The sequence below is a fragment of the Paenibacillus sp. P3E genome (assembly GCF_001909045.1).
In the GTDB taxonomy this organism is placed as follows: domain Bacteria; phylum Bacillota; class Bacilli; order Paenibacillales; family Paenibacillaceae; genus Paenibacillus_AQ; species Paenibacillus_AQ helianthi.
On sequence record NZ_LVWH01000166.1, the window covers coordinates 1 to 57,671 of the forward strand.

At 49.4% G+C, this 57,671-nt stretch carries 53 protein-coding genes (1 of these 53 running past the window's edge); 43 read left to right on the forward strand and 10 right to left on the reverse strand.

All coding sequences use genetic code 11. The features are described from left to right. Nucleotides 1–69 precede the first annotated feature (69 nt). From sufC to A3842_RS15775, 7 genes are all read left to right on the forward strand, one after another. The gene (gene sufC / locus A3842_RS15745) at nucleotides 70–852 is read left to right on the forward strand and encodes a Fe-S cluster assembly ATPase SufC (protein WP_074083897.1); all 783 of its coding nucleotides are present in this window, start codon (nucleotides 70–72) and stop codon (nucleotides 850–852) included. A gap of 27 nt (nucleotides 853–879) precedes the next feature. After that, entirely contained in the window at nucleotides 880–2,181 is a 1,302-nt protein-coding gene (sufD, locus tag A3842_RS15750) for a Fe-S cluster assembly protein SufD (RefSeq protein WP_074102018.1), read from the forward strand. Continuing rightward, nucleotides 2,178–3,404: a cysteine desulfurase gene (locus A3842_RS15755; protein WP_074083899.1), complete on the forward strand. Its 1,227-nt coding sequence runs from the start codon at nucleotides 2,178–2,180 to the stop codon at nucleotides 3,402–3,404. Before sufD ends, A3842_RS15755 begins: the two co-directional genes overlap by 4 nt. After that, nucleotides 3,391–3,831: a Fe-S cluster assembly sulfur transfer protein SufU gene (gene sufU / locus A3842_RS15760; protein ID WP_074083900.1), complete on the forward strand. Its 441-nt coding sequence runs from the start codon at nucleotides 3,391–3,393 to the stop codon at nucleotides 3,829–3,831. The genes A3842_RS15755 and sufU overlap by 14 nt, the downstream gene beginning before the upstream one ends. Nucleotides 3,832–3,850: 19 nt before the next feature. After that, nucleotides 3,851–5,248: a Fe-S cluster assembly protein SufB gene (gene sufB / locus A3842_RS15765; RefSeq protein WP_074083901.1), complete on the forward strand. Its 1,398-nt coding sequence runs from the start codon at nucleotides 3,851–3,853 to the stop codon at nucleotides 5,246–5,248. Nucleotides 5,249–5,649: 401 nt separating this feature from the next. Then, nucleotides 5,650–7,419, forward strand: coding sequence for an ABC transporter ATP-binding protein (locus A3842_RS15770; protein WP_074102019.1), 1,770 nt, complete (start codon nucleotides 5,650–5,652; stop codon nucleotides 7,417–7,419). Nucleotides 7,420–7,451: 32 nt separating this feature from the next. Next, on the forward strand, nucleotides 7,452–9,275 hold the full coding sequence (locus A3842_RS15775; RefSeq protein WP_074084050.1) for an ABC transporter ATP-binding protein: 1,824 nt from the start codon (nucleotides 7,452–7,454) through the stop codon (nucleotides 9,273–9,275). 52 nt (nucleotides 9,276–9,327) lie between these two features. Here A3842_RS15775 and A3842_RS15780 read toward each other — a convergent pair whose 3' ends face one another. Continuing rightward, nucleotides 9,328–9,576 (reverse strand): DUF7667 family protein, encoded by a 249-nt coding sequence (locus A3842_RS15780; RefSeq protein ID WP_074102020.1) that lies wholly within the window; start codon nucleotides 9,574–9,576, stop codon nucleotides 9,328–9,330. A 353-nt stretch (nucleotides 9,577–9,929) separates the two neighbouring features. Here A3842_RS15780 and licT point away from each other — a divergent pair, with 353 nt between their 5' ends. The 3 genes from licT (at nucleotide 9,930) to A3842_RS15795 (ending at nucleotide 14,381) form a co-directional block, all read left to right on the forward strand. Further along, entirely contained in the window at nucleotides 9,930–10,775 is an 846-nt protein-coding gene (gene licT / locus A3842_RS15785) for a BglG family transcription antiterminator LicT (protein WP_074083904.1), read from the forward strand. A 241-nt stretch (nucleotides 10,776–11,016) separates the two neighbouring features. Next, nucleotides 11,017–12,876 (forward strand): beta-glucoside-specific PTS transporter subunit IIABC, encoded by a 1,860-nt coding sequence (locus A3842_RS15790; protein ID WP_074102021.1) that lies wholly within the window; start codon nucleotides 11,017–11,019, stop codon nucleotides 12,874–12,876. 47 nt (nucleotides 12,877–12,923) lie between these two features. Further along, nucleotides 12,924–14,381 (forward strand): glycoside hydrolase family 1 protein, encoded by a 1,458-nt coding sequence (locus A3842_RS15795; protein ID WP_074102022.1) that lies wholly within the window; start codon nucleotides 12,924–12,926, stop codon nucleotides 14,379–14,381. Nucleotides 14,382–15,201: 820 nt separating this feature from the next. Here A3842_RS15795 and A3842_RS15800 read toward each other — a convergent pair. After that, the gene (locus A3842_RS15800) at nucleotides 15,202–16,242 is read right to left on the reverse strand and encodes an HD-GYP domain-containing protein (RefSeq protein ID WP_074102023.1); all 1,041 of its coding nucleotides are present in this window, start codon (nucleotides 16,240–16,242) and stop codon (nucleotides 15,202–15,204) included. An 88-nt stretch (nucleotides 16,243–16,330) separates the two neighbouring features. Then, nucleotides 16,331–17,044 carry a molybdenum cofactor biosynthesis protein gene (locus A3842_RS15805; protein WP_074102024.1) on the reverse strand — a complete coding sequence of 238 codons (714 nt, stop codon included), beginning with the start codon at nucleotides 17,042–17,044 and terminating at the stop codon, nucleotides 16,331–16,333. Nucleotides 17,045–17,198: 154 nt separating this feature from the next. Between A3842_RS15805 and A3842_RS15810 the strand changes: the two genes are divergently transcribed. The 15 genes from A3842_RS15810 to A3842_RS15875 all read left to right on the forward strand — a co-directional run bounded on the left by A3842_RS15810 (nucleotide 17,199) and on the right by A3842_RS15875 (nucleotide 30,325). After that, complete coding sequence (locus A3842_RS15810) at nucleotides 17,199–18,638, forward strand: bifunctional metallophosphatase/5'-nucleotidase (protein ID WP_074083909.1); 1,440 nt, start codon at nucleotides 17,199–17,201, stop codon at nucleotides 18,636–18,638. Nucleotides 18,639–18,715: 77 nt separating this feature from the next. After that, nucleotides 18,716–19,543, forward strand: coding sequence for an undecaprenyl-diphosphate phosphatase (locus A3842_RS15815; RefSeq protein ID WP_074102025.1), 828 nt, complete (start codon nucleotides 18,716–18,718; stop codon nucleotides 19,541–19,543). Nucleotides 19,544–19,650: 107 nt separating this feature from the next. Next, the gene (locus tag A3842_RS15820) at nucleotides 19,651–20,754 is read left to right on the forward strand and encodes an HD-GYP domain-containing protein (protein ID WP_074083911.1); all 1,104 of its coding nucleotides are present in this window, start codon (nucleotides 19,651–19,653) and stop codon (nucleotides 20,752–20,754) included. Nucleotides 20,755–20,977: 223 nt separating this feature from the next. Beyond that, complete coding sequence (yfkAB, locus tag A3842_RS15825; RefSeq protein ID WP_074083912.1) at nucleotides 20,978–22,114, forward strand: radical SAM/CxCxxxxC motif protein YfkAB; 1,137 nt, start codon at nucleotides 20,978–20,980, stop codon at nucleotides 22,112–22,114. A gap of 18 nt (nucleotides 22,115–22,132) precedes the next feature. Next, nucleotides 22,133–23,491: a hemolysin family protein gene (locus tag A3842_RS15830; RefSeq protein WP_074083913.1), complete on the forward strand. Its 1,359-nt coding sequence runs from the start codon at nucleotides 22,133–22,135 to the stop codon at nucleotides 23,489–23,491. A 93-nt stretch (nucleotides 23,492–23,584) separates the two neighbouring features. After that, nucleotides 23,585–24,199, forward strand: a complete 615-nt coding sequence (locus A3842_RS15835) for a heparinase II/III domain-containing protein (protein WP_256701721.1) — start codon at nucleotides 23,585–23,587, stop codon at nucleotides 24,197–24,199. A 224-nt stretch (nucleotides 24,200–24,423) separates the two neighbouring features. After that, nucleotides 24,424–24,639 (forward strand): spore coat associated protein CotJA, encoded by a 216-nt coding sequence (locus tag A3842_RS15840; protein ID WP_074083915.1) that lies wholly within the window; start codon nucleotides 24,424–24,426, stop codon nucleotides 24,637–24,639. Between the two features lie 2 nt (nucleotides 24,640–24,641). After that, the gene (locus A3842_RS15845; RefSeq protein ID WP_074083916.1) at nucleotides 24,642–24,908 is read left to right on the forward strand and encodes a spore coat protein CotJB; all 267 of its coding nucleotides are present in this window, start codon (nucleotides 24,642–24,644) and stop codon (nucleotides 24,906–24,908) included. A 113-nt stretch (nucleotides 24,909–25,021) separates the two neighbouring features. Beyond that, a complete protein-coding gene (locus A3842_RS15850; RefSeq protein WP_074083917.1) occupies nucleotides 25,022–25,591 on the forward strand; it encodes a manganese catalase family protein in 570 nt (189 codons plus the stop codon). A gap of 87 nt (nucleotides 25,592–25,678) precedes the next feature. Then, nucleotides 25,679–25,801 (forward strand): hypothetical protein, encoded by a 123-nt coding sequence (locus A3842_RS33335; RefSeq protein ID WP_256701714.1) that lies wholly within the window; start codon nucleotides 25,679–25,681, stop codon nucleotides 25,799–25,801. A gap of 331 nt (nucleotides 25,802–26,132) precedes the next feature. Then, entirely contained in the window at nucleotides 26,133–27,317 is a 1,185-nt protein-coding gene (locus A3842_RS15855; protein ID WP_074102027.1) for an acetyl-CoA C-acetyltransferase, read from the forward strand. A gap of 35 nt (nucleotides 27,318–27,352) precedes the next feature. Further along, nucleotides 27,353–28,093 carry an acetoacetate decarboxylase gene (locus A3842_RS15860; RefSeq protein ID WP_074102028.1) on the forward strand — a complete coding sequence of 247 codons (741 nt, stop codon included), beginning with the start codon at nucleotides 27,353–27,355 and terminating at the stop codon, nucleotides 28,091–28,093. A gap of 45 nt (nucleotides 28,094–28,138) precedes the next feature. Further along, a complete protein-coding gene (locus A3842_RS15865; protein WP_074083920.1) occupies nucleotides 28,139–28,807 on the forward strand; it encodes a CoA transferase subunit A in 669 nt (222 codons plus the stop codon). Continuing rightward, on the forward strand, nucleotides 28,800–29,456 hold the full coding sequence (locus A3842_RS15870; protein WP_074102029.1) for a 3-oxoacid CoA-transferase subunit B: 657 nt from the start codon (nucleotides 28,800–28,802) through the stop codon (nucleotides 29,454–29,456). Before A3842_RS15865 ends, A3842_RS15870 begins: the two co-directional genes overlap by 8 nt. A 266-nt stretch (nucleotides 29,457–29,722) precedes the next feature. Beyond that, nucleotides 29,723–30,325, forward strand: a complete 603-nt coding sequence (locus A3842_RS15875) for a hypothetical protein (protein WP_074102030.1) — start codon at nucleotides 29,723–29,725, stop codon at nucleotides 30,323–30,325. A gap of 103 nt (nucleotides 30,326–30,428) precedes the next feature. Here A3842_RS15875 and A3842_RS15880 read toward each other — a convergent pair whose 3' ends face one another. After that, nucleotides 30,429–30,977: a TetR/AcrR family transcriptional regulator gene (locus A3842_RS15880; protein ID WP_074102031.1), complete on the reverse strand. Its 549-nt coding sequence runs from the start codon at nucleotides 30,975–30,977 to the stop codon at nucleotides 30,429–30,431. Nucleotides 30,978–31,162: 185 nt separating this feature from the next. On the opposite strand from A3842_RS15880, the gene A3842_RS15885 reads away from it, so the two are divergent. From A3842_RS15885 to A3842_RS15900, 4 genes are all read left to right on the forward strand, one after another. Then, nucleotides 31,163–32,164 carry an NADP-dependent oxidoreductase gene (locus tag A3842_RS15885; RefSeq protein ID WP_074102032.1) on the forward strand — a complete coding sequence of 334 codons (1,002 nt, stop codon included), beginning with the start codon at nucleotides 31,163–31,165 and terminating at the stop codon, nucleotides 32,162–32,164. Between the two features lie 18 nt (nucleotides 32,165–32,182). Further along, the gene (locus A3842_RS15890) at nucleotides 32,183–32,959 is read left to right on the forward strand and encodes an SDR family oxidoreductase (protein ID WP_074102033.1); all 777 of its coding nucleotides are present in this window, start codon (nucleotides 32,183–32,185) and stop codon (nucleotides 32,957–32,959) included. Between the two features lie 148 nt (nucleotides 32,960–33,107). After that, nucleotides 33,108–33,860, forward strand: coding sequence for an SDR family NAD(P)-dependent oxidoreductase (locus A3842_RS15895; RefSeq protein WP_074102034.1), 753 nt, complete (start codon nucleotides 33,108–33,110; stop codon nucleotides 33,858–33,860). Nucleotides 33,861–34,009: 149 nt separating this feature from the next. After that, nucleotides 34,010–34,834 (forward strand): serine/threonine protein kinase, encoded by an 825-nt coding sequence (locus A3842_RS15900; protein WP_074102035.1) that lies wholly within the window; start codon nucleotides 34,010–34,012, stop codon nucleotides 34,832–34,834. A gap of 399 nt (nucleotides 34,835–35,233) precedes the next feature. Here A3842_RS15900 and A3842_RS15910 read toward each other — a convergent pair whose 3' ends face one another. From A3842_RS15910 to A3842_RS15925, 4 genes are all read right to left on the reverse strand, one after another. Beyond that, on the reverse strand, nucleotides 35,234–36,484 hold the full coding sequence (locus A3842_RS15910; RefSeq protein WP_074102036.1) for a sugar efflux transporter: 1,251 nt from the start codon (nucleotides 36,482–36,484) through the stop codon (nucleotides 35,234–35,236). Beyond that, the gene (locus A3842_RS15915) at nucleotides 36,469–37,809 is read right to left on the reverse strand and encodes a DUF6271 family protein (protein WP_074102037.1); all 1,341 of its coding nucleotides are present in this window, start codon (nucleotides 37,807–37,809) and stop codon (nucleotides 36,469–36,471) included. The genes A3842_RS15910 and A3842_RS15915 overlap by 16 nt, the downstream gene beginning before the upstream one ends. A 204-nt stretch (nucleotides 37,810–38,013) precedes the next feature. After that, complete coding sequence (locus tag A3842_RS15920; RefSeq protein WP_083609609.1) at nucleotides 38,014–39,750, reverse strand: SGNH/GDSL hydrolase family protein; 1,737 nt, start codon at nucleotides 39,748–39,750, stop codon at nucleotides 38,014–38,016. Between the two features lie 179 nt (nucleotides 39,751–39,929). After that, on the reverse strand, nucleotides 39,930–41,039 hold the full coding sequence (locus A3842_RS15925; protein ID WP_074102038.1) for a GerAB/ArcD/ProY family transporter: 1,110 nt from the start codon (nucleotides 41,037–41,039) through the stop codon (nucleotides 39,930–39,932). Nucleotides 41,040–41,222: 183 nt separating this feature from the next. Between A3842_RS15925 and A3842_RS15930 the strand changes: the two genes are divergently transcribed. The 6 genes from A3842_RS15930 (at nucleotide 41,223) to A3842_RS33340 (ending at nucleotide 45,472) form a co-directional block, all read left to right on the forward strand. Then, entirely contained in the window at nucleotides 41,223–42,710 is a 1,488-nt protein-coding gene (locus A3842_RS15930; protein ID WP_074102052.1) for a spore germination protein, read from the forward strand. 9 nt (nucleotides 42,711–42,719) lie between these two features. Further along, nucleotides 42,720–43,943, forward strand: coding sequence for a Ger(x)C family spore germination protein (locus tag A3842_RS15935; protein ID WP_074083931.1), 1,224 nt, complete (start codon nucleotides 42,720–42,722; stop codon nucleotides 43,941–43,943). A 5-nt stretch (nucleotides 43,944–43,948) separates the two neighbouring features. Then, nucleotides 43,949–44,179 carry a hypothetical protein gene (locus A3842_RS15940; protein ID WP_074102039.1) on the forward strand — a complete coding sequence of 77 codons (231 nt, stop codon included), beginning with the start codon at nucleotides 43,949–43,951 and terminating at the stop codon, nucleotides 44,177–44,179. Nucleotides 44,180–44,235: 56 nt separating this feature from the next. Continuing rightward, a complete protein-coding gene (locus A3842_RS15945; protein WP_074102040.1) occupies nucleotides 44,236–44,817 on the forward strand; it encodes a TetR/AcrR family transcriptional regulator in 582 nt (193 codons plus the stop codon). 20 nt (nucleotides 44,818–44,837) lie between these two features. Next, on the forward strand, nucleotides 44,838–45,260 hold the full coding sequence (locus tag A3842_RS15950; protein WP_074102041.1) for a GNAT family N-acetyltransferase: 423 nt from the start codon (nucleotides 44,838–44,840) through the stop codon (nucleotides 45,258–45,260). Nucleotides 45,261–45,343: 83 nt separating this feature from the next. Continuing rightward, a complete protein-coding gene (locus A3842_RS33340) occupies nucleotides 45,344–45,472 on the forward strand; it encodes a hypothetical protein (protein WP_256701716.1) in 129 nt (42 codons plus the stop codon). Nucleotides 45,473–45,584: 112 nt separating this feature from the next. On the opposite strand, the gene A3842_RS15955 is transcribed toward A3842_RS33340, so the two are convergent. After that, nucleotides 45,585–45,878, reverse strand: a complete 294-nt coding sequence (locus A3842_RS15955) for a phosphatidylinositol kinase (protein ID WP_074083935.1) — start codon at nucleotides 45,876–45,878, stop codon at nucleotides 45,585–45,587. Nucleotides 45,879–46,059: 181 nt separating this feature from the next. Here A3842_RS15955 and A3842_RS15960 point away from each other — a divergent pair, with 181 nt between their 5' ends. From A3842_RS15960 to A3842_RS15975, 4 genes are all read left to right on the forward strand, one after another. Then, nucleotides 46,060–46,998, forward strand: coding sequence for an aldo/keto reductase family protein (locus tag A3842_RS15960; RefSeq protein ID WP_074102053.1), 939 nt, complete (start codon nucleotides 46,060–46,062; stop codon nucleotides 46,996–46,998). A gap of 18 nt (nucleotides 46,999–47,016) precedes the next feature. After that, nucleotides 47,017–48,039: an SDR family oxidoreductase gene (locus tag A3842_RS15965; protein ID WP_074102042.1), complete on the forward strand. Its 1,023-nt coding sequence runs from the start codon at nucleotides 47,017–47,019 to the stop codon at nucleotides 48,037–48,039. Between the two features lie 66 nt (nucleotides 48,040–48,105). Next, nucleotides 48,106–48,765, forward strand: a complete 660-nt coding sequence (locus A3842_RS15970; RefSeq protein WP_074083937.1) for a class I SAM-dependent methyltransferase — start codon at nucleotides 48,106–48,108, stop codon at nucleotides 48,763–48,765. Between the two features lie 123 nt (nucleotides 48,766–48,888). After that, complete coding sequence (locus tag A3842_RS15975; protein WP_425270599.1) at nucleotides 48,889–49,881, forward strand: CapA family protein; 993 nt, start codon at nucleotides 48,889–48,891, stop codon at nucleotides 49,879–49,881. A gap of 348 nt (nucleotides 49,882–50,229) precedes the next feature. Here A3842_RS15975 and A3842_RS15980 read toward each other — a convergent pair whose 3' ends face one another. Beyond that, entirely contained in the window at nucleotides 50,230–51,099 is an 870-nt protein-coding gene (locus tag A3842_RS15980; RefSeq protein ID WP_083609611.1) for an AraC family transcriptional regulator, read from the reverse strand. A gap of 109 nt (nucleotides 51,100–51,208) precedes the next feature. Between A3842_RS15980 and galA the strand changes: the two genes are divergently transcribed. From galA to A3842_RS16000, 4 genes are all read left to right on the forward strand, one after another. Beyond that, nucleotides 51,209–53,587 carry a beta-galactosidase GalA gene (gene galA, locus A3842_RS15985; protein WP_074102044.1) on the forward strand — a complete coding sequence of 793 codons (2,379 nt, stop codon included), beginning with the start codon at nucleotides 51,209–51,211 and terminating at the stop codon, nucleotides 53,585–53,587. A gap of 175 nt (nucleotides 53,588–53,762) precedes the next feature. Continuing rightward, on the forward strand, nucleotides 53,763–55,499 hold the full coding sequence (locus A3842_RS15990; protein ID WP_074102045.1) for a sensor histidine kinase: 1,737 nt from the start codon (nucleotides 53,763–53,765) through the stop codon (nucleotides 55,497–55,499). A 37-nt stretch (nucleotides 55,500–55,536) separates the two neighbouring features. Continuing rightward, nucleotides 55,537–57,108 carry a response regulator gene (locus tag A3842_RS15995; RefSeq protein WP_074102046.1) on the forward strand — a complete coding sequence of 524 codons (1,572 nt, stop codon included), beginning with the start codon at nucleotides 55,537–55,539 and terminating at the stop codon, nucleotides 57,106–57,108. A gap of 184 nt (nucleotides 57,109–57,292) precedes the next feature. Then, a protein-coding gene (locus A3842_RS16000) for an ABC transporter permease (RefSeq protein ID WP_074083942.1) crosses the window boundary here: on the forward strand, nucleotides 57,293–57,671 show its 5' end (the start). Its footprint extends 548 nt past the window's final position; 379 of the gene's 927 nt are visible here — the first part of the coding sequence; it begins with the start codon at nucleotides 57,293–57,295; its stop codon lies off the right edge, out of view.

The following is a 57,671-nucleotide window of genomic DNA, read 5'->3' on the forward strand; positions in this document are numbered from 1 at the left end:
CATCAGGGATAACCTGTTACAATACAGCTTTCTGATTTCGCAAATCGAACAATGGGGGGAAACATTATTATGGCAGCAGATTTTGTCATTGAGGGACTGAAAGCATCAATTGAAGGAAAAGAAATTCTGAAGGGAATTAACCTTCAAATGAAGGGCGGCGAAATTCACGCCATCATGGGACCGAACGGTACCGGTAAAAGCACCCTGGCTTCGGCTCTGATGGGTCATCCCAAGTACGTGGTTACTGAGGGTACGGCTGTTCTGGAAGGCGAAGACCTGCTCGAAATGGCTGTGGATGAACGCGCGCGTGCCGGTCTATTCCTGGCGATGCAGTATCCAAGTGAAATCAGCGGTGTAACGAACTCCGACTTCCTGCGCAGTGCGATCAATTCCCGCCGTGAAGAGGGAAGCGAGATTTCCTTGATCCGCTTTATCCGCCAAATGGAAGCCAAAATGAAAGAACTGGATATGAACCCTGAGTTTCTGCACCGCTATTTGAACGAAGGCTTCTCCGGCGGCGAAAAGAAACGCAACGAAATTCTGCAAATGATGATGCTGGATCCTAAGATCGTCATTCTTGACGAAATTGACTCCGGCCTTGATATTGATGCGCTCAAAATTGTCGCTGAAGGCGTCAACTCCATGCGCAGCCCGGAACGCGGTTTTCTTGTGATTACCCACTATCAGCGCCTTTTGAATTACATCAAGCCAGATTATGTGCATGTCATGATGCAGGGACGGATCGTAAAATCCGGCGGCTCCGAACTGGCCGAGCGTCTGGAAGCAGAAGGTTATGAATGGGTAAAGGAAGAGCTTGGCATTGAAGATGAAACTGTAGGACAGGAAGCTTAAGAGACGCCAGGAAGGAGGAAACCACTTATGACGACGCAAACCATTCTTCCGGTGGATGCACAGCTGCTCAGCGAATTGTCGCAGAGCAGCGGCGAACCGGGCTGGCTGAAGGACAGCCGTTTGAACGCACTTACGCTGGCCGCTGGGCTGGCATTGCCGAAATTGGAGAAGACCCGGATTGACCGCTGGAATGTGAATACTTATGGAAGCTACAAAGCAAGCCAGACCATTACTTCACTTAGTGAAGCCCCAGCTTCTATTGCGGCTCTGATCAAGGATCAGGAGGAAGGCAGCCTGATCATTCAGCGCAACTCCAGCGCCGTGTATGTCCGGCTTGCTCCGGAGCTAGTGGCTCAGGGCGTTATTTTCACCGATCTGCAAACAGCAGTCAAAGAGCATGGGGATCTGGTGCAGCGTTATCTGCACAAGGCTGTCCTGCCTGACGAGCATTCCATTGCTGCGCTGCATGCGGCCCTTTGGAACGGCGGGGTATTCCTCTATGTACCTAAGAACGTCATCATTGAGACCCCGCTGCAGGCGGTTCTGCTCACAGATGATGCTGAAGCTGCTTTTGTTCCGCATATTCTGATAGTAGCCGAAGCTAATAGTTCTTTGACCTATGTCGACAACTATGTATCGGACAAAGCGGAAGCCGGACTACACAACGGTGCGGTGGAAGTATTTGTAGGCGCTGGTGCCAAGGTGCGTTATGCTACGGTTCATCAGCTGGGTGAGGATACGACCGACGTGACTTACCGGCGCGCTATTGTTGAGAATGATGGAACGATTGAATGGATTGTAGGCGAGATGAACTACGGTGATACCGCTAGCGACACCAAGTCCGTGCTGAAAGGCAACGGATCCAGCTCGGATGCCAAAGTCATCGCAGTGGGATCGGGCGCGCAGAAGCTCAGCTATACAACACAGGCCCAGCATTTTGGCAAAAACACACCGAGCGATATGATTACCCGTGCAGTAATGCGCGATTCCGCAACCTCTATTATTAACGGTATTACGAAAATTGAGAAAGGCGCAACCCGGGCCGATGGCCAGCAGACGGAGAAAGTTCTGATGCTGAGTCCCAAAGCGCGTGGCGACGCCAACCCGATTCTGCTTATTGATGAAGACGATGTTACAGCAGGCCATGCCGCTTCCGTAGGACAGGTCAATTACGAGCAGGTGTACTACCTGATGTCCCGGGGGATTTCACGGCATGATGCAGAAACACTGATTATATACGGCTTCCTTGCACCTGTAGTGTCGCAAATTCCACTGGAGGGACTGCGCAATCAGCTCCAATCTCTTGTGGAAAGGAAGTTAGGCCAATGATTAACAGCGCCATCCGGGAGCAATTTCCCATACTGAACCAGAAAATCAACGGACATCCTCTGGTGTACCTGGACAGCGCGGCAACCTCACAGAAGCCGCGTCAGGTCATTGAGGCCGTGAAGTCTTATTATGAATGGGATAACGCTAACGTGCACCGCGGTGTCCATACACTGGGCAGCCGCGCTACGGACGCATATGAAGGAGCCCGCGAGAAGCTGGCTAAATTCCTTCATGCCCGCAGCACGAAGGAGATTATTTTTACCCGCGGTACAACAACCGCCCTGAATATTGTGGCTTCGTCTTACGGCCCGGCCCATGTGGGTGAAGGCGACGAAATTGTCATCACCCAGATGGAGCATCACAGCAACTTCATTCCATGGCAGCAGCTTGCGAAGAAGACAGGGGCAACCTTGAAATTCCTTCCGCTGCAGAAGGATGGAACGATTACACTTGCAGATGCCGAGGAGACGATAACGGATAGAACCAAGATCGTCGCCATCGCCTATGTCTCCAATGTAATGGGTGTTACCCATCCGGTAAAAGAGCTGGCAGCCATCGCTCACCGTCACGGCGCTGTAATTGTTGTGGACGGAGCTCAGAGCACACCGCATATGAAGGTGGATGTTCAGGATCTGGATTGCGATTTCTACGCATTATCCGGTCATAAGATGCTTGCACCTACAGGTATAGGCGCCTTGTATGGCAAAAAAGCCTTGCTAGAGGCAATGGAGCCTGTCGAGTTCGGCGGCGAAATGATCGATGATGTGGGTCTGTATGAATCCACCTGGAAAGAGCTTCCCTGGAAGTTCGAAGGCGGTACACCGATTATCGCCGGTGCTGTTGGCCTCGGGGCAGCGATTGATTTCCTTCAGGAAATCGGGATGGATGAAATTCACCGCCACGAGATGGAGCTTGCCGCATGTGCGGAAGAGCGCCTCTCGGAGGTGGACGGACTGACTATTTATGGTCCTCGCAGCCGGCAGGTCGGTGTGGTCACCTTCAATCTTGGGGATGTTCATCCTCATGATGTGGCTACTGTGCTGGATGCTGAAGGCGTTGCTGTCCGTGCCGGGCATCACTGCTGCCAGCCGCTGATGCGCTGGCTGCAGGTCAGCTCGACCGCCCGTGCCAGCTTCTACCTGTACAATTCGGAACAGGATGTAGATGCGCTGGTGCAGGCTTTAATCAAGGCAAAGGAGTATTTCGCCTATGAACTTGGATGACTTGTATAGACGCGTAATTATGGATCATTATAAAAATCCCCGGAACCGTGGTTCTTTTGCAGATGACGCTCTGAAGATTGAACTGAACAACCCAACCTGCGGCGACCGCATTACGCTTCAGCTAAAGGTGGAGGACGGCATCGTCAAGGATGCCCGTTACAGCGGCGAAGGCTGTTCAATCAGCATGTCGTCGGCTTCCATGATGACGGAAGCGGTCAAAGGCCAGACCGTCCAGCATGCACTCGAGCTGGCTGACCGCTTCTCCTCCCTGATGAAGGGGGATGCAGTGGATTTTGGAGACTATGAAGATATCGAAGCCCTTTCCGGTGTTAATAAATTTCCGGCGCGGATCAAATGTGCGACCCTCGCATGGAATGCACTTCGCAAAGGTATAGACGTGGAAGAAGAGCATCATCAAGAACACTAAAAACAAGGAGGCTGACACCATGGCTAAGAAAGCGCCTGATATGGAAGAGTACCAATACGGGTTCCGTGACGAGCATAAGTCGATATTCCAGTCTGGTAAGGGACTTACGGCCGAAATTGTTAAAGAAATCTCCGCCATCAAGAATGAACCGGAGTGGATGCTGGAATTCCGTCTGAAATCTCTGGAGCAATTCTACAAAATGCCGATGCCTAATTGGGGCGGTAATCTTGACGAGTTGGATTTTGACGAAATCCAGTATTATGTAAGACCATCCGAGAAGCAAGGTAAGACTTGGGAGGAAGTTCCTTCCGAGATTAAAGAGACCTTCGACAAGCTGGGTATCCCCGAAGCGGAACAGAAGTTCCTGGCTGGGGTCTCCGCGCAGTACGAATCCGAGGTTGTCTACCACAGTATGCAGAAGAGCCTTGAAGACCAGGGTGTGATCTTCACCGATACCGACACAGCACTGCGTGAGCACCCGGAACTGTTCAGAAAGTTCTTCGGTACGATTATCCCGCCTACGGATAATAAATTTGCTGCACTGAATAGTGCGGTATGGTCTGGCGGAAGCTTCATCTATGTTCCAAAGGGTGTGAAATGCGAAGTACCTCTCCAGGCCTACTTCCGTATTAACTCCGAGAATATGGGCCAGTTCGAGCGTACACTGATTCTTGCCGATGAAGACAGCTTCGTGCATTATGTAGAGGGCTGTACGGCTCCAATCTACAGCACAAACTCGCTTCACAGTGCGGTGGTTGAGATTCTGTGTATGAAGAACGCACGCGTTCGTTACACAACCATTCAGAACTGGGCACCGAATATCTACAATCTGGTTACCAAACGTGCCGTTGCGGAAGAGAACGCTACGATGGAATGGGTCGATGGCAACATCGGTTCCAAGCTGACCATGAAATATCCCGCAGTGGTACTCAAAGGCCGCGGAGCCAAGGGTTCTGTATTGTCCATTGCGGTTGCCGGCAAGGACCAGCATCAGGATGCAGGTGCCAAAATGATTCACTTGGCTCCAGACACGACTTCGACGATCGTCTCCAAGTCGATCAGCAAACACGGCGGTAAAGTAACATACCGTGGTCTTGCCTCCTTCGGCCGTAAGGCGGAAGGTGCGAAATCCAACATCAAATGTGATACGCTCATTCTGGATAACCTGTCCACTTCGGACACGATTCCTTACAATGAGATCATGAACGATAACATCGTGCTTGAGCATGAAGCGACTGTCTCCAAGGTCTCCGAGGAGCAGCTGTTTTACCTGATGAGCCGGGGCCTTACCGAAGCCGAAGCGACTCAGATGATCATCATGGGCTTCATCGAGCCATTCACCAAAGAGCTGCCGATGGAGTATGCGGTAGAAATGAACCGTCTCATCAAATTTGAGATGGAAGGCTCCATCGGTTAACAAAAACAAAAAGTAAAGGGCAGAAGGCGAACTGTAAAGTTCGTCTTCTTCTTGATTTAGGCTGTCTTCTTTAACAGATGAATCTGTTTGAGAAGGCAGCTTTTTCGTTGCGTCAATTTATTCGGAAAGAATAAATATACATAAAATACATTAAAAGTCTGTACTCACCAGCAGGAAAACAGGCTGAATCTTGGATAATCTTAATCCAATAGGATTTTGGAGGAAATGGAAGCATTTAAAGCTGAAGCTGTCCTTTTCCTGGAGAGGAAGACCGATTCTTTCGGGAAAAACCGAGAAAACGGTGATTTCTCCCCTTTGCCGCATTAAATCAGGGGTGATAAACTGCATAAAGTCACTAAAAATGGAAGCGCTAAAAATCTAAAGCTTTAAGGAGGAGAGATATGGATGTTCTCAGGCAACTGCGGGGCTTTTATCGGGAGAAGCTGCACTATCTGATTCTGTCGATTGTTTGTTTGGCGGCCGCAACTGCAGTGGGGCTTATTACCCCCAACTTGTTAAGACGTTTGATTGATGATGTTATTGTGCCCATGAAGTTTACTGAGGTGCCCGTTCTTGCTCTAAGCGTATTGGCTGTCGTTTTTGTTAAGGCTTGTCTGCAATTTGCGCATGGTTTTTTCGGAGGACGGCTGGGTAACTTTCTGGCCTACCGCCTGCGCAATGCCTGCTATGAGAAGCTGCAATTCCTGTCTTTCCGCTATTATGACACGGCGAAGACAGGGGACCTGATGTCCCGGCTGACCGGGGATCTTGAGGCCATCCGGCTGTTCATCGGCTTCGGATTTGCCCAACTGCTCAATGTGTTTTTTATGGTGCTGTTTGGCTCTATTATGATGTTCACGATCAATTGGCAGCTAACCCTTGTCACACTGATCACTATGCCGTTTCTGGCTGCTGTTGCATTCCGATTCGAATCCAAGATTCACCCGGCCTTTCAGGAGATGCGGCTTGCGCTTAGCGCTCTTACAACGGCTGTTCAGGAAAATGTGACCGGTGTGCGGACGGTCAAGTCGTTCGCCAGAGAATCCTTCGAGGTAGAGAAGTTCTCACACCGTAATGAACGCTACAAGGATAATCAGATTTTTGCCGCGGAGCTGTGGAGCAAGTTTTTTCCGGTGATGGAGCTGTTAGCTTCGGTCAGTGTAGCGATATTGCTCGGGGTTGGCGGAACACTGGTCATTAAGGGACGGATGTCGCTTGGTGAGCTTGTAGCCTTTTTCAGCTTAATCTGGTATATTATCGGCCCTGTCTGGGGCCTTGGCTTCCATATCAACAACTATACGCAATCCAAAGCTTCGGGAGAACGTGTGCTTGAAGTGCTTAACCAGCCTATCGATGTAAAAGATAAAGATAATGCCCGTGAGCTTGTGGCAGCTGAAGTAAAGGGCGAAGTCGTCTTTGATCACGTGACATTTGCCTACGGCAACAAAATGCCTGCAGTCAAGGACATTCATTTCAGCGCCAAGCCAGGGGCGGTCATCGGGTTCCTGGGCGGTACCGGCTCCGGGAAGTCAACCATTATCCAGCTGATGATGCGGGCATATGATGTGAATAATGGCAGCATAACCCTGGATGGTGTGGATATCCGTGAATACAATGTGCGCAGCCTGCGGTCACAGATTGCCACGGTGTTCCAGGAGACGTTCCTGTTCTCCTCCTCCATCCGCAACAATATTTCGTACGGCCTGAAGAATGTGAGTATGGAAGAGATCGTCCGTGCCGCACAACTGGCGAAGGCTCATGATTTTATTATGGAAATGCCGGACGGGTATGATACGGTGGTTGGCGAACGGGGGATGGGACTCTCAGGCGGTCAGAAGCAGCGTATTGCGATTGCCAGAGCACTTCTGAAGAATCCGCGGATCCTAATCCTCGATGATGCCACCAGTGCCGTTGATATGGAGACCGAGCATGAGATCCAGGCCGGATTCCAGGAGGTTATGCGCGGACGGACCACCCTGATTATTGCCCACCGGATCTCCTCGCTGCGGCATGCCGATCAGATTATTGTCATGAATGAAGGTCATATGGTTCAGCAGGGTACCCACCATGAGCTGATAGTGGTTCCTGGTCCTTACCAGGATGTCTACCGGATTCAGTATGCTGATTATCTGGCCAGGGACAATGGAAGAGGGGCAGGTGATACGGCATGAAGCTGGAAGCTAACCAAGAGAAATCCGTAAAAATGAAGCAAGGTTCGGCCCAGGAGCAAACGCTAGACGAACGGTTCGTGTACAAGGATGATGACGTCATTGACAAGGCGTTCGACTGGAAGCAGTTCACCAGGCTGTTCAGTTATATGAAGCCTTATGCCAGGCAAATGCTGCCGCTCGTGTCGGTGATGATGATCCTCGGCACGATTACGAAGCTGACGGTCCCTTACCTGACGAGTATGGCTATCGATAAGGCGATTGCTCCGAAGTCGGGGAATCCCAGTCTGACCCTGCTGTACACCTTGACGGCTGCTGTAATTGTACTCTATCTGATTCAATGGATTGCTGGGGTCTACCGGATCAAATACACGAATGTAATCGGACAGCGGGTCATATACGATTTGCGCTCAGACCTGTTCCGGCATATTCAAAAGCTTTCCTTCAATTTTTTTGATAAACGTCCGGCCGGCTCGGTGCTGGTTCGGGTCACCAATGATATCAACTCCCTGCAGGATCTGTTCACCAACGGAGTCGTCAATCTGATGATCGACAGTGTGCAATTAATCGGAATCATGGTAATTCTGCTGCTGATCAACTGGAAGCTGGGGCTTGCGGTGATGATCACTGTACCGGTTATGTTTTTTGTCTCCACCAAGCTGCGCCAGAAGATCCGGATTGCCTGGCAGGATGTGCGGATGAAGAACTCGCGGATCAATTCCCATTTGAATGAGTCGATTCAAGGGATCAGAGTGACCCAGGCCTACACCCAGGAACAGGAGAACATGAACTATTTCGACGCCATGAATATGGATAGCCGGAAATCCTGGAACAAGGCGTCGGCGATGAACCAGGCGTTTGGACCGATTATTGAAATTACAGGCGGCTTCGGAACGATGATTCTCTTCTGGTTCGGGGCATACCTGATCCAGACCGGTGATCTTACCGTGGGCTTTCTAGTGGCATTCAGTACCTATGTCAGCAACTTCTGGGACCCGATCAACCGCCTGGGCCAGATGTATAACCAGCTGTTGGTGGCGATGGCTTCCTCGGAACGGATCTTTGAGTATCTGGATGAGCAGCCTGCCGTACAAGACCAACCAGGGGCAACGCCGCTGCCGAAGATTCAGGGCGACATTCAATTTAATAAGGTAGTGTTTGAATATGAAAAAGGCCGGGCAGCCCTGAAAGGCATCGATCTCGATGTGAAGGCCGGCCAGTCGATTGCGCTTGTCGGTCATACGGGCTCAGGAAAAAGCACCATCATCAACCTGATCGGCCGGTTCTATGATATCAAGAGCGGACGCATCACCATCGACGGCAGGGATACACGTGACGTGACGCTGCAGAGTCTGCGCGAGCAGATCGGGATCGTGCTGCAGGATACGTTTATTTTCTCAGGGACAATCCGGGATAATATCCGCTTCGGGCGGCTGGATGCTACGGACCAGGAGGTCGAGGATGCGGCCAAGGCTGTGGATGCCCATGATTTCATCAGCAAGCTGCCCGGAGGCTACGAGACCGAGGTCGAGGAACGCGGAAGTGCGCTCTCCATGGGACAACGCCAGCTGTTGTCCTTCGCACGTGCGCTGCTGGCCAATCCGCGGATATTGATCCTGGATGAGGCGACAGCAAGCATTGACACCGAAACGGAGATCAAGATTCAGGAGGCGCTGAAAATTCTGCTTCAGGGCAGGACTTCCTTCATCGTCGCCCACCGGCTGTCTACCATCCGGCATGCGGATAAGATTGTCGTACTGGATCACGGCGAGATCAAAGAAGAAGGCACCCATGCCGAGCTTACAGCGCGTGACGGCATCTATAACGGCTTGATCGAAGCGCAGTTCCGCTTCCTGTAGAATATAACAGCAGCAGCCCTTTCCGGCATATTCATGTGAGGAAGGGGCTGTTTTATTTGCGCCTTTTGCCTGCTCTGCCGGTCACCCTGACTTCATACATTTGCGCGCTGATCTCCTGCTGCCACTCGGCATCATCTGTATCTGCGGCAAGCCTGGCTTCATTGTTCAGCCGTGCCATTTCCCAGCAGTACTTGGCGTTTGCCTGCAGGCAATGCCGTTGCTCGGCTTCTTCATCGTCTGTCAACGGGCGCTTGCGGCTTAAGGAATACAACTCTGCAAGCCGTTGATGAATGTCCAGCATTTTTACCTCCTAGTAAGTGTTGATTGTATTTATATCGTTGAACACCCTTGGACAAACGGGGTTCATAAGCATCCGCCTAGTTCGTGAGCATAAGCCTTACGTAGTATCTGCTATCAGCCTCGCCATGGGACCAATGGTCCAAACCTGGGGGAGAGACTCTGGAAATAATTTTTCCGTAAAATTAAAAACAAAAGCCTTGTAATCGCTTTTATTTATGCTACAATAGCAGTAATACAGGATTGTGACCGGTAACGCGGGCAATGCCTAAGCTGATTCGAGTATCATTTAATTAATGATATTGGGATCAACTTAGGCTTTTTTTGTACAAACTATGTGACAGGAGGTGACTACAGATGATTATTGAGAAGGTGCTGAACAACAACGTGCTCCTGACGAAAAACCAGAAGGGCAAGGAAGTTATTGTGATGGGAAGAGGCATTTCCTTCAATAAAGTGGCAGGCGATTATGTGGATCCCGCCAAAGTCGATAAAATCTTCCTGCTTAACGAAAACGAATTTACGGCCCGGTTAACCGAACTGCTGAATGATATTCCAGTGGCTCATCTGGAGCTGGCGAGTGAAATCGTAACCTATGCCAACGGGATTCTGGGCACCGAGCTCAGCGATAATCTATATCTAACCTTAACGGATCATATCCACTTTGCTGTGCAGCGTATGGAGAAGGGGATTTTCCTGAAAAATGCGATGTTGTTTGAAATCAAGCGGTTCTATAAAAAGGAATTCTCCATCGGAATGGACGCGCTGAAATTTATCGAGAAGGCTACCGGGTTTGCGTTAGGTGAGGATGAAGCGGGCTTCATTGCACTGCATCTGGTGAATGCGAAAATGGACGGAAATGAAATGAAGTCCACGATCAAAATGACGGAGATTGTCCAGAATATTCTCAACATCGTCACCTATCATTATAAGGTGGTGCTGGATGATAGCTCACTCAATTATTCGCGGTTCCTGACGCATTTACAGTATTTCTCCATGCGGGTACTGAAGAAGGAAACCAGCAACAGTGGAGAGGACTTCTTGTACAATCAGGTCAAGCAGACGTATGTCAAAGCTTTTGAATGCGCAAACAAAATCAATGATTATCTGGAAAAAGCGTATGCCCAGAGCCTGAGCAAGGACGAATACGTCTACCTGACGATTCACATCCAGCGTGTCACGGAGCGTAACAGCCTGGAATAGGAGCGGTATCGCCAAGAGGATAAGGAACAGACAACTAAATACGATCATCTGACAGGGTGTTACTGGTAAGGCAGGCAAAACCTGAACTGATGGCAAAATAAGCGTGAATTGACGTTTCCTTTTGCTGTGAGTTCAGGTTTTTCTTGTTTGCAGAGGAATTAAAGATAACTGCTGGCACATCCTAACCCTACTGCAACGATCACAAAATATATCCATCTTAATTTAAAGGAGCAAACACAATATGAGCAACAAGGACTTGTCCAAACAGATCATCGCGCTTGTTGGCGGTGAATCGAATGTGAATTCGGTTTTCCACTGCGCCACACGGTTGAGATTCAAGCTGAAGGACAATGGGAAGGCGAATAAAGCGGCACTCGAAAAAACACCAGGTGTAATCACAGTAGTCGAGAACAGCGGCCAATTCCAGGTCGTCATCGGCAACAATGTCAGCCAGGTTTTTGATCAGATCATGAAGGAGACCTCCTTACAGGATGCGGAGAGAAGCGGCAAAGATGATGATTCCTCCGAAAGTACAGGTGTTCTCGGTAAAGCAGTAGATATTATTTCAAGTATCTTTTCTCCTATACTCGGGGCACTTGCAGGTGCAGGGGTCCTCAAAGGGTTGCTGGCGTTAATTCTGTCACTGAAGTGGATCAGCGCCACAAGCGGTACCTACCTGATTCTGAATGCGGCGTCGGACAGTGTGTTCTACTTCCTGCCGATATTCCTCGCGGTAACGGCGGCACGCAAGTTTAAAGCTAATCAATTCGTATCCATCGCCATAGCCGGAGCACTAATCTACCCGTCGGTCATTGCTGCTGTCGGCTCCACGGGAACGCTGAGCTTTGTGGGAATACCGATTGTACTGGTCAATTACTCCTCCAGCGTCATTCCGATCATTCTGGCGGTATGGGTACAATCCTATGTAGAGAAAGGGTTCCGTTCGATTATCCATGAATCGGTTCGAAATATCCTGGTTCCGATGTTCGCATTGCTGATTGTCATTCCTCTGACATTCCTGGCGTTTGGGCCTGTGGGCTCTCTGATCAGTGAAGGACTGGCTTCCGGGTACACCTGGCTGTATAATCTCAGTCCACTTGTCGCCGGGGCCATCGCCGGAGCGTTCTGGCAGGTGTTCGTTATCTTTGGTGTTCACTGGGGCTTTGTCCCGATTATGCTCAGCAACATCGCTACGCTTGGTTACGATACCATGCTGCCGATTCTGGCGGCGGCTGTACTCTCACAAGCTGGTGCTGTATTCGGCGTGTTCCTGAAGTCCAAGAATACGCAGTTAAAAGCGTTATCCGGATCATCTACATTGGCTGCTGTGTTCGGGATCACCGAGCCAACCATCTACGGGGTCACCCTGAAGCTTAAAAAGCCATTCATCTACGCCTGTATCTCAGGGGCAATAGGGGGAGCAATTATCGCTGCGGGTGGTGCCAGAGCTATTGCCTTCTCCTTGCCGGGGCTGCTTGCGCTGCCAACGTATTTCGGTACAGGATTTGCCTGGGCGGCTATAGGGATTGTGGTGGCCTTTGTACTGGCCGTTATTCTGGTATTCGTGCTTGGGTTTGACGACCCTGAAGCAGCGGCTACAGAGAATACTTCCCGGCCGTTTGTGAACCAGGAAATTACACAAATCGATAAAGAGTTGATCTTCAGTCCGCTTACGGGTGCGCTGTTGCCGCTGGAAAGTCTGCCTGATGAAGCTTTCGCCACAGGGGCAATGGGAAAAGGGATTGTGATAGAGCCGTCCTCCGGCGTATTGACTTCTCCAGTGAACGGGACCGTAACGACCGTATTCCCGACGGGTCATGCCATTGGTATCACCTCTGAAGGCGGTGCGGAGCTGTTAATCCATGTTGGGGTCAACACGGTCAAGCTGAAGGGTAAGCATTTTCATAAAAAGGTGCAGGAAGGTGACAAAGTCGAAAAGGGCCAGCTGCTGCTGGAGTTCGATGTGGATGCAATCCGCGCAGCCGGATTCGTGACGGCAACACCAGTGATTGTAACCAACTCTGCCGGTTATCTGGATATCCTGAAGAATACGGGTACGGAAGCAAGAAACGGCGAGCTTTTGCTAACACTAATACACTAGAAGCCAGACGTGGCAGAAGCCACACTGGAGGAGAAGGAGCGTAACAGATGACTGCAATCCAAAAAGGATTTCCGGAAAACTTCTTATGGGGCGGTGCAACCGCCGCCAACCAGCTCGAGGGTGCATATGATGCAGACGGCAAAGGCTTGTCCAGTGCGGATATGGTCGCTTATGTGCCTAAGGCCGAGCGCAGCAATGATCATGCTATTGAAATTACATCCGAGCGGATCGATCAGATCCTGTCCGGGGAGTTCACCGCACGGTTTCCGAAGCGTGAAGGGGTGGATTTCTATCACCGGTATAAAGAGGATATTGCTCTTTTTGCCGAAATGGGATTCAAGGTCTTCCGCCTGTCGATCAACTGGGCACGGATCTTCCCGAATGGTGATGATGCGGCGCCGAATGAAGCCGGTTTGCAGTTCTATGACAATGTATTTGATGAACTGCATAAATACGGCATCGAGCCCCTGGTAACACTGGCCCATTACGAGACGCCGCTGGGCCTGACACAGAAATATAACGGCTGGGCTTCACGCGAAGTCATCACCTGCTATACCCGTTATGCGGAGACTGTCTTCCGTCGTTACAAGGATAAGGTGAAGTACTGGATTACCTTCAATGAGATTAATATGATGACTCTGAGCCCTTTTACCGGAGGCGGAGTTGTGATTGACCGGGCGGAGAACAAGCTTCAGACGATCTATCAGGCGCTTCATCACCAATTTGTGGCGAGCGCGCTGGCAACCAAGCTGGTGCATAAGATCATTCCCGGCTCGCAAATGGGCTGTATGCTGGCACGGATGGAGAGTTACGCCAATACCTGCAACCCTGAGGATGTGCGTCTCAATCAGCATGAGAATCAGATGAATCTGTACTTTACGGATGTGCATGCGCGTGGCGAGTACCCCAAATATATGGAGCGTTACTTCGCAGAGAATCATGTGGTTCTCCTGAAAGCACCGGGTGACGATGAGATTCTCAAGCTTCACACAGTGGATTATGTGGCATTCAGCTACTATATGACGCTGACCGTATCGGCCAGTCCGGAAGGCGAGCGGGCACAAGGCAACCTGTTCGGCGGTGTGAAGAACCCGTATCTGAAGGCTTCCGAATGGGGCTGGCAGATTGACCCCATCGGGCTGCGGATCATGCTGAACACGATGTACGACCGTTACCAGAAACCTTTGTTTATTGTAGAAAACGGCCTGGGCGCTTATGACAAGGTGGAAGCAGACGGATCTATTCATGATACCTACCGGATTGACTACCTTCGCCAGCACATCGCGCAGATGAAGGAAGCTGTCCAGGACGGCGTAGAGCTGATCGGCTATACCAGCTGGGGACCCATTGACCTGGTGAGCATGTCCACTTCGGAGATGTCGAAGCGCTACGGGTTTATCTATGTGGATCTGGATGACGAAGGCAACGGAACCTTGGACCGTTCGAAGAAGGATTCTTTTCATTGGTACAAAAAAGTCATCGCCAGCAATGGTGAGGAACTGTAGGAGGGGGCTGCAAGCAGCTACGGCATGTGGTTAAGCTGAAACATTCGAAACATGCATAAACATGCAGAAATATGCAGAAACATGCAGAAACATGCAGAAACCAAGCTTATGATACAAACAGGAGATTCCCAAACCGTCCGGTGAGGGAGCCTCCTGTTTTTTTAGGAGTTAGAATTACCTTTTGTTATAGATAACTATGTAAAATTGGGAATAGTTTCTTAGAGCGAGGGGGTTTGGAGCTAAAGTGTTCTGCTGTACAGGAGGGACGGCGGGCGCAGAAGGCAAAAGAGTAGCGTGTAAGAACTAAAGTTACGTGAAGTGGAATTAGTCCACTTAAATAGATGGAAAATCGTTATAACGAGGGTAAAGTGGGAAAAAGTAGACTTAATTGAAGGGAATTCAACCAAAATGATGGAAAACGGCCGAATTAGGTACCTTTTCTCCAACTAATCCTTGCTGGGAAATGGGAAGAAGTAATTTAAGTTCACTTTTTCCAATTATGCTCAATGCCGGCCGGATAACTCAACGCATCTCTGTAAATCCAGGACACAATTAGAATATTTCTGGTCCTAATGGGGACTTCTAATGGGGACTCCCAATAGGTCAGGCCAGTTACGCCAGTATAGCTCTGAGGCTTCAGTCCTTTGCACAGTTAAGCATGGAGCTTCAAAGCGGACTGGTGCGCCGAACATTCCTTCCGTCCGCTACAGCCGCAGACTTCGATCAGCTCCGGGTGCCTGGAGAGTGAACCCTTGAAGCCCTCCCTTGGCTAAGGGAGGGCTTGGGAGGGATCGGAAATCCGTATGGGAGGGATCGCCTCCTATTCCATATAAATCTCCACCACCGTAATCTTGCGTTCGCGGGACAGGTCCAGAAATTTGCCATCGCTCTGCACGAGCGGACGAAAGACGTCGAGCGGATTGTTCATGATGATCACACCCATGTCCCCTGTGTTCAGCAGCACGTGTTTGCCAATGAAATTGGGCATCAGATGCTGGATAAAGGCTTGAACCGGTTTCCCATTCAGCTTGCCGAAGCTGAGGGTATTGATCTCACGAAGAACGGAAATCAGTTCCTGCTTAGATTGATATATCCGGTGAGAGGTCATGGCGCTATAGATGTCGGCCACAGCAGCGATCTGGGAATAAGGGTGAATATCATCTTTGGTCAACTGATGGGGATACCCGGTACCGTCTTCACGTTCATGATGCTGAAGTGCCACAAGGGCGGTGCTGGGGTCATCCATGGAATTGCGGATTATTTCATAGCCATAAATCGTATGTAGTTTGACTTCGTCAAATTCTGCTGCAGTCAGCTTGCCTGGTTTGTTCAGAATGTCTGGGGAAATCCGGCATTTGCCGATATCAATGAGATAGCCGGCCCGGCCGATCTCATAACATTCCTTCTTGGAATATCCAAGCCATGTTGCTATATAATAAGAAAGCATGCCCACCTGCAACGAGTGGTTATAAGTATAATTGTCTTCCCGGTCAAGCAATAACAGTAAGGAAACCACATCCTTGTGTTTGTCCAGGGACTTCAGCGAAGGCTGAAGGATATCATCCACCACCGTCTGATTGAAGCTGCCCTTGGTTAACGCTTCCATATACACCGATTCAAAACCGTCAATCATGGAATCGAAATTACTGGAAGCTGCCTCGATGACAGACGATCTAATGGAAGGCGCCGGATTCTCCTGAATGGATTCGATATCAACGTAATCTACTCCAAGCTGCATCAGTTTACTGATCTCTTCTATTTGGAGTTGTGTTCCTTTGGGCAAAACATGCAGCCCTTTTGAGCTAAAGGTATCCATCCGGAGGGAATCCCCCGGTTTCAGATCCGTCACGTGTACTCTCAATGACTATGCCACCTTACTATAGCGATTTTTTCCAGCATAGCAACAAAGTTAAGATTATTCAATAGGTGGAAAAGTTATTCATAGGCGGTTACAGAGTACGGTAATTCATAGCATTGGAATCCGACCCAAGCCACTGTTCTCCGGTGTCGCCAATGTCTTTTTTCCATACGGGTACTATTGCTTTCAGCTTCTCAATAGCATATCGGCTCGCCTCATAACAGGTATCACGATGAGGGGCAGATACGGCGATCATCACGCTTGCTTCCTTAAGGCCTACAAGTCCGGTCCGGTGTGCAATGGCACAGCGGGCATCCCACTTCTCCTCGACCTCCCTGCCGATTTCCTGCAGCTTGGATAGGGCCATAGGGACATATGCTTCATAGTACAAAGCTGTTGTACGCTGGGTGCCGGTCATCTCACGGGTTGTGCCGACGAAGAGCAGGGAGGCACCATGACCTTCATCCAGCACTTTGTCCAGCAGAGCTTCTCCGTTAAGGGGCTGGCCCGTAATGCTGAACTGTCCATCCGGTGTTCCCAGGTCTTCTTCAGCCGGTTCTCCTCCAGACACGGGAGGGATAAGCGCTACCTCGGAAGATTCGGAAATGACGGAGTCCTCCGGCGCATACTCATGATCAATGGCCACCAGGGACACTTTGATCTGGGGGGCGGCATCCGGATAGGAGGCAGAGAGCAGTTCCTTGAGTCTTCCGGCAGTAAGCGGAGTCTCATGGGAATGGAAGGCCAGCGAGGAGGAACCGATGATTTCGGCCAGACCGGCGAACAGACGAATAGTCATATGCATGCTTAATTCACCTCGGAATGTATGGATTATGGAACTTTCAATAATGTTTCCAATATACCATATTGAGCCTGAAAATGTTATGCTAGGCTCTATAAGATTACAAGCCTGCCGCTAATCATAAAACGGCTTTACAGGTGGGAGGAAAGAGAAGCATATGGAGCGGGCATTGCAAAGGTTGACCCTAATTCACACCAATGATATACATAGCCACTTTGAAATGATGAGCCCCGTTGCTGCTGAAATAGCCAAGCTGAAGGCAATAGCAGGGGACGAGCCTGTGCTGGTAATGGATATTGGCGATCATATGGACCGGTTCTCCATAGAGACTGAGGGGACCATGGGACAGGCGAATATCGATATGATTAACCTGACTGGTTACGATGCCGTAACTATAGGCAACAATGAAGGGCTGACCTTTTCCCGGGAGATACTCTCTGCCCTGTATGCAGGTATCCAGTGTCCGGTGGTATGCTGCAACATTCTGGAGAGCACTACCGGAGAGCCTCCCGGCTGGATGAAGCGCCATGCGATCCTGGAGAAGGGCGGTATCAGGATAGGGGTTACTGGAGCTACCGCGGCTTTTGCTTCTTTTTATTCACTGCTGGGTTGGGATGCACTGGACCCGGAGAAAGCGCTTCGTGAACAATGTGAACTGTTGGCTCCGCAGGTAGATCTTCTGATTATTCTTTCCCATCTGGGACTTCCGGCAGATCAACGGCTGGCTGAGAATCTGAAGGGGGTTCATGCTATTCTTGGCGGCCATACCCATCATATGCTGGAGACGCCGCAGATCATTAACGGAACTGCGGTCTGCGGTGCCGGTAAGTTCGGCCGTTATGTGGGACGTCTTATTTTTGAGCGGGCGTCTGCCGGTAATCCCTTTGTGCTGGCAAGTGGCCAATGTTTTCCCGTAGACCCGTCACTTACCGAGGATGTGATATTCCCTGCGGCGGCACTGCATTTACAGCATGGGCGGGAGGTTCTTAACGAGACAGTAGCCATGACCGACCGCGAGCTTGTGCTGGATACGCAGGGAGAATCTCCTTTCGGCAACCTTCTGGCGCAGGCTGTAAGGCGCTATACAGGAGCACCTGTATCAATCGTCAATAGCGGTCAACTGCTTGAATCTCTGCCAGCAGGCAACATTACTGCAGGCATACTGCATGCGCTGTGTCCCTCTCCGATTAATGCCTGCGTTGTTCAGCTTAAGGGTGAGGACATTCGCAAGGCTCTTGAGCAGAGCCTTACGGAAGAGTATCGGACCAAGGCGATTTTCGGCTACGGATTCCGGGGAAAGGTACTGGGCAGCCTGGCTGTGGATGGATTAAAAATCCTGTACGATCCAAGAGTCATGCCTTATGATAACGGTATTGCCGTTTTTGTTGCCGGGGAACCGCTGGAGGACGATGCCATATATTCAGTAGGAACACTGGATATGTTCACGTTCCGCACAGGGTATGAGAGCATTGCAAACGGAACCGAACCGTTGTATCTGTTGCCTCATTTCCTGAGGGATTTGCTGCGGATGGAACTGCAGCGTCCGGGAAGCCTTGAAGAAAGCGAGTCTCTCCGCTGGGAGAATAGGTCTGTATAGGTACTGACTTTACTGTGTATGAGTACTAGGAACACAAGCCGCATTAGGTTTCATTTTCTATGAATCAGGAGGATTATATGGATACTATTACAGCAATTATTCTGGCAATTGTAGAAGGAATAACCGAATTTATCCCGGTATCATCTACGGGACACATGATTTTAACAACCAAGCTGCTCGGATTTGATGAGCAGTCACCGATTATGAAGACGTATGAGATTGTCATTCAGCTTGGAGCCATTTTGGCTATTGCGCTGGTGTACCGCCAACGGATTTTGAACTTGCTGGGCATCGGGCGCCGCCGTTCAGGCAGAGGCGGAGTCATGCCGGCTTCGAGGCTGAACCTGATCCATGTTCTTCTAGGAATTGTACCGGCGCTTGCGGTAGCCTTCATAGCCCGTGATTTTATCAAAAGTCTCTTTGGAGCCCCCACTGTACTCTGGGCGCTTGTCGCCGGCGGGATTCTGATGATTGTTGCGGAATGGGTGAACCGGCGGAAGATCCGGATCACGGCTCACGAGCTGGATGATATATCTTACGGCCAGGCGCTGGCTATTGGTCTCTATCAGATTATCTCTGTGCTGTGGCCGGGATTTTCACGCTCCGGATCGACCATCTCGGGCGGTATGCTAAGCGGGGTCAGCTATAAGGCTTCCGCAGACTTTTCGTTCCTGATTGCAATCCCGATTATGTGTGCGGCATCAGGTTATGAACTGCTCGATTCCTATCAATATTTTACGAAAGATACGATTATGGATTTCGCAATCGGGTTTGTGATTTCATTTGTGGTTGCATATGTGGTTGTGGTAGCGTTCATGAAGATGATTCAGAAGATCAGACCCACCCATTTCGCAATCTACCGCTTTATTCTGGCAGCTGTGTTCTGGCTGTTTATTATGCGTTAATTCACAAGCTCATGACTAATCACTCAAGGTAACGGTATACACACAGAGGTCACCTGGGGATTTGAAACAGTATAGCAATTTACCGTTAAAGGCAGGAGTGAGCCAAGGTGCGTCTAGTATCCGTGAATCGGCTTCAGGCGGGAATGAAGCTGGGTAAAAAAATATATAATGATGAAGGGCTGGTTCTCCTTTCGGATGGAGTAGAGCTTACTGATGCATTGATCAAGCGTCTGGCCAAGATTGACATCGGCTATATCTATATAGAGGATTCCCTCACGGAAGATGTTGAGATTACCGGCATGCTGCAGGACGAGACACGCAATCAGGCGCTCAAGGTCGTCAGGAACCAGTTCCAGCAGATGTCAGGAGCATCCGGCATTACTAAGGGCTTTTATCATCTGGATAAGAAATTCTCTAAGGTGATGGATTCTATTCTGGATGATTTGGCTACGCAGGAAGACCCCATGATCATGCTCCTTGATATGCACACAGCCGACAACTACCTGTATGCTCACTCTCTGAATGTATGCCTGTATACGCTGGTGCTTGGTATTGCTTACGGCTACAGCAGGGAAGAGCTGCGGGTAATCGGGCTGGGCGCGCTGCTGCATGATATCGGTAAAACGCAAATTCCCGTCAAAATCGTGCAGAAGCCCGGCATGCTCAGCGACGAGGAGTTTCGCCATATGCAGGCTCATACAGAAATCGGTTACCGGATCCTTAAGGAAGAGCCGAATATCCCGCTGCTTGCAGCGCACTGCGCACTGCAGCACCATGAGCGCATCGATGGCTCGGGGTATCCGCGCGGCCTGACCGGTCCGCAAATTCATGAATATGCCAAGTGGCTGGGCGTTGCAGACTCCTACGATGCGATGACCTCGAACCGGATCTACAAGAAGGCCATGCTGCCGCATCAGGCGGTAGAAGCGCTGTATGTAGGTTCAGGAACACTGTATGAACAGAAGCAGCTGGAGCTGTTCAGAGACCGTGTGGCCATCTATCCGCTTGGATTAACCGTCAAGCTTAGTACGGGGGAGAGCGGTGTCGTAGTCAAAATAGACCCGTCAACGCCGCACAGACCGGTTGTGCGCGTGCTGAACGGACCTGAAGGCGAACCAGTCGTTCCGTTTGAGCTTGATTTGGGCAGCAAGCTTTCTGTAGTAATTGTGGATGTGACCGATGAAGACGGGGTTGTGGTGAGAACCACCTGAGCCCCGGTTCGAAGCGAGGACGGGAAACGGGCATGCCGCAGGAGTGCGGAGCATCGTTGCCGTCCCGCTTTTTTATTTTACAGATGGGCGGCATAAGCGGCTTGTGTTAAGCCCTTTCTGCAGTTTTTTGCAAAGTCGTGGTATGATATAGGGTAAGTTACCGTTCTTTTTCACTTCTTTTGGGTTAATAATAAGGAATACGCATCGAAGGAGTACCATGAAAATGAGTATATTAGAGCCATCTTCATCACCAATACGGGAGCTGTCGCCAAGCTACGATCCCTGGGACCCGATCACTTCACTCCGCCAGCATGGGCGTCATGTGCTGACCAGTGTGGAGATGACGGTTACCAATCTGTGCAACATGCGCTGTGAGCACTGCGCGGTTGGCGACAGCTTGACCACCAGAGAAGGAGAAATGCTGCCTTTAAAAAATATGCTGGACCGTCTGGAAGAGGTTGAACATCTGCAGACGATCAGTATTACAGGCGGCGAGCCGATGTTCCGTGCCAGTACTGTGGAGAATACCATCGTGCCGCTGCTCAAATATGCCCGTGAACGAGGCGTCCGTTCACAGATCAATTCCAATCTCACTATGCCTTACTCCCGGTATGAGCAGCTGCTGCCGTACTTGGATGTCATGCATATCTCTTTCAACTATGTGAATGGAGATGACTTCCATGAGGTGGGCTTCGCGAACAGCGGCCATCCGGTTTCTAAGGAAGCGGCTTACCGGCTCTATGATACGATGCTGGAAAATTCCCGCCGGCTCAGTAATGACGGTATGCTGATATCAGCGGAATCAATGATCAATTACCGGACGCATAACAAGCTGCCGGCCATTCATAAGCTGATTGGTGATATGGGGGCAAAGCGGCATGAGGTGCATCCGATGTATGCGTCCAGTTTTGCATCGAAGCTCCCTGTGCTGTCCCTGAAGGAAATGGGAGCAGCGATCCATGATCTGCTGGACCACCGCAATCCGGAAATGTGGATGCTGTTCGGCACACTTCCTTTCTTTGCCTGCAGCTTTCTGGAAGAAGACCAGAAGCTTCTCCGCCGGTTGCGTGAGGAGAAAAACGTTACCCTGCGCAATGATCCGGACGGCAGAAACCGGGTGAATGTCAATTTGTTCACAGGGGATGTGTTTGTGACGGATTTTGCCGATATATCCGCCTTCGGTAACATTGGCAGCGGCAAACTGGATGATATCTTTGCCGAGTGGCAGATGAAGCATCCGATGAATCAGAAGGTGAACTGCCACTGTGATGAAGCCGGCTGCTGTGGTCCCAATCTTCTCGTAGCTGATATGTATTATCCGAAGGTTGATTTCAAAACAAGAAAAGCGATCACTCTGTAGAAATGAGGCGTTGTTATAGTGCATGCGGAATTTGAAGTAGGGAGATTGCTGCTTAATCTTTTGCTGGTTCTGGTGCTCGTATTGTTGAACGGCATCTTTGTGGCAGCAGAGTTCTCGCTTGTGAAGGTGAGGCAGTCGCGCCTTACGCAGCTGGTCAGTGAAGGCAACAAGATGGCCGGGTATGCGCTGAAGGTTAACAAAAAACTGGACTCCTATCTGTCGGCTACCCAGTTCGGGATTACACTCGCCTCGCTGGGGCTCGGTTGGGTCGGGGAACCGGCCATTTCTGAATTGCTCGTCGAGCCGCTGATGGTTCAGATTGGGGTTACTGACCATACTCTGATCTCCACAGTGTCCGTGATTGTCGGATTCTCGATCATTACGTTTTTACATATTGTGCTGGGGGAGCTTGCACCGAAGTCCCTGGCCATTCAAAAAACAGAAGGCTCTGCACTGCTGCTGTCCGCGCCGCTGATGTTCTTCTATAATGTATTTCTGCCGTTTATCTGGGTGCTGAACGCTTCGGCCAATGCGCTCCTGAGGCTGGTAGGCGTAGAGCCGGCTAGTGAGGCAGAGGCGGCCCACTCGGAAGAAGAAATCCGTATCCTGATGAATCAAAGTGCCAAAAGCGGGGTCATCGATAAGGATGAGATGAAGCTGATGGACAACATCTTTGAATTCTCCGACCTGCTGGCCCGTGAGGTCATGCTCCCGCGTACGGATATGGATGTGTTATACAGCAATCTTTCTTTGGAAGAAAATATGCGGATTATTACAGAAACGAAGCATTCCCGCTATCCCGTGGCTTTTGAGGACAAGGACCGGATCATCGGCTTCATTCATATCACCGACCTGCTATTTGCAGAGGCTGCGCAGCAGAATGATCTGGCATCGCTGGTCCGCCCTATCCTTAATGTGCCGGAATCCATGGAGATCAGCCATGTGCTGCGGCTTATGCAGAAGAACAAGGCCCAGCTTACGCTGGTGGTGGACGAATATGGCGGGACAGCCGGACTGCTCACAGCCGAAGAAATCCTTGAAGAGATCGTAGGTGACCTGCATGACGAGTTCGAGGATGAACGTCCAAGTGTGGAACGCAATGGAGATTACATTTCTGTTGAGGGCCGGATGCTGATCGAGGATGTAAACGACCTCACCGGTGTAGTGATTGAAGACGACGAAGTGGATTCGATCGGGGGCTGGCTGTTTAAGGAGCTGGAAGGGAATCCATCCAAAGGCAAGCGGGTAATCGTTGGAGATGTCATCTTTGAGGTAGAAGAATCTACGCGTCTGCGGATTACCAGAATCAACATCCACCGGGAAACACCGTTGGCAGTGGATGACGATGAGGCTGGGGAAGATGAGGAAGGCCTGTAATAGGCGAAATACCCAGTCCTTTTAAAGGCCTGTTGTAAGCCATGAGTGTTCTGACTGGAAGTACGGGGCTGTCCCATAAGTAGATTTCTATGACTGAGACAGCTTTCTTCATTCTTATACCCACAAAAAGAGGATTATGACTTCATCGATGCCTCGCATAATGGCTATATGCGGCTGGAGCAGCCGCTGCTGCACCGCCGATGGCTGCTGATGGGGAAAAGCGTACCTCTGCTGCTGATTATCGACTGGCTGGAAGGCGAGGGAAGACATGAGGTGGAACAGCGTTTTCAGCTTCACCTGGATGCGGCAGCAGGGACTGTGAACGAAGAGTTTTATCCGGCGGTGAAAATTGATTATCCCGCCAATGCGCTTAGCATGCAGATCTGTTGGGCAGCCTGTGGGCAGGACTCACAGCCGGAGCATCCGCAGATAGAGCTGGTACCCAGCTGGGTATCGGAGATTTACGGCTCTAAGCAGGAGAGTGTGAGCTTTGTTGCCAAGCTGGTGACCGGGGAAAACTCGGGAATAGCGGCGGTCGTGCTACCTCAAGATTTGAGGCTCCCGGCAGATGGAAAAGAGTGGCGGCTTGAACAGTTGGATCTGAATCGTACGGAGCAGACGGTAACCCTTACATTGATCTGTGGCAGCCACAGACTGGATGTCAAGGCCAATGGAGAACAGGTCTATTGGAATATGAGGGATCTGTAGAGTTTATAAAAAATGAAGTGGATAGCAGTGTGGGCAAAGTGTCCCAAGGACCGTATAGCGGTTCTTGGGACACTTTTTTGCGTAAGTCTATATCTGATGGCCGTTTCAGTTGAGCGGATAAGAACTTTCCTTGGTCTACTGGCTGGCTGTGGGTCATAGATTTATTACAAAGTACTGTGTTTACTCCGGTAAGAAGCTGAAAGTAAACAGAGGAGGAGAAAAGTATGAATTCCCAGGAGCGTGTATGGACACCGTACCGGGGCCCGTTTGATCCTTGCCCGCCGGTGCCATTCAAGACGTACGTAGTTCCCCCGAATCAATTTATCAATTTCCAGCCGCCTAACTTGCCGCAGTTTACCTTACCCGAAGCTCTAAAAGCGGGTACGCTGTGGCCTGCCCTATTCAGTCCATATGAATCCAAGAGCAAAGGAGGCAAGTAGACATGGAAGCAAGTCCTTGCGATCCCCGTTACTATGAGATGCTGGAGCAACTGCAGGTTCTCGATTTTGCATTGGTGGAGCTGAATTTGTATCTGAATACTCATCCTGAGGATTTAAAAGCAATCGAGCAGTTCAACCAGCTGACCCAGGAGCGCACCCGGCTGGCGAACCAGTTCCAGGAGCTGTATGGTCCGCTGCAGAACTTCGGCCGTGCCTATTCGAAATGTCCATGGGAATGGAACCAGACCCCCTGGCCCTGGCAGGTCTAGCTGGCTTGACGCTATGCTCACATAACTAAGCGTATGCTTCCGAAGTGAGTTTTGTACGAAGCGGATTGAAGGAGGCATATGCTCACAAAACTTTGAGGAGGGATAGTTCCCAAATGTGGATATATGAGAAAAAGCTGCAATATCCAGTACGTGTCGGCAAATGCGACGTACGGATGGCGCGTTATCTAATGGAGCAGTATGGGGGAGCGGACGGGGAACTGGCGGCTGCGCTGCGATATATGAATCAGCGGTATGCCATTCCAGACAAAGTGATAGGCGTGCTGACGGATATTTCAACCGAAGAGTTTGCCCACCTCGAGATGATCGCAACAATGATCTACAAGCTGACCAAGGATGCCACCATAGATCAACTGGAAGCCGCCGGACTGGGTCCGAACTATGCGACACGGGATCATGCGCTGTTCTACCAGAATGCAGCGGGGGTCCCGTGGACAGCAACGTATATCCAGGCCAAAGGAGATCCGCTTGCCGATCTCTACGAAGACATTGCCGCCGAAGAGAAAGCCCGGGCTACATACCAGTGGCTGATCGACATGACTGATGATGTGGACTTACAGGACAGCCTGAAGTTCCTGCGGGAGCGGGAGATTGTGCATGCGCTGAGGTTCAAGGAGTCGGTGCAGATCTTAATTGAGGAGAGGGATAAGAAGCGAGTATTCTGAGCGCTTGGAACAGGAAGACTGAACTAAAGATATTGCAGGTAAGAGCCGAGCTTGAAGCACGGCTCTTTTTTCATGAGGAGCGATCACATGAGAATGAGCGTTGGCCAAACCACCGAAAGCGCATACATGGACAAAACAGGCAAGATCATGCAGCGGAGGATCGAGGACGCCTCCAGCCCCGATGAACTGCCGGAGCGCTTTTCGACGTGAACTTTTTTGTCTCTTTTCATACATTTTTTCAGAAACAATCAGAAATAACCATTAATAACCAGAAATTCAAAGGAAATGGTAGAACAATTACATTATGTGAGTATACAAGGCCTCATACATATTGATATGGGAATTTATGTATTTATTTGAACATTGAGTAAAATGAATATTAGATTTACGATAAATGTGTTAAAAAATTCCAAATAAAAGGACGGAGGAAGGATGAAGGAGGAAGGTGATCAAACCGTAACGCTCACTCTCTCATACACCGTGATATATACCCGCATGTAAGTATGGTTTCTTAAACAAATGGAAAGGAATGTGAGGTTTTGTGAAAAAAGTTGCATTAGTAAGCCCATTAAGAACAGCTGTGGGTTCTTTTAACAACGGACTTTCAACGGTAAGCGCTACAGAATTAGGAGCAAACGTGATGACTGCCTGCCTTCAGCAAAGCCAATTAGAGCCTGCATTGATTGATCAAATTTATTTAGGAAATGTCCTTCAAGCGGGTATTGGCCAAAATCCTGCCAGACAGGCGGCACTAAAAGCTGGCATCCCCATTGATGTGCCTGCATCAACAATAAACACAGTTTGCGGTTCAGGGCTTCATGCCGTCGCTTTAGCTTACAACTCTATTTTGGCAGAACAAGGCAGCGTCCTCTTGGCTGGAGGGATGGAGAGCATGTCGAACGCCCCTTATGTGCTAAGGAATGCACGAAATGGCTACAAGCTTGGCAATAGTGAATTGATAGACACTGTAGTAACCGACGGCCTTACGTGTCCCATCAATAAATATCATATGGGGATTACTGCGGAAAACATTGCCGGGAAATATAACATTTCAAGACTTGAGCAGGATGAATTTGCCTATGGAAGCCAGATCAAGGCTATAGAAGCAAAAAACAAGCAGGTTTTTGCAGAGCAAATTGTTCCCGTTATGACCAAAACCAAAAAAGCGAGTGTTTGGTTCTCAGAGGACGAACATGTAAGAGGAGATGTGAGCAAAGAAAAACTTTCCAATTTAAAACCTGCATTTAAGGAAAACGGATCGGTTACTGCCGGAAATGCCTCGGGGATCAATGATGGAGCGGCGGCTGTACTTGTTATGTCGGAAGACAAATGCAAGGAACATGCGGTACAACCGTTAGCCTATATCAAGGGTTATTCCCTTGTTGGCGTTGACCCTGCATACATGGGAATGGGTCCGGTGAGAGCCATTTCGTCACTTCTTAAGGACCAGGGAATCCCTCTTGATGCCATCGATTTGTTTGAGATTAATGAAGCCTTCGCTGCACAAGCATTAGCGGTATTGAAAGAGCTTGGGATCAACCCGGAGAAGGTGAATGTCAACGGCGGCGCAATTGCGATCGGACATCCTGTCGGTGCAAGCGGAGCTAGGATATTGGTTACGTTGGTGCATGAAATGGTACGAAGCTCTTCGCGTTACGGCATAGCCAGTTTATGCATCGGAACAGGGATGGGAATCGCGATGCTGGTTGAGAATGCACTCATCTAACACATATCTAACAGAAAGGGAGATCAAGATCAATTATGAATCCAAAAGAGGTTCTTTCACTGCAATCCATGCCTGCGGCCAGCTCCAGTTACGGGCGTCCCCCCTACCGCTTTATCGACCGGGAGTTTTTTATTATTACTTATGAATCCGATCCCGCTGCGATCAGACAGGCGGTCCCGGAACCTCTACAGCCGGATGGAAGCAATACCGTTTCTTATGAATGGATCAAGATGCCTGATTCATCCGGTTTAGGAAATTATGAGGAGAGCGGTATTGTTATCCCGTGTACCTTTCATGGGGAATCCTGCAATTTTGTTGCCCAAATGTATTTGGATAACGCGCCTGCTATTCTTGGAGGACGTGAAATTTGGGGGTTTCCCAAAAAGTGGGCGAATCCCCGCCTCAGTGTTGAAGGCACGGAGACGCTGACCGGTACTTTGCATTATAACCATGTTCAGGTGGCCCTGGGTACCATGCCTTTCAAACATAACATTCTCGATGAAGAGGATACGGCTAGAGCCATCGCAAAAACCCAAGTGAATTTAAAATTAATTCCCGATGTTGACGGTACCCCTAAAATTGCGCAGCTAGTTGCGTATAATCTCGAAAATATTAACGTAAAAGGCGCTTGGTCAGGGCCGGCCCGATTAAGCCTGATCCCCCATGTCAATGCTCCTGTGGCAGATTTGCCAGTTAAAGCGTATATCGGCGGCAAACACTTTATTGCCGATTTAACGCTGCCATATGCAAGAGTCATTCATGACTATCTCCAGTAAAAAATTCTTATATTCTCAAAAAAAATATACAAGGAGTCAGAAACCATGAATAACAAATTAATCTCCGCAGAAGACGCCGTTAAGAAGGTCAAAGACGGAGACACGGTGATGGTCGGCGGTTTTCTGGCCGGAGGCCACCCGGAACAGTTGGTACGAGCGCTTGTCGAGACCCACTCCGCCGATAATCTCTCCATTATTTCCAATGATACGGGTACCACGGAATTATCTATATATAAGCTTGTAAAAAGCGGCAGAGTCAAGCGGATTTATGCATCCTATATCGGTTCCAATCCGGAAACAGGAAGACTCCTTATGACCAAAGAAGCGGAGGTGAGCCTCTTCCCGCAAGGCACGTTAGCAGAAAAAATACGTGCAGGAGGAGCGGGCCTGGGCGGTGTTTTAACACCTGTAGGTGTAGGTACCATTGTAGAGGAAGGCAAAAGGAAAATAGATATTGACGGAAGGGAATATCTGCTCGAACTGCCACTCAAAGCAGACGTGGCGCTAATCAGAGCCCATAAGGCAGATGAAGCGGGGAATCTTGTGATCAACGGCTCTTCACGCAACTTCAATTTCGTTATGGCTATGGCGGCAGATTATGTAATAGCCGAGACAGATGCATATGTAAAGCTCGGGGAGATCGATCCCAATCATGTTAACGTACCTGGAATATTTATTGATGCCATTGTAAAGGTAGGGGATACCCATGAATAACCGAGAATTCATTGTGAGAAGAATCGCCCAGGAATTCAAAGACGGCGATGTGGTCAACCTGGGGGTTGGCATGCCTACCATGGCGGTAGACTATATTCCCGATAATGTTCATATTATGCTGCAGGCTGAGAACGGAATCCTCGGTGTGGGCCCCAAAGCCACAAAGGGACAAGAAAGTATCGATTGTATCGATTCTGGCGGAAGTTACGTTACAACCATGACAGGAGCTTGCTATTTTGACAGTGCGCTTTCATTCTCCATCATCCGTGGAGGGCATGTGGACATCACCGTTTTGGGTGCCCTGGAGGTTGATGAGAACGGCAACCTTGCAAGCTGGATGATTCCAGGGAAAAAAGTGCCTGGCATGGGGGGAGCTATGGACTTGGTGGTCGGGGCCAAGCGTGTCATTATAGCCATGGAGCATGTGAATAAAGATGGGGAACCGAAAATACTAAAAAATTGCAAGCTGCCCCTCACTGCTGTAAATGTTGTGAAAACCATTGTAACCGAAATGGCTGTCATCGATGTGATTCCAGGCAAAGGGCTGATGCTGAGTGAAATTGCGCCGGGTCTATCGGTGGAAGACGTTCAAAAGGCAACCGGCGCCGAGCTACTGGTCTCGCCTAACTTAAAGGCTATTGCCGTCTAATCCAAACGATAACCTCCGGTACATGGCTGATTCCAAACATTGCCCCAGGAAATCGTACCGGGATGAAGGCCAATTTGCTAGTCTCCTAGGAGGCTGGCTTTTTTTTATGTTATTTCCACAATAGTGGATTCATGGAAAGTATGTTCGGCAGCTACGCAAACTGCCGCTCGGGATAACAACAAAAAGATCGATAGTAGTCAGACGCTTGGTTGGTTAACATACGCTGTGTTAATATAATTGAATAATAAACCAGAGGAGGAAAATCATTGGGTTTTAAAAGATTTTATATCTTATTGACTTCAACTCTTCTACTTTTTGTACTGGCAGGTTGCAGCGGCAGTTCAGGGGCCAGTAATTCCAAGGCCGCCAAGATGGAGCCGGATACGTTCTCGGAGCAGGATATGGCCATCTACAAAGTAGATAACAGCAAAGAAAAGGTCAGCTACGGCATGCGCCGCAAGGATGCGGAGAAGGTGCTAGGGACCGGAAGTGTAGGGATTCCCAATTCGTATACATATGAGTCTGGAGTAAGCGTGCTCTACAGGGATGATAAGGCCGTAGCCATAACGCTGAAAAGAGAATCCCAGGGGACATATAGAACTGGCCGGGGGGCTGAAACCGGCATGACGAAAGCGAATATTAAAGAGTTATACGGAGAGAAATATGCATTTGAGAGTAATGAGAAATATATGGAGTATTACTACGATACAGAAGCGAAGCAACTTGTGGAAGGATCTGCAATAAAGTTGAATTCGCTCTCGGGGGAAGAGCTTAGAGCCAAACAACTGGTATCAACAGCCTATGATGCGGAAGGGAATGCTATGCTGATCATCCTGCTGGATGGGCAAGCCGCCAACACTTTCAAATAATATCTAATTGTTCATTTAGGAACTACTTCACACACACCGTCATTTTCTGCCGGTGTGTTTATTTTTGCAAATTCTCTTCGATAAGAGAGCGGTTTTTTTGGATTCACAGCCCCTGTTTGATCAAATTCCATATCCGTTCGAACCTGTCTTGGTAGTCTGGGTAATTCCAGGATTCTTTGAAGGATGGTAGGCTAAATACCGCAAACGCGGATAGAATCGCCTCTGCTCTTTCTAAGTGTGGATCGTGATAGTCCATGAAGCCGTCAATAATCTGGTAGGAATCCCATAGAACGTCGCGTAATACCAGTGGATTGCTATCAACGTATTGCGTATTCAGGGCGAACATCTTGGGATTCTCGTTATAGGCGCGTTTTTTGGCATTCGCAAAGGCCCAGAGCCAATCATGGAGCCATTCCTTAGGATTAGCCGAATGAGTCATATCGATTTGGATTTGTTCTGAAATCATCCGGTTGAACCAGTTCTTAGAGACGGCTGCCCAGAGCTCTTGCTTATTTTTAAAATGTTTATAGAGCGCTGCGTGGGTGATACTTAATTCATCCGCAATTTGGGAGAGCGTCACTTCGGATTTTTCCGTGCGCTCCATTAATGCCTCGGCTGTTTCAATAATGAGCTCTTGTGTGATTTTAGCCACTGTGCTTCCATCCCTTCCTCAATCAATAAATTCCTTAATCATCGTGTACACCTGCCTGCATTTTAGCATATTTAATAGCGGGTAACAAATGTTGACTTTTGTAACCTCTGGGATTATGCTTGTTGTGCAAGTTACAAAATACGATAAATGTTACTTTTTATTCAGGGCAAAGGAGGCCATCCATTATGAAAGCAGCACAGATCACCAAATATTCGAAAAAGTTCATAGTAGAAGTCAACGATATTCCAGTTCCGGGAATAAGTGATCACGAAGTCTTGGTCAAGGTGAAGGCAGCAGCGGTTAATCATTTGGAATTGCTTATCGCTACCGGAAGCGTGAAGCTGATCCAGGATTATGAATTTCCACTGGTACTTGGTAACGAGCTGACGGGTGTTATTGAGAAGGTCGGTAAGAACGTCCATGAATATAAAGTGGGTGATGCCATTTATTCACGCCTGCCACTTCACAAAATTGGTGCTTTTGCTGAGTACGCGGCGATTCGTGCAGATGCTATCGGGCACTTACCCGCTAATCTGGATTTTGTGACCGGTGCTGCTGCGCCATTAACAGGCTTGACTGCCTATCAAGGATTACATGAAGAACTAGCTGCTAAAGCTGGCGAAAGCGTGTTTATCCCCGGGGGTTCGGGTTCATTTGGCCAAATGGCCATTCCTATCGCCAAAAGCATGGGGCTTAAGGTCATCGTCAGCGGAAACCCGCAAGCTCGTGAACGGACAATGGCGGCTGGAGCAGACCAATATATTGATTACACGACGGAGAACTATTGGGAACAACTTCGTGATGTAGATTATGTGATGGACACCTTGGGACCAAGCGAATTTGATCATGAGCTTTCAATTATCAAAGCAGGTGGTCGCCTTCTTTCTCTGCGGACGGGTCCTAACAAACGTTTTGCCGAAGATATCGGCTTGTCAGGCTGGAAGCAAAAGCTCTTCGCCATTGCCGGGGCTAAATATGATTACAAAGCGAAGAAAAAGAAGATTCAATATCATTTTATTTTTGTACGGAGTGATGGCGAACAGTTAAAAAAAATTACGAAGATTATTGAAGATAACGGGATTGTCCCAGCGGTGGACCCGACAGAATTCCACATTGAAGATATTAACGAAGCACTGAATTTTGTGGCTACAGGTCATCCCAAAGGAAAAGTCATTATCCGATTCTAAGGAGAGTAGACGATAACAATGAAATTAATAAATAGAACGATATTGGTGACGGGCGGGACCTCCGGGATTGGCTTTGCTTTTGCTAAACGTTTTCTCGCGATGGGAAATACCGTGATCATTACAGGGCGTTCACAAGAGCGCATCGACCAGGCAGTAAAGAACAATCCCGGACTCATTGGGCTGGCGGCAGACGTTAGTGATCCCATAAGCGTTGATCAGCTGGCCCAAGAACTCGCTATACACTATCCGAAACTGGATATTGTTTTTAATAATGCTGGTATAATGCACGAATATGACTTGTTTGATCAAAGTATCACCTACGAGCACCTTACAGCAGAAATCACCACGAACTTGAACGGCACCATCTATGTCACTAAGGCTTTGTTGCCACTGTTAGCCAAACAACAGGAGGCCATGATTGTTAACGTCAGCTCACTGCTTGCAAATATTACAGTTGCTAACGCACCGGCTTATTCTGCAACGAAGGCAGGCGTCCACATGTTCAGTGATGCATTACGTGAGCAAATTCGTGCCAAAGGAAAAAATATTCATGTGATGGAACTTTGTCCACCCGTTATTTCCGAAACCAATCTCACAGACACGTATGACGAAGGGTTCCTGAATAAGATGATCTCTTTGCCATTGGCGAAGCTTGTTAATGCTGGTATTACTGGGATGGAAAAAAACAAACTACGCGTGAACGCAGGTTTTACTAAAGTAATGCGTTTTTCCATGAAGTTCGCCCCGGATTTCATCACACATACTTGGGGTCAAATGATTCTGAAAGCAAAATAATGCGAGAATATCTGGAAAGATAATTCTTTACTGAACGTTCTAGAAATGATATGCTAGACCAAGTTAGAGTGACCGTTTTATTTTAACTAAAGTAGAACGATCATTCTTCAATTATCTAAAAAATACTTATTAAAGGGAGAGAATTAAGATGAAGTACACAGTGATCACAGGAGCAAGCTCAGGAATTGGATATAAAACAGCATTGGCGTTTGCTGCACGCGGTAAAAACTTAATTTTGGTAGCCAGACGATTAGATAAATTAGAAGAGCTTAAATCAGCAATCCAGGTTATGGATCCGAATGTAGATGTTATTGTTCATACAAGTGACCTGTCGGATACAGAGCAGGCCTACACACTGTATAACACTTTGAAGGAATACCAAATTGAAACCTGGATTAATAATGCCGGGCTTGGTGAAGCTTCTTTTGTAGCAGAACAGAATTTAGACAAAGTTGAAACCATGCTTCGTGTTAACATTGAATCCTTGACGATCCTTTCTACACTATTTGTGCGGGATTACGCTAATGTAGAAGGAACTCAGTTGATTAACGTATCATCGGCACTCGGATATGCGATTGCTGTGGGGAGTGTGGCTTATTCTGCATCTAAATATTATGTCAGTGCCTTCACCGAAGGGCTTGCCAAAGAACTGGAGCTTAAAGGTGCGAAATTGAAAGCAAAAGTGTTAGCACCAGCAATAACCGAAACGGAATTTGTGAAGAAATCAATCGATGCTGAAGAATTTGATTACAAAGCAAACATGCCTAAGTACCACACTGCCGAACAAATGGCGGGTTTCATGATAGAGCTATATGATAGCAACGATGTGGTAGGTATTGTTGACCAGAACTATGACTTCAATCTGAGAAGTCAAATCTATCCAATAATCTCAGAGTTTTAATTCGAATCCATCTATTCGCTTAAATTCATTGGAAGAGGAGAAAGTATCCTGGCAGAAATGGCTTCAGTCAGCCGCTGAATATCGTCATCTATGAGATAATAACATTACTAGTGTTCTATAACCTATAGAGAATGTGGGGTGGAAGAGTAATGGTATTTGAACGGTGGCGAAGATTTGTTCAGGCCTGGCGGGATTTCCCGCTTCCGGAAGGGAGCCGGATCGGTGAATGGTATACGATAGAATCCCTATTAGGGGAAGGGAGCTACGGGCTTACTTACCGGTGCTTCGACTCCAGGGATGGAGCTCTTCTAGCTGTCAAGCAGTCCAGACCGAGCAAGAAAGCGGTGGGACGGAGTATGCTGGCCAAGGAGCGGGATATCCTACAGGCCATGAATCATCCCCACATTCCCAAATGCCGCGGTTACTTTGAGCAGAGGGGTTCAAAGTGGCTGGTGACCGATTATATAGAGGGTAAAACGCTGGAGAATCTGATCTTCGATGAGCACGTGGTCTACGGGGAGCGGGAGTGCCTGGCCACAACCCTGAGACTGATGGAATTGGTAGCCCATGTCCATTCGCGTGGATATGTTCACCTTGATCTGCGAATTCCTAATGTGATTCTCCAGAATAATGAAGAAGTATACTTGATTGATTTCGGGTTGGCAAGGCGGATCGGAGAGGCGGAAACGGTGCTGGAGAGGCGGAGCCCGAAGGTGGAGGAGATACCGAAACGGAAGCCGCCGGTTATTGCCTCGGATTTGTATGATATCGGGCAATTCATGCTGTTCATGCTGTATTCCGGTTTCAGACCCGAACCGGGAGTGGCGGAGCGGGGCTGGCGGGAAGAACTGGACTTGTCGCCAGGAATGCTGCGTATCGTATCCCGGCTTCTCGGAGAACAGGAAGCCTACCCGGATACAGCCGTTTTTGTCCGTGAAGCCGAAGCTTTGCATGAGAGTCTGCAGTCATATTGATTTCCGCACAAAAAAGGCGCCTTCATCCAAAAGATGAAAGGCGCCTTGTGATTTTGGAACAGTGCTCAAACGGGCAAAGATTAGCTTGAGCTGCCGTAGCGATTCTTATAATATTTATGTCCATTTCCTCCATGGTGCGCGTCCGAAGATGAGTGGCGTTTGTATCCGTGATTACTGCTAGAATGTCTGCCGTATACAGGCCTCTCTTTATGACCGCTTGAAGATCTGCTTCGCCTTCCATGTTGGGAGTGTTCCATGGAGTGCAGGACTTTGCCGAGAATTTTTTTTAGCATCATGTTTCCTCCTCTAGGGTTATATAGGCCGCTTAGTGCGGTCTTATTACTTAATTACCCCTGTAGTACGGTATTCATACCTGCAGGTTTCGTGATTAGTCAGTGGTTATGTTAACGTTTCAGCCTGCTTCATGGAATCTTTCTTATTGCTTAGTAAGCTTGTGCTGTTAATAAGCACGAGTCCAAGGCCAGCCAGGGTGGCACAGGCGATGAATATCGCGCGGTTCCCCATCCACTCCCCAATACTCCCAGCCATGAATCCGCCAAGCATAAGTCCGATGGTTGTAGCATTGGAATACATTGTTGTCGCGGTTCCAGGGGATTCTGGAATTAGCTCCTGACAATAATTGAGGCCAACGCCCAGTACAATAGACACGTAGGCAGCATTCAGAATCTGGCAAGCTGCCAGTTGCCAGGTTGTATCCGCTCCAGACGATAAAACAAAATAAAGAACGCCAAACACACCAGCGGCTTTCATAATGAACGTATTGCCGTACTTTTTAGCCAATAGACCGAATCCAAGCATAAACGGGATTTGTAGCAGAGCGCCCAGCCCAACCAGCCAACCGACGGTTTGGTCTGTAGCGCGAAGATTAACCGTAGTAAGCAAAGGTAAGGCAATTCCTGACATAGCATTGCTGGTCTCGAAAATCATGAAGGCAGAGATGGAGACCCACAGCAGCCAGCGTCCCGTTTGTTTGGGAGTCTTTGTCCGTGCCAAAGTTAGGTCCGTGTCAGTCACGGAAGGACGGTCATATCTAACCAGATATACAAATACAATCAATGCTATTACAGCATACAGACCCGCAACAAATAGGAATAACGCGCTATAATCCCGATTTCTGATCAACAAGGGGGCAAGCAGGGGGCCTACTACCCACGAAAGGGAAAATAAGGTTCTTTGCAGAGATATCGCAATGGCTGCGTCCTTGTTCACCGCAGTGGCTGCATCCCTCACATAGGCAAATATTTGCGGGAATACAGAAGTCGCCAGCGCAATGAATGTAATGGATACGATCAGTAAAGTGTAATAATTCTCAAAAACAGCAAAAAGAGAATAGCCGATGATTGCAGCTGCTGATGCGGCGAGTAGTATGGTTTTTCGATTAAGCCGTCTATCAGATAACCTGCCGATCCAGCTGGACACCCCCACCTCGAACATAGAGGAGACGGTCAAAAATATCCCCAGCATCCATGAGCTCATTCCAATTTGCTGCATTCCGAACAATGGCATGAATGTCATGGTCAAGGAGAAACCGACACCCATAAGAAAGGTGCAAGCCAAGGCAGGCAGATATGCCGGGATGTCTCTAGATTCCGCTAAATCGGCTAGTAGTTGATTCAATATGCGTTGCATCTGGATTCGCTTCCTATCTGCTCAGAAAGATGGATTAACTCTCTCCAGATATTTTGCAGCTTAATGCTTCTAGTATAATCATCATCGAGTTCGTCAATCAGAAGGCTTGCACCACGTTCCAGTTCCTCTGCAACTTGGCGATATTCGTCCAGCCCGGAGGGCAGTAGAATTCTGTGTGCCAGGTCATGAACCAAGCCTAATCTTGTCTTCCTGTCCAAGTTCATCTGGCATTCGGATAGCAGATTCACCAAAGTGGAGGGTCCTGTATCCCGGAGAATATGAAAACCGTTCTCTTCAGGAAGGGCTAGCCGGTGCAAATAATTGCAGCGGAATTCCGTTATGAAAAAATTGTAATCCGCCAGCTTCGCGATGCCTTTCCAATAGTTCAAGGTTCCGTCCTGCTGCTTACGGGTGTATTCATGGGCATGAATAATCCGCTGGGTATGATAGACTGCGGGGACTTTTAACAGGGAGCCCAATATATAAGTGTGATAATCGAATCCGATACAGTGGGAGCCGATAAAATTGGGAATCCACTTAAAAATCTCCATCATCGCGATATTTCCGCATTCAGGATAATTGGGGACAATCTCAGGGATATCGGGAAGCTGCTCACAGGTGATCAATAACGGCCGAGTGCGGAAGTTCAGCTCGCCATCACTGTATTTGGCGTCAATGTAAGCAGGTATCCGGGCTTCGGGTATGCTTAATAGGGTCAGAAATTCATTTAGTGTCTGTGTATTATGCTGCTGAAGCAGTTCCAGAGTCACATTCCAATCTCCGATGTAATCGCTGCCTGCGATCCAGATTTCTTCTTGCAGTAATTCATCAGTAAGGCTCTCGCAGGTATCCATCATAGGAAGTACCTCGGCAACTTTTTTACCGATAAACTGCATTTCCCCCGAAACGGGATACAAGGTCTCATCACCCAGGGGAGTAAAACAATCCGAATCTCTGCGATGAATCACCTTCCGCCCGTACCTGGCAGCAACGAGATAGAGCATATTAAAAACCTTACCATAATCGACTTCCTCCGGATGAGGATAGAGCAATCGGGTTAATTCAGCGAGATCCCATTGTCCATGCTCAGCGAGATCTCGAATCCACTCTAATTGGTCATTGAGATCATGGTGAATGATCGGAATGGAAGTGGTCTTCTGAAGTGCCATAATGTCTTTCTTGTTTTTTATCACTACATGGGAAGGTCCATTATCTAGGATGATTAACTCTTCCGGATCGATTCCCCGTTGCTGCATGGATGTCATTTCAATAAGGATAGATTGGACAGCAGGCAGTACAAGGCGATTGGTCGGGATGGCAAACATTAAATGGGTCATCTCCTATTATATAGATAGAATAGAGGCAGGCAAATTATAGCATATCTGATAAAATTACGGAATCGATAGTTTGCCCCCGTTCATAATCCTAGTAAGCTGGTAATAAAAAATTCCCTTCCCCAGCAGAATGACCACCGGGAAAAGGAATTTATTTTAGGGTTTACCGTTGGTTGACTCCCCATTGAGGAAGGTCTAAGCGTTATATCCAAAACCCAGAATAGTAAAGCATTTATCCCGATCATCAGGCGCCATTTGAATTTCGATTACATGCTCCTGGCTATGCTCATTCTGATAGAGAATCACCGGATTGCAGTGTGTCCAGTTGTTCTCATGCGGATCAGCGGTGACTGCCAGCTTGCCATCTACGAAAATCTCCGCTTTACCGAACTCGGAGCTGCCCGAATCCTTGTATACCAGGATAAGGTTTCTACTGGTTATACTCAGCTTGAAGTTGTCCGGCCCGGACGCTGCCGTATGCATCCAGTTATAGGGGAATTCGGGCGTCCCAACCGGGCTCAGATCCATTTCGACCATCTGCAGTTCTGTATCCGTACCCGTAAATCCACCCGCTTCGATGACAGCGCCTGTATGGCTCTTGCGGTCCAGCAAACGGGTCCCGGCAAAATCATTCCCGAGAACCGGCTGTTGATCCAACGTGATATCCTCATCGTCCATATCCGATTTATAGGTTTCAGAGAACAAGTAGGCGAGACAATCCGCCATGACCCGGTGACCATCATTAGTAGGATGGTAGATGTCATAGAAAAATTGCCGTTTCGATATGATGTTGCCCTCAGCCTTGCTCAGGCGGAACTGCCCGGTCACCGCGTCCTTTACGCTCACCATGGGAAGATTATAGTGCAGGCCTACAGGTGAAAGCCGTTCCTGCAGGTTCCAGTCATTCACAAACACGCTGAACAGCAGAATTACGGCAGGCTGGTTACGCGCAGAAAGAATTTTCAGGCAGAGGCTTTCGTAGCAATTGCCCTTCGTTTCATCCCCCTCGTCATTGACTGCAAATTCAACCACCACGATGTCCGGCATTACGGCGCCGTCTCTAAGAATGTCACTATCATAGCGGATCACTCCAAGTTCCGAGGGTGTACCCCCTACACCGGCTTTTACATAGTGAATGTTCTCTCCCCCGTCCCGGCCGAACAGTTCCTTGAATCTTACATAAGATTGATAGGCATAACATTCTGTATGTATCGGCTTCGCCCCCGCACCCTGAGTAATAGACCCTCCGATGAAAGCGATCGTAACATCCTCACCCCGTAATGCTTTATCTATGGCGGATTTCAATCTTTTATTATTTCCTGAATGCATGAAGGACTTCGCGATCATGTCCCGGTATTCCTTGGAACCGTATGCAACCGGCGGCTCGGCTATAAGCTCAGGCGCAGTATATCCGTCGTTCAGATAGAACATAATGCTTGCCGTTGCCAGCTCGCCTTCGTGGCTGAACTCAAAGGCGAATTTGCCGGGGATGTCATCCTCCTCTGCCCACTCGATATCCTCCAGCCTGAGCACCATTTCTGTTCCGTCATTCGGGCATGGAACAAGCAGGCGGGTGCCTGTCTCATACTTGCTCGTTCTGCCCCAGTTCTGCAGAAGAAAAGAAACTGCTGCCTCCCCGCTGTTCGCCTTGACGGAGACACCGATACTGTGGACTAATTTGCGAAATCCTGCCCAACTGCCCAGTAGAGCCAGCATCTCTTCATCCGTAACGCCGCCAATATATTTGGCCTTGTCAATCAAATAGCTGCCGTCCAGATAGATTTCCTGCGAAGGCCGGCCTTCGGCCCTGGCAGTCGCCTCAATAGCTGTTTCAAATAATATGAAAAAGCCGCTTCTTTTCTCCACCGGGTCTTTAGGTGCCGTAGGGCCTTCGTTATTGCCGGCAGCAATGATCCTGTTTTTGTCTTTCACTTCGACCAGCCTCGCTTTTTATAAGTATGAATGCGTTCACATTAACTTATATTATAGACATGGACGCAGGATCAGCTCAACGAGCATTAGGAATTTGTATTTAGTTATTACAAAAAGTCTCTAGTTTACCCAAGGTACTCCCATCGGTCATCTTATCCTGTATTTCAACATGAAGGCTGCTACTGCCTGGCGTTGTGGCCGAAGCGCTTCCTGATATGATAAACAATGAGCAGGAGTGACGGGAAGACCAAAGCGTAGGTGATGTCCCAATCCAACCAGCTAGGGGTGACTTCCTTAATGTAGAAAATAATATCTTTGGCCAGCAGATTCGACATGCCGTAAATCAGAAATCCTACAGGAAAGATCAGGGGCTTGTAGGTTTTCAGTTTCAGCAGTTGCGCTGTCCCCAGGACAAAGGCGTAGAAGTAAAGCGCTGTTTTGAAGTATGTGCTTATAATCCATGTGGTGGCCATCAGCGCTTCAATCCGCTGCAGAAAATTGCCAATGTTGACTCTTTGGGCAAGAACATAAGCTGCATAGAATACATGCTCGGAAAAATAAACCCCAAGTATCGTCAGAGAGAGAAACAAAATCAGGTTAAGACTAATAGATGCGATGAATAAGGTTATAAAAATGTCCCGGCTGGTTTTACTATGTTTTTGGGCAAACGGATAGATCATGAAGAACACACACAGTTCCCCGAACGGGTAAAAGATGCCGAACAAAATGGTATGCAACATGTCAGGAAGAGGTGTATGCAAAACAGGATGAATCCGCTCCATTTCGACATCGGGAAACAGCAGGACGATTAGGCAGATTAAAAAAACCGCAAAAAATGGAAGGAAAATCTGCGCGGACCGGCCCAGATTTTCCAAACCCAGCCTGATGCCGTACACCAGCAGAACAATTGCCATGAAGCGGATCACTCCGCCGGGTGTACCCTCGTAAATTTGTGTACACATGAAGTCTTCAATTTCCCTGACATAAGTGGATGCTGCCATCAGGAAAAAGAATAAATAACTCACCGCTACTGCTCCGCCCACCCATTTCCCCAAAATTTGCGTGGATAGCTCGATAATGGTTTTATTTGGATTGATATTTGCGGCGGATATCATTAATTTAGCAGTTGCCAGTCCCAGCGGAATACTGATAAGTCCGGCAATCCATGCATCCTCGTGGGCTCCTGTGGTCATGATTGAAGGATAGACAAGCGCCATATCCCCAATAAGCGTAAAAAGCCCTAGAATGATCAATTGAGCCGTACTGATCCGGTCCTTTTCAAGACTCATGAGATTCCTCCGTATCGGCTGCAAACGGTCCTTCAGCCACTTTTTTTCCTTTCCTTAGCATGCAAATATCTTCCACAATTATGCATCCCAGACATAAATAATGATAGACAGGGATAATTATCAATTTCCGAATCATACTAGGTACACTTATTCGTGGAAAGTGGAGGATGCGAATTGAAAGATATGAACTTTGGCACATTGTCACCCTGTCTTAAGGATAATCAGATGCAGTTGGTTCAGCTTCTCGGGAAAAGCACCGATCTGTTGATTAAAGAACTGCAGCCGGATCCTTATACGCAAATCGCCGTGATATATATAGACGGTCTTGTGGATACCCAGGTGCTGCATAATTCCATACTCTTTTCGCTTCAGGAAGGCTGTACCCCGGATCGGCTGAAAGATCTGGATGCGGGGCAGAAACTTGATCTTCTGCACAAACGCATACTGATGGCAGGAGATATGTCCGTCACCCATGACTTGAAACCATTCGTTCATCAGTTGTTGTCAGGCAATGTGATGGTGATGGTGGATGGAATTTCAAGTGCTCTGCGGATCGGGCTGCCCGGGTGGGAGGACCGCAATGTAAGCGAACCAAGCTCACAGACGGTTGTACGGGGTCCGATGGAAGGATTCACGGAGAATTTACGGACGAACACGGCGCTGATCCGGAGGAAAATCAAAGACAGCCAGCTATGGCTGGAGACTGTTGAGATTGGCAGGGTGACCCAGACCAGTGTGTCCATTATGTATCTCACTCACATTGCAAGCCCTGATCTGGTACAGGAGGTAAAACGCCGGTTGGGCAAAATTGATATAGACGGCATTCTGGAGAGCGGATATATCGAGGAATTGATTCAGGATACAGTGGCCACACCTTTCCCGACCATTTATAACAGTGACCGCCCGGATACGATCGCGGCAGGAATCCTTGAGGGCAAAGTGGCGATTCTTGTTGACGGTACGCCGTTTGTTCTGCTGGTGCCCACTTTTTTTGTTGCCTTTTTTCAATCTGCAGAAGATTACTATCAGCGGGCGGATATTGGTTCCTTGCTGCGTTTCATCCGATTCTTATCCTTTTTCATTACCATGCTTGCGCCGTCGCTTTATGTGGCAGTTACTACTTATCATCAGGAGATGATCCCTACTACTCTTGTCATCAGCCTTGCGGCACAAAGGGAGAGCGTTCCCTTTCCGGCGTTCGTGGAGGCATTGCTGATGGAATTGATTTATGAGATTTTACGGGAAGCGGGGGTGAGAATTCCGAAGAACATAGGGCAGGCGATCTCGATTGTCGGTACGCTGGTAATCGGCCAGGCGGCAGTTTCGGCGGGCTTTATCTCCTCGGCGATGGTCATTATTGTATCCATTACAGCTATTTCCAGCTTTGTCATCCCTGAAACGGGAATGGCCATTGCGGCGAGAATCATGCGTTTTGCATTTATCGTTCTGGCTGGCTTTATCGGATTGTATGGCATTTTGTGCGGTGTCTTTATCGTCGTGATGCATTTGGCAAGCCTGCGTTCCTTCGGGATGCCGTATATGAGTCCAATTGCTCCATACCAATCCAATAATCTCAAGGATTCGCTCTTCCGCTTCCCCTGGCCGCTCTTGAAGAGCAGACCGGCAAACAGTAAAATTCAAAACCTTAACCGTCAAGACACAACCAAGTGAGGACTGTTTATGGACCCTAAAAAAGGTAGAACTTTTTCTTTGCTGCTGTTTGCTCTTCTCGGACCCCTGCTGCTCAGCGGCTGCTGGGAAAGAAAGGAGTTGAATGAAATGGCTTTTATACTGGCGATGGGGCTGGACAAGGCTGAATCCGGCTACAAGGTCACCATGCAGGAGGTTATTCCTTCTGCGATTTCCTCACAGACGGTTGGAGGATCAGGAGGCGGCGGGGTGCCAGTGGTTGTATCCAGCTTCACAGTACCGACCATTTATGAAGCAGACCGAAAGCACAGTCTTATCAGTTCGAGATCAGGCTACAAAGGGCATATCCGCGTACTGGTGATCGGAGAGGAACTCGCCCGGGCAGGTATTGCCGAAACACTTGATGTGCTGAACAGAAGCCGGGAACCGCGAAATGATTACTATGTTATGGTCGCGAAAGGTACTACCGCAGAAGAGGTCCTGAAGGTTCTTACCCCGCTGGACAAAATACCGGCGAATAAATTGTTTAGTGCCATGGACAAAGCCTATAAGGAATCCGCGAAGACCGTCGCTGTCCCGCTGTACCAATTTATTGAAGACATGATCTATGAGGGAGTAAATCCGGTATTGGCCGGCGTCGAGGTGTCTGGCAGTGCTAATGAGGGTAGCAAGAAAAGCAATCTCGATGAGAGTACTCCAAAAACCATATTGCGTTACCACAGTGTAGCTGTATTCAAGAGGGACAAGATGATCGGGTGGTTAAGCGATAATGAGGCGATTGGCTATAATTACATCACTAACAAAGTTGTCAAATCCTCGGGGCCAATACCAGGAGACGATGGCCGGCCGATTGTTATTGAGGCGCTGCACACATCCACGAAACGTAAAGTAAAAGTAATCGGCGGTGAGCCGCATATCTACATTCATGTAAAAGCGGAGTGCAACATTGAAGAGGTGGAGAGCCGAGATAATCTGGAGTCGGAGAAGGTAATCACAAAGCTGGTGAAGAAAACGGAAGAGCGGATTATCTCGCGGATGAAATCTGCTGTTGAGCAGATCAATGAGGATTACAATGCGGATATCATGGGCTTTGGCCAGCTGATCTACCGTGCTAAACCGAAGGTCTGGGCCAGACTGCGGCAGCAAAAGGGAGATGATTACCTGAAGTCGCTGCCTATTCATTACAGTGCCAGTGTGTCGATTACCCGGATCGGCGTTACGGACAAGTCTTTTATTGGTGATATCAAGGAGTGAGCGTAATGATGTTGCTGTTCTTTCTGGTGATTGCGGCAGGTTGTGTTGTCATCGATCTCCCTTTGCTGAAGCAGAAAGGCAGACCCCGTGACCGCCTGGTCTGGGTGCTGTACTGGATCCTGGGCATTGCTGCGGTCTACTGTTCGTTGAACAAAATCAAAGTCCCCAGCCCGCTGTATCTGGTAATGTTCATTTATAAGCCGGTCAACAGCTTTTTTGATATGTGGTTTCGTTGACAGAAAAGAAGGAGCATGTGATAATTGCCTGACGGTCGTCAGGGAGGTGAGCCATTATGACTGCTAATGCTATTTTGCAAGCCGCTATAGCACAATTTGCCGAAAAAGGCTTTGAGGGTGCATCACTGGCTGGGATAGCCCAGGCTGTTGGCATTAAAAAACAGTCCATTGCAACCTATTTTCCTAAAAAAGAAGATTTGTTTCTAGCAGCTTTTCAGGAAATGGCCCGGCACTATATTGAGTTTCTGGACCAGTTGTTCAAGGGCATTCCGGGTACACCTGTGGAGGCGAGGCTGCGCGGGATTGTGTACCGGACCTACTATTATAGGGTGGAGCATCCCATATTGACCTCTTTTTACAAAAGAAGTGTTCAATTTCCGGCGCCTTTCTTTCAGGAGATGCTGGAGCAGCAGATATCAATGATGGAGAAGCAGTCCTCCGCCTTTTACCGGGCTATTTTTGAGGAAGGCATGAATACCGGACAGATTCGGCGGCAGCACACGGAAAGTCTGCTATCGGCTTATTATTGTTTGCAGGATGGGATTTCCATGCAGATGTTTTTTTACAATCACGAAGAATTCGAGCGGCGCTTGAAGGATATCTGGGAGATTTTCTGGGCGGGCATTAAGCAAACGTGAGGAAGGAGAGGATTGAGAATATGCGGGTAGACCGGGTTGTCACCGAAGAAGGGCTGCAGGAAGCTTTTAGGATTAGGCGGGAAGTGTTTGTGGAGGAGCAGGGTGTGGCGCTGGCCGATGAATTTGATCAACATGAGCAGGCTGCTGAGCATATATTGATCTATCAGGAAGAGACAGCTGTGGGAACGGCCAGACTTCGGAATGTAGACGGCTGGGCCAAGCTGGAACGGATCTGTCTCCTTGCCCCATACCGCAAAAGCGGTCTGGGTTCTGTTCTTATCGCAACACTGGAGAAAATGGCGGCGGAACAGGGACTTCGGCAAGCCAAGCTGCATGGCCAGAAGCAGGCTGAAGGCTTTTATCAGAAGCTGGGGTATGAGACGGGTTCACCCGTTTTCATGGAAGATGGAATCCCTCATGTGCTTATGGTTAAGAACTTATAATAGAAAGAACTGTACATGAATGCGGTGTTGCTGCTGTTTGGTACCTTACAGGAACTCAGAATCTGACCGGTGCCAGCCAAACTATGGATGAGAAGAACCTGATTATCCAGGGAACGAATACCGGGAAGCAGGAAGAATGGTCGCTAATCGGCGGGCCATTGACCTCGCAGAAGGGTGTTATTGAACTTACGCTGAACTGGTCGGAGCTGTAGAATAGGACAAGTAGACTGACGAAAGGGCGCGCCGGTACTCCATTGGCGCGCCGTTTTTGAGTTGGCTGTTTATACTCGTATAACCTATACAGAAGCTATGCCCGCTGCATCATTAGATGAAAAATGGAAGCAGGAACAATGCGGTGATGGCACCAAAAGGTACGCGTCTCGGATAAAAGCGGCGGCGTGGATAGAAGCCCGGGTAGTATCCAAATTGTCTATAAGTAGACGCATTGGCAGGCATTCCGTTCATTTGTCCCATCATTTCGTTCGAAGGAATGGCCAGTGTAACATAGTCCTGATCAATATGAGCAATAAACCCGTCAAAATTCTGTCCGTCAGTAGTAGTGATACCGACGTATTTATTCATGCAGTTCCAAGCGAGTTGCTGATAGTTTGTATCCATGGATAGCCTCCTCAAATCATATCTCGACAACAGTCTATGGACTGTAACCTATTGTGATCACGGCATATGCCCATAACTCAAAAATATTGGGAGCTATATATTCCATACAAACTATTTTAAAATGGATATGAAGCGCTATTTTGCCGGACAAGAGCCGGATATCGAGAGGAGCATGTACAAGATGAAATACCGCAGATTGGGTGGAACCGGACTTAAGGTGAGTGAGATCAGCTTGGGAAGCTGGCTGACCTATGGGGGTTATGTAGAGCGGGACAATGCTGTTAAAGCTATTGAGACCGCTTACGGTTTGGGCGTTAATTTTTTTGATACGGCAAATGTGTATGAGAAAGGCGCGGCCGAAAAGGTGCTGGGTGAAACGCTGCGCGGTTTTCCCCGTGAATCCTACGTGCTGGCTACCAAAGTGTTCGGTGTCATGGGAGACGGGCCCAATGACCGCGGCTTGTCCCGCAAGCATATTACAGAGCAGTGCCATGCCAGTCTGAAACGGCTGGGAGAAGATTACGTGGATCTGCTGTACTGCCACCGATATGATCCGGAGACACCTATTGAGGAAACGCTGCGCGCGCTGGATGATCTGGTCCGTCAGGGTAAGGTACTCTATGTGGGTGTAAGTGAATGGACGGCCGCACAAATGGCGGAAGCACTGGCCGTTGCCGACCGTTATCTGCTGGACCACATCGTGGTCAATCAGCCGGTCTACAATATGTTCGAACGTTATATCGAAAAAGAGATTATTCCGCTGGGGCTGCGTAAGGGCATCGGACAGGTCGTGTTCTCCCCGCTGGCCCAAGGCCTGTTGACCGGAAAATACAGCTCGGTCTCCGACATTCCGGAGGACAGCCGCGCGGCGAAGCTGGACTGGATGCGTAAGGGGATTACCGAGGAGAAGATTGCCAAGGTCCGTGAACTGGGTACAATCGCCGCTGAGCTGAATATTTCTGTCGGCAATCTGGCCCTGGCCTGGATTCTGCGGCAGCCGAATGTCGCGAGCGCCCTGGTAGGCGCCAGCCGACCAGAGCAGGTGGAAGAGAATGTGCAGGCTTCCGGCATCGAACTATCCGATGATGTTCTGACAGCGATTGAAGCCATAATCAGCTAAGGAAAAGGAGGGTGACCGGTGAAGGTACTATTTATCGGCGGTACAGGACTAATCAGCGAGGCGGTCTCCAAGCTGGCAGTAGAACGGGGCATAGAGCTGTATCTGTTCAACCGCGGCCAGCGGGACGAATTCGTACCGGAGGGCGCTAAAGTGATTCAAGGCGATATCCGCCATCCGCAGGAAGCCGCTGAGGTACTGGACAGCTATGAGTTCGACGTGGTGGTGGACTGGATCGCTTTTACTCCTGAGCATGTACAGAATGATATACAACTGTTCACAGGCAAGACGAAGCAGTATATCTTTATCAGCTCCGCTTCAGCTTATCAGAAGCCGCAGCAGAATTATCTGATCACCGAGGAGACCCCGCTTGCGAATCCTTATTGGCAGTATTCCCGCGACAAAATCGCTTGTGAGCAGCTACTGCTGAAAGCCTATACAAATAGCGGTTTTCCAGCTACTATCGTCCGTCCCTCCCATACTTACGGGGTAACGGCGATACCGGCAGCCCTAACTAGCTGGGCGCATCCCTGGTCGCTGGTCGACCGAATCCGCAAAGGTCTGCCGGTCGTGATTCATGGAGATGGAACATCGCTGTGGACCCTGACCCATAACACAGATTTCGCGAAGGGCTTTGTCGGCCTGCTGGGGCGACCCGGAACGATCGGAGAAGCGGTTCATATTACTTCCGACGAGTCGCTGAACTGGAACCAGATCTATGCGGCTATCGGGAAGGCGGCTGGACATGAACCACAGGTTGTGCATATTTCCACCGATTTTATCACGGCCTTTACCCCGCCGGGAACAGCAGATGGACTGATCGGTGACCAGGCGGTGAGCAGTGTATTCGACAACAGCAAGATTAAGCGATTGGTGCCGGAATTTGCCGCAACCGTTCCTTTTGCCGAAGGCATCAAGCGGTCTGTGGAATGGTTCGAACAGCATCCGGAGCTGTGCACCATCGACACTGAATGGGGTACTATGGTGGATAACCTGATTGCGAAGCATGGTGTTGAAGCGAAGCCGCTCTCCTTTTACGTATGATGGCATGAAACGGGGATTCCTGAATATACTCTCACTACCGAATTTCCTCTAAAGGAGTCCTGGCCTATGCCTACACATCCGTATGTTTCCCGTTTTTTTGTCAATGCCGATGCCCGCCGCGATAAGCTTGTTTACGATTTGCCGGAATCCTGGTGGAGCCGGCCCTATGAATATGAATGGTGCACGAATTTCGTTTCCCCGCATGATGTGGTGCTGGATGCCGCCTGCGGGATCTCCCATCCGCTCAAGTTCTATCTTGCCAGTTACAGTGCGGAGGTTCATGCCTGTGACATGGATGCAAGAATTCTGTCCAGAGATGCCATCATGGAAGAAATTTCAGGCGATATCGGGGAGGAAGCGGCACTGCTGGCGGGAGCAGCGCGGACGAACCGCCTCCACCTGGCCCAGGCCAATCTGACTTCACTGCCTTATGAGAACGAGTTCTTTGATACGATCTTCTGCATCTCGGTTCTGGAGCACCTCTCTTTGGAGGATTCTGTACGAGCCGTTAGGGAATTTCACCGCACGTTGAATGAAGAGGGTCTGCTGGTATTAACTTTTGACTATCCGACCGTAAATCTTTTGCGGATAAATGAAGTGCTGCTGCAGGCCGGATTTGAGTACTGGGGGGAGACGGATTTCAAGCTTCCGGCGGATGCCGTGCGTACGGAGCAGTGGGGCGGGCTGAGCTGTTTTCGGGCCGTGCTTAAAAAGGCGAGACTCTAGGATCTACCCTTTATTTGGATATCCCTCTTTTAATATAGTAGAATAACGGGAGGTTAACCAATAGAGAGGGGTCAAAAGATTTTGCGCAGATTTACAGTCATCATATTAACATTAATAGTACTTTTGCTGATTCCTGCACCGGCTGTTTTCAGTCAAGCTGCTTCCGCAGATGATAAGGTTAATCTTGTTTTTGCAGGAGACATCCTGCTGGATGGTTTTGTCGGCGACCAGATCGCCAAGTACGGAGTGAACTTTCCTTTTGCCAAGGTAGCGCCTGTTCTGAAGAAAGCAGATATTGCCTTTGCCAACCTGGAGACACCGGTATCGGTGAGAGGGAAGGTAGCCGAGAAGACCTTTGCATTCCGTTCCAAGCCAACAGCTCTTGCGGGACTGAATTATGCGGGGATTGACGGTGTGACCGTTGCGAACAATCATATTCTGGATTTCGGACAGGACGCTATGCTGGATACACTCGTTCATCTCGACAAATACAAGATCGGGCATACCGGCGCAGGCAAGAACATTAATGAGGCTTTTAGACCCTTCACCCAGACGGTAAAAGGAAAAAAGATCGCCATGCTCGGTGTAAGCCGCGTGCTCTCTAGCCCTTCGTGGTATGCAGGCAAGAACCGTCCGGGCGCAGCTTCGGCCTATACGCCTGAACCGCTGATGAGCGCAATCCAGAAATCGGCCAAAGAGAATGACTACACTATTGTATACATCCACTGGAACAATGAGTTCAAGGATTACCCTGAGAATTACGCCCGCAAGCTCGCGAAGCAGATGATCGACAGTGGTGCGGATATCATTATCGGTGCTCATAGCCACTGCCTGATGGGGATTGAATACTACAAGCACAAGCCGATCTATTATTCGCTGGGCAATTTTGTGTTCAACCGTTCAACACGCGGCGGTGACAAGACACTTCACTCTATGCTGGTTAACTTTGAGATCAGTGACAGCGGTGTAAACGGCAGAATCACTCCGGTCAAGATCATCGGCGGACAGCCCAATTTTATGGGGGAAGCCTATAACAAAGATACGATCAATCGGATGAACCAGCTCTCGTTCAATGCCCGTGTAGCGGCGAATGGAGCGGTTAGCGAAAAGCTCTGAGCCGAAGAGTTGAGCCGAACACTACTGAACAGAACAGAATATCCGCCCCAAAGCCCGAGCGATTAGCTGGATCATCGCTTGGGCTTTTTTTGCTGCTCAAGAGATCAGAGGTAAAAGTGCCTCTGAATTCAGCGCAGTCAGGCAAAATGAGGAAATGTGAGGTAGAAATACCTTTGAATTCGGCACAGACAGGCAATATGGGGAAATGTGGGGTACAAGTACCTTTGAATTCGGCACAGACAGGCAATATGGGGAAATGTGAGGTAGAAATACCTCTGAATTCGGCGAAGCAGGCATTATGGGGAAAGGAATGGTTGGGCAATCATTCAAGTTGCATCAGGCACCAATCTAAAAGTCTTGGTTTGTGTTAAAGTCAGCCTTACTCGATAGATTCCCCCGGTACATTCCCGGTGCTGTCCCGTAAGCCTTCTTGAAGGCACGGATAAAATAATTGGGCTCCAGCCCCAGGCGGCCGGCGATTTCTTTGATGGGCATGTCCGGATGCTCCTCCATCCACCTCACGGCTTGATTCAGACGCAGGCCCTGTAAATATGCATGTGGAGTAATGCCGTAGGCCTCACGGAAAATCCGCATGAAGTGCTGTACCGAGTATCCCACAACATGGGCTATGTTGGACATTTGCAGCGTTTCGGTGAAGTGTTCCTGCATATACCCGGCGGCGCGGCGCAATGCTTCCTGTGCAGGGCTGCTGGCCGGAAGAGAATGAGGACCAGAGGAGAGCTCAGCCATCTCCGACAGCAACAGGACAAATTCATAGAGCCTACCGGAGATATATGCGGCCCGCGCGGTTTCGGATTGATCCGCAAGCTCCCATAGCTGTTTCAGAGGGTTCATCAGGGCCTCCGCGTCTGTCAGACGGATCCCTGTGCTGAAAGGCAAGCCGCAGCCGGTTACCAGTTCCTCCGCAATCCTACCCTTGAACCCGATATACCCAATCAGCCAGGGTTCACCAGGGAGCGCATAGTATTCATGAGGCTGCCCCGCCGGCAGGATCAGCGCCTGACCGGCGCCGATAGTCAGGCTTTTCCCATCCTTGAAGCGTACCCTGCCTTTGCCTCTGAATGCGATGAAACACTGCGGCACAAGATAACCGGACGGGCGGTAGATAGGATGCTGCACGTGGCAACCAATATTGTACAGGGCCAGCGGCAGCCGTGGGTTCAGATCATCCGCGCACAGGCGGAAAGGCAGAAGCATGCGTATCCCTCACCTTCAATTTGTGCTGTTTCATATTAGCATTGTGCTAACTATATTCTAATAATCTACTCTACAATGTGAATATAGTCTAGTAAGGAGGCGGTCGTTAGTGAGTGTGGCAGCAGGGAGATGCAGAAGCCGGTTTGATGAGGAGTGGAGTTTTTACAAAGGGGATATCCGCATTCCGTATGCAGTCAAGGCCGGAATGACAGGCGGGATTACCGACTGTAGTTCCTTGCGGGAGGGAGAATGGCTGGATATTGCTTTTAACGATAAAGGGATGGGCCATCAGCAGCTGGAGTGGGTGCGAGTATCGCTGCCGCATGACTGGTGTGTAGAGCAGCAGTATGTCCAGGATGCATCGCTCGGCTCGAGGGATGGCAGCCATGGCTATTTGCCGGGTGGAATCGGGTTTTACCGCAAAAGCTTCGAGCTGCCGGCAGAAGGGGCAGCGCGTAAATGGACGGTATCCTTCGACGGAGTTTCGGGTGTGAGCACCGTATGGGTCAATGGACATTTCATTGGCGAGCATCGGGGAGGATACACCGGATATTCCTATGATCTGTCCGATGTGCTTCGTTATGGCGGGGAAGGCAAGAATGTCATATTAGTCAAGGTAGACGCGCTGGAGAATGAGGGATGGTGGTATGAGGGCTGCGGCATCTACCGCCATGTGTGGCTCGAAGAGACGGACCGCCTCCATGTAGCGGAGTATGGAACCTATATCACGACACCGGATGTGGGGGAGCAGCAGGCCAGGGTGCATGTCAGCACCCGTATCTGCAATGAATATACAGAAGGCCGGGCGGTCTCGCTGCACACAGAAATATATGATGCTGCCGGCAGACAGGTAGCTGCTTCTGCGGCGCAAGCCGTTGTGGACGGGTACGGGGAGACGGAGCTTGAGCAGATTTGCACAGTGGAGCAGCCTTCGCTGTGGTCGCCGGAGTATCCGTACCTCTATAAAGCCATATCCATCCTAGAACATGAGGGAACCGTGGTGGACCGGTATGAGACATCTTTTGGCATCCGCAGCATCCGGTTTAATCCGGAGCAAGGTTTTTTCCTGAATGGAGAACCGCTGCTGATCAAAGGCACCTGCAATCATCAGGATTTTGCGGGAGTGGGAGTGGCGCTGCCTGACAGTATCATTGAATATAAGCTGAAGCTGCTTAAAGAGATGGGCTCTAACAGCTACCGCAGTGCGCATCATCCGCCTACCCCTGAACTGCTGGATCTCTGTGACCGGATGGGACTACTGGTGATGGATGAGAACCGCAAGCTCGACAGCAGCCCGAATGGCATAGCCCAGCTGAAGCGGATGCTGTACCGGGACCGCAATCATCCATCTGTCATGATCTGGAATCTGGAGAATGAGGAGGTTCTGGAAGGCACCGTAACCGGCAGACGTATTCTGAAGACGCTCGCGGATACCGTCCGCCGGATCGATCCAACGCGCCCGACCTCAGCGGCTATGAATCATGGCTGGTATGAGAATGGATACAATGAGGTTGTTGATATTACAGGCTACAATTACGGACACCGGGATCATCTGGATATCCGGGACCATGAGCTGCATCCGGAGCACCCTATGATCGGCAGTGAATGCGCGAGCTATACGGTTACCAGGGGCATCTACGCGGATGATCCGGTGCGCGGCTATTGCTCCGAATACGGCACGAATATTCCTTCGTGGGGCTGCACCCCGCAGCAGGCGTGGAGCGATGCTCTGAACAACCGTTTTCTTACCGGGGTATTTATGTGGACCGGGTTCGACTACCGCGGAGAGCCCACCCCTTACCTGTGGCCATGTGTGAATTCCCATTTCGGGCTGATGGACACCTGCGGTTTCCCTAAGGACAGCTATTACTACATGCAGGCCGTCTGGAAGGACGAGCCTATGGTTCATCTGCTGCCGCATTGGAATTGGCCGGGTTCTGAGGGACAGCCGGTAGAAGTGAGGGTGTTCTCCAATACCGCTACAGTTGAACTGATTCTGAATGGCAGAAGTCTGGGTGAACAGCAGGTTGACCGGGCAGGGTATTTGTCATGGGAAGTCATCTATGAACCCGGAGAGCTAAAAGCGCTTGGAACACGCGATGGCCGGATCGTCGCTGAGAAAGCGGTGGTTACGGCAGGCCAGCCGCATCAGATCTGCCTGTACCCTGACCGGACTGAGGTTGAAGCAGACGGCTCGGATACGATTCCGGTCCGCGTGGCTGTAGTGGATGAACAGGGGCATATTGTTCCAACCGCAGACCCTGAAATCCGCTTCGAAGTGGAAGGTGCCGGAATTCTTCTTGGGGTAGGCAACGGCAATCCCAGCAGCCATGAGCCGGATAAGGCACCCGTCCGCCGGGCATTCAATGGCTGGTGCCTGGCCTTGATCCAGTCTACCGCCGAAGCAGGTCCGATTACCGTGCGGGCAGTATCAACAGGACTTGCACCGGCAGAAGTAGTATTACATGCATTAACGGCTCTAAAATAGAAAGAAACCAGCGACGGAAGGAATTCCGGCGCTTTTGCTGTGTTTCTCGACTGAAACGGATGCCGCCTCTTTCAGAGGACGGCGAAGCCATTTCTTCTTATGCCTATTTATTTCTGGGCATGGGGACGTTAATATAGACATACCGAAATCCATACCAAAGGATGTTCTGCAACTGATGCCCAAGCTGAAGAAATATATGCCTTTCACCTATAAAATGATGGTTCCCTATTTGCTGCTGGTTCTTCTGACCGATGTAACTATCGGCTATATCTCCTATTCCATGCTTACTGATTCGCGGACGGAGATGGCTGAGTCGAACATCCGGACGGGAATGGAGCAGTCAAGGAACAATATCCGCTACCAAATGGACGAAATTCAGCGAATGTCGGATAATCTGTTCGGCAGCCAGCCGTTTCAGCGCGCTCTTGAGCTCAAAGGTACGCCGTTTGATATCTATCTCGCCATGATCGACCAGATCGTTCCGCAGATCACGGCACCGCTGCAGCTGTTCGGGAACAAGATCCGTTTCATGCTCTATACGCCAAACAGTGATCTGAACATTGTATCCGGCGACAATCTGAATGAGCCGATCTTAGACAGTGATTATTATATTCTGCCGCTTAAGGATATCGCAGATAGCGAGTGGTACAAGTCCCTCAAAGATTCGAAACGGGACAATCTCTGGCTGCAGATTGATACGGACAAGAAGCTGGGTAACCTTTCGCATGTCCGCAGACTGGTTAATTTCAGCGATTATAAAACAGTGATCGGCTATGTTCGGATCACCGTATCCCTTGAGGATCTGTTCGGGGGCTTTGACACCTTCCCGCTGGAGGAGGGAATTACCCTCCGGCTTGTGGAAGAGACCACCGGCGATATTCTGTTCCAGCGCGGCACGGCGAATTATGATGAACCGGGCAGTAATTTCCTGAGTCTGCATGAAAAGATCCCCGGCAGCAGCTTCGTCATCGAATCTCTGGTGCCCTATACGTATTTAACGAAGGATGCCGGCAGGCTGCGCCGTGTAATTTTTGCAGTATGTGCCCTTAGCTTCCTAGTGATGACGGTGATTGGCTATGTGGTGGCACGGCTGTCCGGACGCAAGATGAGCCGGATCGTGGGACTAATGCGGTCCTTCCAGGAAGGGAACTTCCAGAAGCGTATCCGCTTCTCGGGCAATGATGAATTTGTACAGATCGCGGATTCCTTCAATGTGATGGCAACCAATATCCAGGAGCTGATCAACAGCGTGTATGTGCAGGGCATCCAAAAGAAGCAAGCGGAACTGGAAGCGCTGCAGGCGCAGATCAATCCGCATTTTTTGTATAATACACTTTCAACGATAAGCAGCCTGGCAAATCTCGGGGAGATTGACAAAGTCACAGGGATGGTACAGGGACTCTCGCGCTTTTACCGGTTAACGTTGAATCAGGGTAATGTCTATATTGAACTGGAGAAGGAACTGGAGCAGGTCGCTACGTACCTTGAAATCCAGCGGGTCAAATATGCGGATGCGTTCACGGTATATGTGGATGTAGACGAGGAAATTCTGCACATGCAGGTTATCAAGCTGGTGCTGCAGCCTTTTGTTGAGAATATTTTCAAGCATGCTTGGTTTGGGGAGACGATTGCGATTCGTCTGACCGGCCGGCGGATAGGCAGTAATCTTGAACTGAAAATCATCGACAATGGAATTGGCATGCGCCCTGCGGACATCAAACGAATGATGCAAGGACCGAGCCAGGCCGGGGGCTATGGAGTGAAGAACGTGAATGAGCGGATCAAGCTTAGATACGGGGACAACTACGGAGTGACCATTGCGAGCTATTATGGCGCAGGCACAACTGTTCAACTGCTGCTTCCCGCCGGGATGAAGGACAACGAGGAACAGGATGTAGAATTTGCCCCATAATTTGCAGCTTGTACTGACACAGGAGGAACATTAAGATATGAGCATTAACGTATTGCTGGTGGACGACGAAGCCATTGATCTGGAGTGGATGCGCCGAAGGGTGCTGGCCAGCGGATTGAATATTAACGTAGTGGGCACCGCGAGCAGCGGCTTTAATGCGCTGAAAATTATGGAGGAAGCACAGGTTGATATTATTTTATCTGACATCCGGATGCCGATTATGACCGGAACCGAATTTGCGCGCAAGGCCAAAGCGCTGAGTCCTAAGACCAAAATTGTGTTCATCAGTGGACATGAGGATTTCAGTTATGCCAAGGAAGCGATTGAGATCAATGCTTCGGGATATCTGCTGAAGCCCGTTCAAGATAAGGACCTGTACGAAATGCTGCGGACACTTTGCACCAACATGGAGCAGGAAAGAGAGCAGGACCGCTCCTTCACCGAAGCCTTGTCCCTGGTGAACAAGGAGCTGCTTCTGCGCTGGTTCGATGAGGCCTCGCCTGAGCCAGCAGAGCCGCATCTGCGGAGTCTCCTCAATCCCTTGCTGCAGAAAGGCGCAGCGGCGGCGGTTGTGGAGATCGATGATCTGGAGTGGAAAATGCGCGATTGGTCCGAGGAAGACACCCGGAGCATTACGCGGCAAATTGCCGGGGTGATTAAAGCCTTTGCCGAGGATGCTAAGCTGGGCATCTGGATTGCTGTCCACCATACCCGGTTTGTCATTCTGTCTTCACTCCCGCAGGACAGCTTTCTGAGTCTGCTGGAGGAATTGATCCGCAAAGTAGCAGATTCATCACCCTGCACGGTAACTGTAGGTGTAGGACAGTATGCCGCAGAAGAGGCAGGATTGCACGGGTCCTATCAGCAAGCGCAGGCGGCGCTTAGTGCGAAGTGGCTGCTGGGCAAGAACCGCCTGATTCGCGACACCATACAATCTTCACCAAGGGGAACACCCGGCGGGCAAATTGAACAAACGGTAGATCAGCTGCTGGAGGCCATCATCCAGTATGATCTCGTAGCGATAGATGATCATCTGATGGTTTTGTTCACGAAGGACCTTCCCGGCGCCGGAAGGAAGGAGGTCTACGAGCTGATCATCCGCATTACCTCTAAGCTTCATGCCGACCTTCAGCAGCAGAACGAGAATCTGTACGAGCTGCTGCAATGGGAATCCCATCAGCCGGATATCCTGTTCCAGTTCGAGACCATCCATGATATCCTCTCCTGGATGCGGCGCAGGTTCTTCGAGCTATCGGAGCTGCTGTACGTGAAGCGGCAGCGGCAGAAGCGCAAGCTGATTGATGAGATTATGCGCTATGTGGAGGAGAATCTGGAGAAGAAGATTACATTAAAAGAGGTGGCGGCCCATTTCGACTTCACTCCTAATTATTTGGGCTATCTGTTCAAGGAGGAATATGGGCTTCCCTTCAGTGAATACGTGAATGAACGCAAGACGAACCGGGTATCCGAGCTGCTTAGCGATCCGACTCTCAAAATATATGAGATCGCCGAACGTATGGGCTATAAGAACATTATCTATTTCAACCGGCAGTTTAAGCAGATTACGGGCATGACGCCGGGTGAGTACCGCAAAAAGCATAAAATATAACCGCAAAAACGTTGCCCTGGCCGTTTTCAGACCCCGGGCAACGTTTTTGCATTTTTAGAAAAGCAACGGTTTCAACCGATCGTTGAAAAAGTATTACTTTTAGTTGATGGGCTGAATCCACACCAGGTAAGCGGTTCTCTATAATAAAGCTATAGAGAAAAGTGACATGGAAAGGGGATTCGAGATGAAACAGAAACAACACGGATTCTGGGATGATGTCAAGAAGTACAAAGCTTTGCTACTCATGCTGACTCCTGCGGTATTGTTCTTCCTGTTATTCGCTTACGTGCCCATGGCGGGTATTGTACTGGCGTTTAAGCAATTTAACTACACGGGCGGTGTCTTCGGCAGCCCGTGGAACGGACTGGATAACTTTAAATTCTTCTTTGGCTCTGGTGACGCCTGGCGCGTAACCCGAAACACGGCGCTGTACAATATTGCATTTATCGTTGTGAACAACGTGCTTCAAATTTTTGCGGGCATCCTGCTGTTTGAGGTCGCCGGCAAATGGTTCCGGAAGATTACCCAAACGATGCTATTCCTGCCTTACTTCATTTCTTGGG

Bases quoted from the DNA above. Each gene is read 5' to 3' on its own strand.
- A3842_RS15900 (WP_074102035.1), top strand. From the start codon at position 34,010: ATGGTATTTGAACGGTGGCGAAGATTTGTTCAGGCCTGGCGGGATTTC.
- A3842_RS15945 (WP_074102040.1), top strand. From the start codon at position 44,236: ATGACTGCTAATGCTATTTTGCAAGCCGCTATAGCACAATTTGCCGAA.
- A3842_RS15960 (WP_074102053.1), top strand. From the start codon at position 46,060: ATGAAATACCGCAGATTGGGTGGAACCGGACTTAAGGTGAGTGAGATC.
- A3842_RS15840 (WP_074083915.1), top strand. From the start codon at position 24,424: ATGAATTCCCAGGAGCGTGTATGGACACCGTACCGGGGCCCGTTTGAT.
- sufB (WP_074083901.1), top strand. From the start codon at position 3,851: ATGGCTAAGAAAGCGCCTGATATGGAAGAGTACCAATACGGGTTCCGT.
- sufC (WP_074083897.1), top strand. From the start codon at position 70: ATGGCAGCAGATTTTGTCATTGAGGGACTGAAAGCATCAATTGAAGGA.
- A3842_RS15930 (WP_074102052.1), top strand. From the start codon at position 41,223: ATGAACTTTGGCACATTGTCACCCTGTCTTAAGGATAATCAGATGCAG.
- A3842_RS15770 (WP_074102019.1), top strand. From the start codon at position 5,650: ATGGATGTTCTCAGGCAACTGCGGGGCTTTTATCGGGAGAAGCTGCAC.
- A3842_RS15775 (WP_074084050.1), top strand. From the start codon at position 7,452: ATGAAGCAAGGTTCGGCCCAGGAGCAAACGCTAGACGAACGGTTCGTG.
- A3842_RS33340 (WP_256701716.1), top strand. From the start codon at position 45,344: ATGGATGAGAAGAACCTGATTATCCAGGGAACGAATACCGGGAAGCAG.
- A3842_RS15950 (WP_074102041.1), top strand. From the start codon at position 44,838: ATGCGGGTAGACCGGGTTGTCACCGAAGAAGGGCTGCAGGAAGCTTTT.
- A3842_RS15815 (WP_074102025.1), top strand. From the start codon at position 18,716: ATGGATACTATTACAGCAATTATTCTGGCAATTGTAGAAGGAATAACC.
- yfkAB (WP_074083912.1), top strand. From the start codon at position 20,978: ATGAGTATATTAGAGCCATCTTCATCACCAATACGGGAGCTGTCGCCA.
- A3842_RS15810 (WP_074083909.1), top strand. From the start codon at position 17,199: ATGGAGCGGGCATTGCAAAGGTTGACCCTAATTCACACCAATGATATA.
- A3842_RS15790 (WP_074102021.1), top strand. From the start codon at position 11,017: ATGAGCAACAAGGACTTGTCCAAACAGATCATCGCGCTTGTTGGCGGT.
- A3842_RS15755 (WP_074083899.1), top strand. From the start codon at position 2,178: ATGATTAACAGCGCCATCCGGGAGCAATTTCCCATACTGAACCAGAAA.
- A3842_RS15990 (WP_074102045.1), top strand. From the start codon at position 53,763: ATGCCCAAGCTGAAGAAATATATGCCTTTCACCTATAAAATGATGGTT.
- A3842_RS15925 (WP_074102038.1), bottom strand. From the start codon at position 41,039: ATGAGTCTTGAAAAGGACCGGATCAGTACGGCTCAATTGATCATTCTA.
- A3842_RS15940 (WP_074102039.1), top strand. From the start codon at position 43,949: ATGATGTTGCTGTTCTTTCTGGTGATTGCGGCAGGTTGTGTTGTCATC.
- A3842_RS15870 (WP_074102029.1), top strand. From the start codon at position 28,800: ATGAATAACCGAGAATTCATTGTGAGAAGAATCGCCCAGGAATTCAAA.
- A3842_RS15885 (WP_074102032.1), top strand. From the start codon at position 31,163: ATGAAAGCAGCACAGATCACCAAATATTCGAAAAAGTTCATAGTAGAA.
- A3842_RS15850 (WP_074083917.1), top strand. From the start codon at position 25,022: ATGTGGATATATGAGAAAAAGCTGCAATATCCAGTACGTGTCGGCAAA.
- A3842_RS15955 (WP_074083935.1), bottom strand. From the start codon at position 45,878: ATGGATACAAACTATCAGCAACTCGCTTGGAACTGCATGAATAAATAC.
- A3842_RS15805 (WP_074102024.1), bottom strand. From the start codon at position 17,044: ATGCATATGACTATTCGTCTGTTCGCCGGTCTGGCCGAAATCATCGGT.
- A3842_RS15935 (WP_074083931.1), top strand. From the start codon at position 42,720: ATGGACCCTAAAAAAGGTAGAACTTTTTCTTTGCTGCTGTTTGCTCTT.
- A3842_RS15915 (WP_074102037.1), bottom strand. From the start codon at position 37,809: ATGTTTGCCATCCCGACCAATCGCCTTGTACTGCCTGCTGTCCAATCT.
- A3842_RS15780 (WP_074102020.1), bottom strand. From the start codon at position 9,576: ATGCTGGACATTCATCAACGGCTTGCAGAGTTGTATTCCTTAAGCCGC.
- A3842_RS15980 (WP_083609611.1), bottom strand. From the start codon at position 51,099: ATGCTTCTGCCTTTCCGCCTGTGCGCGGATGATCTGAACCCACGGCTG.
- A3842_RS15845 (WP_074083916.1), top strand. From the start codon at position 24,642: ATGGAAGCAAGTCCTTGCGATCCCCGTTACTATGAGATGCTGGAGCAA.
- A3842_RS15895 (WP_074102034.1), top strand. From the start codon at position 33,108: ATGAAGTACACAGTGATCACAGGAGCAAGCTCAGGAATTGGATATAAA.
- A3842_RS15890 (WP_074102033.1), top strand. From the start codon at position 32,183: ATGAAATTAATAAATAGAACGATATTGGTGACGGGCGGGACCTCCGGG.
- A3842_RS15860 (WP_074102028.1), top strand. From the start codon at position 27,353: ATGAATCCAAAAGAGGTTCTTTCACTGCAATCCATGCCTGCGGCCAGC.
- A3842_RS15865 (WP_074083920.1), top strand. From the start codon at position 28,139: ATGAATAACAAATTAATCTCCGCAGAAGACGCCGTTAAGAAGGTCAAA.
- licT (WP_074083904.1), top strand. From the start codon at position 9,930: ATGATTATTGAGAAGGTGCTGAACAACAACGTGCTCCTGACGAAAAAC.
- A3842_RS15970 (WP_074083937.1), top strand. From the start codon at position 48,106: ATGCCTACACATCCGTATGTTTCCCGTTTTTTTGTCAATGCCGATGCC.
- A3842_RS33335 (WP_256701714.1), top strand. From the start codon at position 25,679: ATGAGAATGAGCGTTGGCCAAACCACCGAAAGCGCATACATGGACAAA.
- A3842_RS15995 (WP_074102046.1), top strand. From the start codon at position 55,537: ATGAGCATTAACGTATTGCTGGTGGACGACGAAGCCATTGATCTGGAG.
- sufD (WP_074102018.1), top strand. From the start codon at position 880: ATGACGACGCAAACCATTCTTCCGGTGGATGCACAGCTGCTCAGCGAA.
- A3842_RS15795 (WP_074102022.1), top strand. From the start codon at position 12,924: ATGACTGCAATCCAAAAAGGATTTCCGGAAAACTTCTTATGGGGCGGT.
- sufU (WP_074083900.1), top strand. From the start codon at position 3,391: ATGAACTTGGATGACTTGTATAGACGCGTAATTATGGATCATTATAAA.
- A3842_RS15910 (WP_074102036.1), bottom strand. From the start codon at position 36,484: ATGCAACGCATATTGAATCAACTACTAGCCGATTTAGCGGAATCTAGA.